The sequence below is a fragment of the Mesorhizobium silamurunense genome (genome assembly GCF_014843825.1).
Classification (GTDB): domain Bacteria; phylum Pseudomonadota; class Alphaproteobacteria; order Rhizobiales; family Rhizobiaceae; genus Mesorhizobium; species Mesorhizobium silamurunense.
Genome location: NZ_JHQR01000068.1, coordinates 1 through 53999, shown reverse-complemented (window position 1 = coordinate 53999; position 53999 = coordinate 1). Strand labels below are relative to the sequence as shown.

General features: G+C 63.8%; 56 protein-coding genes and 3 pseudogenes. 25 read left to right on the top strand and 34 right to left on the bottom strand.

The window, feature by feature from the left end:
- Window positions 1-282: 282 nt before the first annotated feature.
- A complete protein-coding gene (locus tag DH10_RS08635) occupies window positions 283-924 on the top strand; it encodes an MBL fold metallo-hydrolase (protein WP_192256197.1) in 642 nt (213 codons plus the stop codon).
- Between the two features lie 67 nt (window positions 925-991).
- Here DH10_RS08635 and DH10_RS08630 read toward each other — a convergent pair whose 3' ends face one another.
- The 3 genes from DH10_RS08630 to DH10_RS08620 all read right to left on the bottom strand — a co-directional run bounded on the left by DH10_RS08630 (window position 992) and on the right by DH10_RS08620 (window position 2260).
- A complete protein-coding gene (locus tag DH10_RS08630; RefSeq protein WP_192256196.1) occupies window positions 992-1402 on the bottom strand; it encodes a BA14K family protein in 411 nt (136 codons plus the stop codon).
- A gap of 194 nt (window positions 1403-1596) precedes the next feature.
- Window positions 1597-1809: a cold-shock protein gene (locus DH10_RS08625; RefSeq protein WP_006202521.1), complete on the bottom strand. Its 213-nt coding sequence runs from the start codon at window positions 1807-1809 to the stop codon at window positions 1597-1599.
- 238 nt (window positions 1810-2047) lie between these two features.
- Window positions 2048-2260: a cold-shock protein gene (locus tag DH10_RS08620; RefSeq protein ID WP_006202520.1), complete on the bottom strand. Its 213-nt coding sequence runs from the start codon at window positions 2258-2260 to the stop codon at window positions 2048-2050.
- A 461-nt stretch (window positions 2261-2721) separates the two neighbouring features.
- Between DH10_RS08620 and DH10_RS08615 the strand changes: the two genes are divergently transcribed.
- Together DH10_RS08615 and DH10_RS08610 are read left to right on the top strand one after the other, a co-directional pair.
- Window positions 2722-3123 carry a Kazal-type serine protease inhibitor domain-containing protein gene (locus DH10_RS08615; RefSeq protein WP_192256195.1) on the top strand — a complete coding sequence of 134 codons (402 nt, stop codon included), beginning with the start codon at window positions 2722-2724 and terminating at the stop codon, window positions 3121-3123.
- A 188-nt stretch (window positions 3124-3311) separates the two neighbouring features.
- Window positions 3312-4946 (top strand): tetratricopeptide repeat-containing sulfotransferase family protein, encoded by a 1635-nt coding sequence (locus DH10_RS08610; protein WP_192256194.1) that lies wholly within the window; start codon window positions 3312-3314, stop codon window positions 4944-4946.
- A 239-nt stretch (window positions 4947-5185) separates the two neighbouring features.
- Here the strand turns inward: DH10_RS08610 and DH10_RS08605 are convergent, their stop codons facing one another.
- A complete protein-coding gene (locus DH10_RS08605; RefSeq protein ID WP_192256192.1) occupies window positions 5186-5539 on the bottom strand; it encodes a DUF1428 domain-containing protein in 354 nt (117 codons plus the stop codon).
- Between the two features lie 83 nt (window positions 5540-5622).
- Window positions 5623-6039 (bottom strand): VOC family protein, encoded by a 417-nt coding sequence (locus DH10_RS08600; protein WP_192256190.1) that lies wholly within the window; start codon window positions 6037-6039, stop codon window positions 5623-5625.
- A 226-nt stretch (window positions 6040-6265) separates the two neighbouring features.
- Between DH10_RS08600 and DH10_RS08595 the strand changes: the two are divergent.
- Window positions 6266-6852, top strand: a pseudogene (locus tag DH10_RS08595) (glutathione S-transferase family protein).
- A gap of 66 nt (window positions 6853-6918) precedes the next feature.
- On the opposite strand, the gene DH10_RS08590 reads toward DH10_RS08595, so the two are convergent.
- The 5 genes from DH10_RS08590 to DH10_RS08570 form a co-directional block, all read right to left on the bottom strand.
- Window positions 6919-7077, bottom strand: coding sequence for a hypothetical protein (locus tag DH10_RS08590; RefSeq protein WP_192256188.1), 159 nt, complete (start codon window positions 7075-7077; stop codon window positions 6919-6921).
- A 137-nt stretch (window positions 7078-7214) separates the two neighbouring features.
- Window positions 7215-8741, bottom strand: coding sequence for an ABC-F family ATP-binding cassette domain-containing protein (locus tag DH10_RS08585; protein ID WP_192256186.1), 1527 nt, complete (start codon window positions 8739-8741; stop codon window positions 7215-7217).
- Window positions 8742-9080: 339 nt separating this feature from the next.
- On the bottom strand, window positions 9081-9359 hold the full coding sequence (locus DH10_RS08580; RefSeq protein ID WP_192256184.1) for a hypothetical protein: 279 nt from the start codon (window positions 9357-9359) through the stop codon (window positions 9081-9083).
- Between the two features lie 99 nt (window positions 9360-9458).
- Window positions 9459-12722: an excinuclease ABC subunit UvrB gene (uvrB, locus tag DH10_RS08575; protein WP_246811519.1), complete on the bottom strand. Its 3264-nt coding sequence runs from the start codon at window positions 12720-12722 to the stop codon at window positions 9459-9461.
- 115 nt (window positions 12723-12837) lie between these two features.
- Entirely contained in the window at window positions 12838-14094 is a 1257-nt protein-coding gene (locus DH10_RS08570; RefSeq protein WP_192256293.1) for a hypothetical protein, read from the bottom strand.
- Window positions 14095-14259: 165 nt separating this feature from the next.
- Between DH10_RS08570 and DH10_RS08565 the strand changes: the two genes are divergently transcribed.
- Window positions 14260-15303, top strand: coding sequence for a CapA family protein (locus DH10_RS08565; RefSeq protein ID WP_192256182.1), 1044 nt, complete (start codon window positions 14260-14262; stop codon window positions 15301-15303).
- Window positions 15304-15385: 82 nt separating this feature from the next.
- Window positions 15386-16357, top strand: a complete 972-nt coding sequence (locus DH10_RS08560; protein WP_192256180.1) for a DUF3137 domain-containing protein — start codon at window positions 15386-15388, stop codon at window positions 16355-16357.
- Between the two features lie 107 nt (window positions 16358-16464).
- Here the strand turns inward: DH10_RS08560 and DH10_RS08555 are convergent.
- Window positions 16465-16701 (bottom strand): annotated as a pseudogene (locus tag DH10_RS08555) (DUF2314 domain-containing protein); the annotation flags it as partial.
- A 33-nt stretch (window positions 16702-16734) separates the two neighbouring features.
- A complete protein-coding gene (locus DH10_RS08550; protein ID WP_192256178.1) occupies window positions 16735-17256 on the bottom strand; it encodes a hypothetical protein in 522 nt (173 codons plus the stop codon).
- A gap of 849 nt (window positions 17257-18105) precedes the next feature.
- On the opposite strand from DH10_RS08550, the gene DH10_RS08545 reads away from it, so the two are divergent.
- Window positions 18106-19044, top strand: coding sequence for a diacylglycerol/lipid kinase family protein (locus DH10_RS08545; protein WP_192256176.1), 939 nt, complete (start codon window positions 18106-18108; stop codon window positions 19042-19044).
- A 71-nt stretch (window positions 19045-19115) separates the two neighbouring features.
- On the opposite strand, the gene DH10_RS08540 is transcribed toward DH10_RS08545, so the two are convergent.
- The 3 genes from DH10_RS08540 to DH10_RS08530 are packed head-to-tail and all read right to left on the bottom strand — an operon-like array spanning window position 19116 to window position 22860.
- A complete protein-coding gene (locus DH10_RS08540) occupies window positions 19116-20039 on the bottom strand; it encodes an NAD(P)-dependent oxidoreductase (protein ID WP_192256174.1) in 924 nt (307 codons plus the stop codon).
- Complete coding sequence (locus tag DH10_RS08535) at window positions 20036-21247, bottom strand: mandelate racemase/muconate lactonizing enzyme family protein (protein WP_192256172.1); 1212 nt, start codon at window positions 21245-21247, stop codon at window positions 20036-20038. Before DH10_RS08535 ends, DH10_RS08540 begins: the two co-directional genes overlap by 4 nt.
- Entirely contained in the window at window positions 21244-22860 is a 1617-nt protein-coding gene (locus DH10_RS08530; protein WP_192256170.1) for a GMC family oxidoreductase, read from the bottom strand. Before DH10_RS08530 ends, DH10_RS08535 begins: the two co-directional genes overlap by 4 nt.
- A 192-nt stretch (window positions 22861-23052) precedes the next feature.
- Here DH10_RS08530 and DH10_RS08525 point away from each other — a divergent pair, with 192 nt between their 5' ends.
- Complete coding sequence (locus tag DH10_RS08525) at window positions 23053-23448, top strand: acyl-CoA thioesterase (RefSeq protein ID WP_192256292.1); 396 nt, start codon at window positions 23053-23055, stop codon at window positions 23446-23448.
- Window positions 23449-23564: 116 nt separating this feature from the next.
- Window positions 23565-23768: a hypothetical protein gene (locus tag DH10_RS08520; RefSeq protein ID WP_192256298.1), complete on the top strand. Its 204-nt coding sequence runs from the start codon at window positions 23565-23567 to the stop codon at window positions 23766-23768.
- A gap of 170 nt (window positions 23769-23938) precedes the next feature.
- Here the strand turns inward: DH10_RS08520 and DH10_RS08515 are convergent, their stop codons facing one another.
- Complete coding sequence (locus DH10_RS08515; protein WP_192256168.1) at window positions 23939-24307, bottom strand: winged helix-turn-helix transcriptional regulator; 369 nt, start codon at window positions 24305-24307, stop codon at window positions 23939-23941.
- Window positions 24308-24397: 90 nt separating this feature from the next.
- Here DH10_RS08515 and DH10_RS08510 point away from each other — a divergent pair, with 90 nt between their 5' ends.
- Window positions 24398-25003 (top strand): NADPH-dependent FMN reductase, encoded by a 606-nt coding sequence (locus DH10_RS08510; protein WP_192256166.1) that lies wholly within the window; start codon window positions 24398-24400, stop codon window positions 25001-25003.
- Between the two features lie 117 nt (window positions 25004-25120).
- Here the strand turns inward: DH10_RS08510 and DH10_RS08505 are convergent, their stop codons facing one another.
- Window positions 25121-25612, bottom strand: a complete 492-nt coding sequence (locus tag DH10_RS08505) for a winged helix-turn-helix transcriptional regulator (protein WP_376774921.1) — start codon at window positions 25610-25612, stop codon at window positions 25121-25123.
- Here DH10_RS08505 and DH10_RS08500 point away from each other — a divergent pair.
- Window positions 25611-26588: a quinone oxidoreductase family protein gene (locus DH10_RS08500; protein ID WP_192256162.1), complete on the top strand. Its 978-nt coding sequence runs from the start codon at window positions 25611-25613 to the stop codon at window positions 26586-26588. The genes DH10_RS08505 and DH10_RS08500 overlap by 2 nt on opposite strands.
- 9 nt (window positions 26589-26597) lie before the next feature.
- Here the strand turns inward: DH10_RS08500 and DH10_RS08495 are convergent, their stop codons facing one another.
- The 5 genes from DH10_RS08495 to DH10_RS08475 form a co-directional block, all read right to left on the bottom strand.
- Complete coding sequence (locus tag DH10_RS08495; RefSeq protein WP_192256159.1) at window positions 26598-27911, bottom strand: hemolysin family protein; 1314 nt, start codon at window positions 27909-27911, stop codon at window positions 26598-26600.
- 161 nt (window positions 27912-28072) lie between these two features.
- Window positions 28073-28780 carry an LssY C-terminal domain-containing protein gene (locus DH10_RS08490; RefSeq protein WP_192256157.1) on the bottom strand — a complete coding sequence of 236 codons (708 nt, stop codon included), beginning with the start codon at window positions 28778-28780 and terminating at the stop codon, window positions 28073-28075.
- Between the two features lie 71 nt (window positions 28781-28851).
- Window positions 28852-29676, bottom strand: a complete 825-nt coding sequence (locus tag DH10_RS08485) for an extensin-like domain-containing protein (RefSeq protein WP_192384609.1) — start codon at window positions 29674-29676, stop codon at window positions 28852-28854.
- 102 nt (window positions 29677-29778) lie between these two features.
- Window positions 29779-30651, bottom strand: a complete 873-nt coding sequence (locus tag DH10_RS08480; protein WP_376774920.1) for an extensin-like domain-containing protein — start codon at window positions 30649-30651, stop codon at window positions 29779-29781.
- Window positions 30652-30775: 124 nt separating this feature from the next.
- Window positions 30776-31201: a DUF3775 domain-containing protein gene (locus DH10_RS08475; protein ID WP_192256151.1), complete on the bottom strand. Its 426-nt coding sequence runs from the start codon at window positions 31199-31201 to the stop codon at window positions 30776-30778.
- Between the two features lie 182 nt (window positions 31202-31383).
- Here DH10_RS08475 and DH10_RS08470 point away from each other — a divergent pair, with 182 nt between their 5' ends.
- Window positions 31384-31917 (top strand): tetratricopeptide repeat protein, encoded by a 534-nt coding sequence (locus DH10_RS08470; protein ID WP_192384608.1) that lies wholly within the window; start codon window positions 31384-31386, stop codon window positions 31915-31917.
- A gap of 269 nt (window positions 31918-32186) precedes the next feature.
- Window positions 32187-32660 (top strand): transcription elongation factor GreA, encoded by a 474-nt coding sequence (gene greA, locus DH10_RS08465; protein ID WP_040970906.1) that lies wholly within the window; start codon window positions 32187-32189, stop codon window positions 32658-32660.
- Window positions 32661-32662: 2 nt separating this feature from the next.
- Here the strand turns inward: greA and waaC are convergent, their stop codons facing one another.
- Genes waaC through rfaD form a run of 3 tightly spaced genes read right to left on the bottom strand, consistent with a single transcriptional unit; the run spans window position 32663 to window position 35564 of the window.
- The gene (waaC, locus tag DH10_RS08460) at window positions 32663-33637 is read right to left on the bottom strand and encodes a lipopolysaccharide heptosyltransferase I (RefSeq protein WP_192256147.1); all 975 of its coding nucleotides are present in this window, start codon (window positions 33635-33637) and stop codon (window positions 32663-32665) included.
- On the bottom strand, window positions 33634-34641 hold the full coding sequence (waaF, locus tag DH10_RS08455) for a lipopolysaccharide heptosyltransferase II (protein WP_192256145.1): 1008 nt from the start codon (window positions 34639-34641) through the stop codon (window positions 33634-33636). Before waaF ends, waaC begins: the two co-directional genes overlap by 4 nt.
- Window positions 34614-35564: an ADP-glyceromanno-heptose 6-epimerase gene (rfaD, locus tag DH10_RS08450; protein WP_192256143.1), complete on the bottom strand. Its 951-nt coding sequence runs from the start codon at window positions 35562-35564 to the stop codon at window positions 34614-34616. The genes waaF and rfaD overlap by 28 nt, the downstream gene beginning before the upstream one ends.
- A 192-nt stretch (window positions 35565-35756) precedes the next feature.
- On the opposite strand from rfaD, the gene DH10_RS08445 reads away from it, so the two are divergent.
- The 4 genes from DH10_RS08445 to DH10_RS08430 all read left to right on the top strand — a co-directional run bounded on the left by DH10_RS08445 (window position 35757) and on the right by DH10_RS08430 (window position 39253).
- The gene (locus DH10_RS08445; RefSeq protein WP_192256142.1) at window positions 35757-36389 is read left to right on the top strand and encodes a LysE family translocator; all 633 of its coding nucleotides are present in this window, start codon (window positions 35757-35759) and stop codon (window positions 36387-36389) included.
- A gap of 149 nt (window positions 36390-36538) precedes the next feature.
- Complete coding sequence (gene rfaE1, locus DH10_RS08440; protein ID WP_192256141.1) at window positions 36539-38029, top strand: D-glycero-beta-D-manno-heptose-7-phosphate kinase; 1491 nt, start codon at window positions 36539-36541, stop codon at window positions 38027-38029.
- An 8-nt stretch (window positions 38030-38037) separates the two neighbouring features.
- Window positions 38038-38610 (top strand): D-sedoheptulose-7-phosphate isomerase, encoded by a 573-nt coding sequence (locus DH10_RS08435; RefSeq protein ID WP_192256139.1) that lies wholly within the window; start codon window positions 38038-38040, stop codon window positions 38608-38610.
- Window positions 38603-39253, top strand: a complete 651-nt coding sequence (locus DH10_RS08430) for an HAD-IIIA family hydrolase (protein ID WP_192256137.1) — start codon at window positions 38603-38605, stop codon at window positions 39251-39253. The genes DH10_RS08435 and DH10_RS08430 overlap by 8 nt, the downstream gene beginning before the upstream one ends.
- On the opposite strand, the gene DH10_RS08425 is transcribed toward DH10_RS08430, so the two are convergent.
- Window positions 39250-39732 carry an Lrp/AsnC family transcriptional regulator gene (locus DH10_RS08425; protein ID WP_192256135.1) on the bottom strand — a complete coding sequence of 161 codons (483 nt, stop codon included), beginning with the start codon at window positions 39730-39732 and terminating at the stop codon, window positions 39250-39252. The genes DH10_RS08430 and DH10_RS08425 overlap by 4 nt on opposite strands.
- Window positions 39733-39955: 223 nt before the next feature.
- On the opposite strand from DH10_RS08425, the gene trxB reads away from it, so the two are divergent.
- On the top strand, window positions 39956-40930 hold the full coding sequence (gene trxB, locus DH10_RS08420) for a thioredoxin-disulfide reductase (RefSeq protein WP_192256133.1): 975 nt from the start codon (window positions 39956-39958) through the stop codon (window positions 40928-40930).
- A gap of 72 nt (window positions 40931-41002) precedes the next feature.
- Complete coding sequence (locus DH10_RS08415; RefSeq protein WP_192256131.1) at window positions 41003-41899, top strand: LysR family transcriptional regulator; 897 nt, start codon at window positions 41003-41005, stop codon at window positions 41897-41899.
- Window positions 41900-42086: 187 nt separating this feature from the next.
- Here DH10_RS08415 and DH10_RS08410 read toward each other — a convergent pair whose 3' ends face one another.
- The 4 genes from DH10_RS08410 to DH10_RS37825 form a co-directional block, all read right to left on the bottom strand.
- Window positions 42087-42584 carry a methyltransferase family protein gene (locus tag DH10_RS08410; RefSeq protein ID WP_192256129.1) on the bottom strand — a complete coding sequence of 166 codons (498 nt, stop codon included), beginning with the start codon at window positions 42582-42584 and terminating at the stop codon, window positions 42087-42089.
- Window positions 42585-43252: 668 nt separating this feature from the next.
- Window positions 43253-45304, bottom strand: a complete 2052-nt coding sequence (locus tag DH10_RS08405; RefSeq protein ID WP_192256126.1) for an elongation factor G — start codon at window positions 45302-45304, stop codon at window positions 43253-43255.
- A 221-nt stretch (window positions 45305-45525) separates the two neighbouring features.
- Window positions 45526-45939, bottom strand: coding sequence for an EAL domain-containing protein (locus tag DH10_RS37565; protein ID WP_425515306.1), 414 nt, complete (start codon window positions 45937-45939; stop codon window positions 45526-45528).
- The gene (locus DH10_RS37825; RefSeq protein ID WP_343221493.1) at window positions 45845-47056 is read right to left on the bottom strand and encodes a diguanylate cyclase domain-containing protein; all 1212 of its coding nucleotides are present in this window, start codon (window positions 47054-47056) and stop codon (window positions 45845-45847) included. The genes DH10_RS37565 and DH10_RS37825 overlap by 95 nt, the downstream gene beginning before the upstream one ends.
- Window positions 47057-47363: 307 nt before the next feature.
- On the opposite strand from DH10_RS37825, the gene DH10_RS08395 reads away from it, so the two are divergent.
- Window positions 47364-47759, top strand: coding sequence for a (R)-mandelonitrile lyase (locus tag DH10_RS08395; RefSeq protein ID WP_192256124.1), 396 nt, complete (start codon window positions 47364-47366; stop codon window positions 47757-47759).
- Window positions 47760-47819: 60 nt separating this feature from the next.
- On the opposite strand, the gene DH10_RS08390 is transcribed toward DH10_RS08395, so the two are convergent.
- Window positions 47820-49022 carry a pyridoxal phosphate-dependent aminotransferase gene (locus tag DH10_RS08390; RefSeq protein WP_192384607.1) on the bottom strand — a complete coding sequence of 401 codons (1203 nt, stop codon included), beginning with the start codon at window positions 49020-49022 and terminating at the stop codon, window positions 47820-47822.
- A gap of 205 nt (window positions 49023-49227) precedes the next feature.
- Between DH10_RS08390 and DH10_RS08385 the strand changes: the two genes are divergently transcribed.
- The 3 genes from DH10_RS08385 (at window position 49228) to DH10_RS08375 (ending at window position 51680) form a co-directional block, all read left to right on the top strand.
- Window positions 49228-50127, top strand: coding sequence for an EAL domain-containing protein (locus DH10_RS08385; RefSeq protein WP_192256120.1), 900 nt, complete (start codon window positions 49228-49230; stop codon window positions 50125-50127).
- Window positions 50124-50984, top strand: a complete 861-nt coding sequence (locus DH10_RS08380; RefSeq protein ID WP_192256118.1) for an EAL domain-containing protein — start codon at window positions 50124-50126, stop codon at window positions 50982-50984. The genes DH10_RS08385 and DH10_RS08380 overlap by 4 nt, the downstream gene beginning before the upstream one ends.
- Before the next feature lie 87 nt (window positions 50985-51071).
- The gene (locus DH10_RS08375) at window positions 51072-51680 is read left to right on the top strand and encodes a glutathione S-transferase family protein (RefSeq protein WP_192256116.1); all 609 of its coding nucleotides are present in this window, start codon (window positions 51072-51074) and stop codon (window positions 51678-51680) included.
- 19 nt (window positions 51681-51699) lie between these two features.
- On the opposite strand, the gene DH10_RS08370 is transcribed toward DH10_RS08375, so the two are convergent.
- Window positions 51700-51900: a hypothetical protein gene (locus DH10_RS08370; protein ID WP_192256114.1), complete on the bottom strand. Its 201-nt coding sequence runs from the start codon at window positions 51898-51900 to the stop codon at window positions 51700-51702.
- A gap of 239 nt (window positions 51901-52139) precedes the next feature.
- Window positions 52140-52352 (bottom strand): cold-shock protein, encoded by a 213-nt coding sequence (locus tag DH10_RS08365; RefSeq protein ID WP_059186884.1) that lies wholly within the window; start codon window positions 52350-52352, stop codon window positions 52140-52142.
- A gap of 273 nt (window positions 52353-52625) precedes the next feature.
- Here DH10_RS08365 and DH10_RS08360 point away from each other — a divergent pair, with 273 nt between their 5' ends.
- Complete coding sequence (locus DH10_RS08360; RefSeq protein WP_192384606.1) at window positions 52626-52955, top strand: hypothetical protein; 330 nt, start codon at window positions 52626-52628, stop codon at window positions 52953-52955.
- Between the two features lie 25 nt (window positions 52956-52980).
- Here the strand turns inward: DH10_RS08360 and DH10_RS08355 are convergent, their stop codons facing one another.
- Window positions 52981-53550, bottom strand: coding sequence for a methylated-DNA--[protein]-cysteine S-methyltransferase (locus tag DH10_RS08355; protein ID WP_192384605.1), 570 nt, complete (start codon window positions 53548-53550; stop codon window positions 52981-52983).
- 173 nt (window positions 53551-53723) lie between these two features.
- On the opposite strand from DH10_RS08355, the pseudogene DH10_RS08350 reads away from it, so the two are divergent.
- Window positions 53724-53999: pseudogene (locus DH10_RS08350) on the top strand (lytic transglycosylase domain-containing protein); the annotation flags it as partial.

Here is a 53999-nt window from a genome sequence, read left to right as displayed (position 1 = left end):
GGCGGGCGGATTGAGCAGCGCGTTGAACGTACAGAACATCGTCGGCGGCGCCGGCGGCGGCGCAATCCTAACCGCCATCATCGGCGCGGTCATGGGCGCGATGAAGAAATAGGTCAGATACCTTTCGGACCTGCGCATGGGCGGCTACGGCCGCCCATTTCTTTTCAACTATTGCTGGCGGCTACGGCCGCCCATTTCTTTTCGAGGATCATTCGCCCGAGGTGACGGTGGACGCAGTCCGCCGCGGTCTCTACATCAGGACGACACTTCGAAAGGAAAGTCATGGGTCAGCTCAATGCCGGCATCGTGCCGGTCACGCCCTTCCAGCAGAACTGCACCATCCTGTTCGACATGAACCATAGGAACGGCGTCGTCGTCGATCCAGGCGGCGATGTCGACAAGATACTGGCAGCGCTGAAGGACAACGCGATCACCGCGGAGGCGATCTGGATCACCCATGGCCATATCGATCATGCCGGCGGAGCGATGCAACTGAAGGACGTGCTCGGCATCGAGATCATCGGCCCGCATGAGGCCGATCGGCCGCTGCTTGCCAATCTCGAGAACCAGGCCAGGCGTTTCGGCCTTGCCGATCCGGTGCGAAATTGCATCCCGGACCGTTTCCTCAGCGAAGGCGACACGGTCTCGTTCGGCGAGCATCAATTCGAGGTGCTGCATTGTCCGGGGCATGCGCCGGGCCATGTCGTCTACTACAATCGCGCGGCCAAGTTCGCCCATGTCGGCGACGTGCTGTTTCGCGGCTCGATCGGCCGCACCGATCTGCCGGGCGGCGATCACGCCGCGCTGATCGCCTCGATCAAGGACAAGCTTCTGCCGCTCGGCGACGATATCGGCTTCATCTGCGGCCACGGTCCGGGCGGCCGCTTCGGCGAGGAGCGCCGGACCAATCCATTTTTGGTCTGACCTGCATACAAAACAAAAGCGCCGCGGAGAGGCGGCGCTTTGCTCGGGGCAGGGAACCCTAAGTCTGTTAGTTGGCGACGCAGAAATGCTGCTCGCCATCATTGCCGGTAAAGGTGCCGGTACGCGAGTTGAAGGTGCGGTAGCGGTCCGAGCAGTACTCGTACCAGTCGCGGGTCCACGGCTCGGCATAGCGGTCGGCATAGACGACACGCGGCTGAACGTAGTAGCGGCGAACGGGCCGGTCGACATAATAGCCGTCCTCATAGGCCGGATCGTAGTACCTCGGCCCGGGATTGCTGAGCGCGCTGCCGATCAGGGCGCCTGCCGCGAGGCCGACAACGCCGGCGGCGAGGGCGTCGCCGCCATTGTGATGATGACGACGCCAGCGCCAATCGTCAGCATTGGCCGCCGAGAAGGTGGCCAAAGTGGTCGCGGCAATGCCGGCGGTCAGGATGGCGGTCTTGAGAAATCGGTTCATTTTCGGTCTCCTTCGCGCCGGCCCGCGTATTTTTCAGGGGATGCGGATCGGCTTTAGCAAAGGTTAATAGGAGACCGTGGCTGAACGGAGGCTGAACGAAATTGGTCGAAACGGTTTCGCGGCTCGAACAAAATTCCGAGCTCTGCGGGGGCGTCCCGCCTGCTCAGCCTCCGTCGGATCTGTCTTGAGCCGGCTCAGCCGATAGACAGATTGACGGCCTTCGGACCCTTGCCGCGCTTGTCCGGCTCGGTGTCGAATGTCACTTTCTGCCCATCCTCGAGACCGGGAAGGCCCGACGCCTGCACGGCCGAAATATGGACGAAGACATCCTTCGCGCCATCGTCGGGCGTGATGAAGCCGAAGCCCTTGGCATGGTTGAAGAATTTGACGGTGCCGGTCTGCGGCATGGGAAGCTCCTTTGATCCCATCAAGTCAGTCTCGGGCCGGCAAACTGCCCGAGAGGAAATTTGTCCTTTATTTTAGCGCTATCGGCAAGAGAAAGTTTTCGCCTGCCAATCCAACCATTTGCCGGACAAAAAAGGGCGCGACGGAACCGTCGCGCCCTCGAAAACTCAAGCTTCTTGCGAAGCCTGCTCATGATCCTGCCACGCCGTTCATCAGCTCAGAACAGGCAGCTTTGCCTGCTCAGGCGGCGCGCAGGTTGACCGCCTTCGGGCCTTTGCCCATGCGGTCCGGCTCGACGTCGAAGGTGACCTTCTGGCCGTCGACGAGCGTGCGCAGGCCCGAGGCCTCGATCGCGGAGATGTGGACGAACACGTCCTTGGCGCCGCCGTCAGGCGTGATGAAGCCGAAGCCTTTGGTGGCGTTGAAGAACTTTACGGTGCCGGTCTGGGCCATGGGGAAACTCCTTCACCCGTATCAGTCTCGGGGGCCTGCCCGCTGTCTGGTGGCTTGGGCAAGTCCCGGTGGTTGCTTCGGCTGTCATGCATTCGCGCATGGTCAAAGCCCCCGCCGAAAAACGGGGCCGTCAGAGATTCACACTATCGGGGAAAGGTCGTCCAAAACGTGCCGCTCTCCGGGTCGCAAATGCCCGAACGCCAAATTTATTACACGGAAACGTGATGGTTGCAAGACGGCGCCGCGGGCGGCCCTTGGCGCGCCCAACGCAGGGCATCGATAGACCCGGCGTCTTGACTGGTCATCGGCCAGAGAAAAGCCAGGCATAGGCCAGCGCGAAGGCTCTGCGGCGCCGGGTTCATTCGGTCAGGCCAAATCACCGACCGGGGTTGCCTTTGATGCCGGAATAGCGAGGATTGCGCGAGTTGATGCCGGTTTTTGGCAGCCGAGGAGGGAACCCGATGCGATTTCTTGCGGCAATCGTTTCGGGGCAGGGCCTTGTCGCCCTGCTTCTGTCGGCATTGCTGGCGGCCTGTACGGTGGTCGTCGACGAAGGACCGCGTCCACGCCCGCCGAGGCCGCATCCGCAGCTCTGCACCATGCAATACGAACCGGTCTGCGCACGGCGCGGCGGCGACCGCCAGACCTTCGCCAATGCCTGCCAGGCGGAGAGGGCAGGGTATCGTATCGTGCGTGACGGCCCTTGCCGGGATGGTGGCGGTGGGGCCGGCGACGGAGAAACCTTCTGCACGCGCGAATACGCGCCGGTCTGCGCCAGGCGCCGCGGCGAATTGCGCACTTTCCCGAATGCATGCGAAGCCCGCGCGGCGGACTACCGCATCGTCGGCGATGGACCTTGCTAGCGAGGCCCGGTTTGCGTTCCGCGTCGCGGGCAGCTCGTCGGAGCGCTACGCACACACTTGCATCTCCCGTCCGCTTGGCTTAGGTCCGGCGGGCGGACAAACACGGCAGGTTTCCCATTAACAGAGATCAGAGAAGAGCGGCGGGCGCGAGTGGCAAGGCCAGTTCGGCGAGCCCGCTCGATCCTCATGTGCAGCGGGCGCTGCAACTGCACCAGGCAGGGCGCCGACAGGAAGCGGAGCAGCTTTACCGGCAGGTGCTGGGACAGCAGCCGAACCATGCCGCTGCACTGCATTTCCTCGGGCTTCTCCTGCATCAGACCGGCCGCAGCGAGGAAGGGCTCGACCTGATCGAGCAGTCGGTGACGCTGCAGCCCAGGAATGCCGATTTCCTCAACAATATGGGCACGGTCATGCGCGACCTCGGTCGCGTCGCCGCCGCTGTCGATTTCTTCCGCGGTGCTGTGGACATCCGACCGGACCAATTGGCAGCGCGCGACAATCTCGGCTCGTCGCTGAAGCAGCTCGGCCAGTTCGAGGGCGCCGAGGAGATCTACCGCGGCACGATCGGCCGCAACCCGTTCCATGTCCGCGCCCGCATCGGCCTTGCCGAAACGCTACAGGAAGCCGGGCGGCTGGACGAGGCGATTGCATTGTTTCGCGAGTCGCTGTCGATCCGGCCCAAGGATGCGGAGCTGCTCTATGGGCTCGGCGTCGCCATGATGGAGAAGGGCAAGCTCACTGAAGCCGCCGATCTTGCCCGCCAGGCGGTGGCGATCGCTCCCGCCATGGCGAAGGCCTGGCTTCTGCTGACCCAGGTCAAACGCCAGTCCGAGCGCGACCCCGAGCTTGCGAGCATGGAGGCCGAGCACGCCAAGGCGCCGCAGGACAGCCTCGCGCGCATGCAGCTTTCCTTCGGCCTCGGCAAGGCCAATGACGACCTGAAGGACTATGGCCGCGCCTTCGACTATTTCGCCGAGGGCAACGCGATCCGCCGCAAGGGCATCGACTACGATCCGGTGAGGACACGCGACGAGTTCGAGGCGATGAAGGCGGTGTTCGACAAGGCCTTCTTCGAGAAGCACAAACCAAGCGACATTGCCGACGATGCGCCGATCTTCGTCGTCGGCATGCCGCGTTCCGGCACGACGCTGGTCGAGCAGATCATCGCCAGCCATCCCCAGGTTTTCGGCGCCGGCGAGCTCAGCATCCTGAAGACGGCGGTCGGCAAGCAGTTTCCGATGAGCATGCAGGGCGGCTTTCCCTGGGGGATCGCCGACATGCCGGACAAGGCCTTCGCCGAGGCGGGGCAGGCCTATCTCGACATGCTGCATACCCGCTATCCGGGCTTCCGCCACGTCACCGACAAGATGCCGGGCAACTTCCTGCTGGTCGGCTTCCTTCACATGATGCTGCCGAAGGCGAAGATCGTGCATTGCGCGCGCGACGCTGCGGCCACGTGTCTGTCGATCTTCAAGGTGCATTTCCGCGGCGACAGCCACCGCTACGGCTATGATCTCGGCGAGCTCGCCGATTTCCACAACCTCTATGCCGACATCATGGCGCATTGGCACAAGGTGCTGCCCGGCGTCGTCCACGATGTCCGTTATGAGGATTTCGTCGCCGACCAGGAAGGGCAGACACGCGCCTTGATGGCGCATCTCGGCCTGCCCTGGGACGACAAGGTGCTGGCGTTCCACGAGACCGACCGGCCGGTGCGCACGGCGTCGGCCGCGCAGGTGCGCCAGCCGATGTATCAGGGCTCGGTCGATCTGTGGAAGCGCTATGGGGACAGGCTGAAGCCGCTGCTCGATAAGCTAGGCTGATATTAAGGTGAGGCCGGCCTGCGAACGGTGGTTACCTGCGCTTCCGGCCTTCGCCGGCCGAAGCATCATGACATGAGAGCCGGCCGAAGCATCATGACATGAGAGTGGCGTGGCAGTTAAGGCTACGGCCGGCATAGGCCGGTACTCACGTACTTAACGTACGCTCCGTTCGGTTCTCGGAAACCACCTTTCTCGGCTCGGCCTGACCTCAATCTCAGCCTACCTTGGGGTCAAGCTACTCAAAGCTCGATGAACGGCTGGAAGCCGCCGAAGATCATGCGCTTGCCGTCGAACGGCATTGTCGACCAGTCCATCTTGAGGCGCTCATCGGCCATCACTTTCGCCATGACCGCGTCGCGGCTCTGCCTGGAGCCGTACACGACCCAGGCGAAGATGACGACCTCGTCGTCCTTCGCCTGCACGGCGCGCGGAAACGAGGTCAGCTCGCCGTAAGGCACGTCGTCGCCAATGCATTCGACATAGGCGAGCGCGCCGTGCTCCATCCAGACGGCGCCGGCATTGCCAGCCATTTTCTTGTAGTCATCGAGATTTGCCTTCGGCACGGCAAGCACGAAACCATCGACATAGGACATGGTGTACTCCTTTGCTGAAAACGGACGCCGGGTCGGCGCGGATACGACCCGGCGCGGTGGGCGACGCTTGCTCGCTAGGAAACCTATTTCACCGGCGCGTTCATCGCCCAGGCGACGCCGAACGGATCCTTCACCTGGCCCCAGCGGTCGCCCCAGAACATCACCTGCAGCGGCGTGACGACTTCGCAGCCGGCGTCGACGGCGCGCTGCCACCAGGCATCGATGTCTTCGCTGCCGAGATGGAGCTGCAGCACGTAGCCCTGCGCCGCCTGATGCGGATGGCCGTGTTCGGGATAGGCGTCGCCCAGCATCAGCGTCGAGCCGTTGACATAGAGATGGATATGCATGGTGCGGCCCTTGTCGTCCGGCGGATAGGCAAAGACCTCCTCGGCCCCGAAAGCCTTCTTGTAGAACTCGGCCGCCTTGATGGCGCCGTCGACCTGCAGATAGGGGGTCAGTCCGCCAAGCACCTTGGCGCGGGGTGGGGTCTGGTCGGTCATCTGCGTGTTCCTCTTCACGGGTTGATTGGGCCTTGCGATCAAAGACGGACGAGGCGACAGCAATCCTACACGGTCGCGGAAATTTTTTCAGAGGGCCGGGCCCTGGGCACCAGTGGTTGAATGAAAGGCCGTGAAACGAACTTGCATCGGCTGGCCCCATTCAGAGCGCAATTCTCGCGGCTTGCGGGCTAGAAAAGGCGGAACCAGACGCCGCTCCGAGGCTACGATGATCCTTTACTATCAAACACATTCTCCCTTCGCGCGCAAAACGCTCGTCTTCGCTCACGAGGTCGGCATTGCCGGCCGGCTCGAGGTCATTCATCACGAGACCAGCCCGACATTGCGCAATGCTCGCGTCTACGCTGAAAACCCGCTCGGCAAGGTGCCGGTGCTGTTGCGACCCGATGCGACGCCGATCTTCGATTCAGACGTGATCTGCGCCTATCTCGACACTTTGCATGACGGTCGCAAGCTGCTGCCGCAGGACGGGGAGGGACGCTGGCAGGCGTTGAGGCTGCAGTCGGTCGCCCAAGGCCTGGCGCAGACTGGCATTGCCTTGCGTTGGGAGTTGGTGCTCTTGCCGACGGATATCGGGAGAAGATCGAGGCGAGCTACGACTGGATCGAAAGCGCCCTCGACGATGAGGTGTTGCCTGACGTCGGTCACATAGCCTTAGCCACCACGCTGTCGTGGATGGAGTTCCGTCACCTTCCGTCTTTTCGTTTGCGCGGAAGGTTGACGCGCTGGTACGAGGCTTTCGAAAAGCGCGCATCAATGCGGGCAACGCCACTTTCGGGCGATACGCATGATTGAGCGGCGGTCGCCTTCTGACGGCCGCCGTCAATGGCGGACTCCGGGCTGCAAATATCGAAGCGCCTTTCAGACACGAGAGTTGTTCTGCGCGTCAAAGGCTTCCGGAAAGCCGATATCCTTGCGCAGCGCGGCCGGTAGAGAGAGCAAGATGCGTTCACTGCGGTAGCGGGCGCGTGCCGCCGCATACCGGGTTGCTATGCGTCCGATGGATGACAGTACCGACATGATCAATTCTCCCTGGTTGATGCCGGCATCATCGTGTCGGCATCCCAAGGACGGAGGGTGCTGCGGCGATCCGACAGATCGCGTGAATTTTTTGCGCCCGAAAGCCGGCTTGCAGAAGGCCGGGCTTTGCGGTGGTCTCAGCGCTCCGTTTCGGCGGCCGCGCGGAAGAACTCCTCCGGACCGTCGACTTCGATCAGCCGCCGCTTCTCGATCAGCCAGAAGCGATTGCCGACCGCGCGAATGAAGGAGCGGTCGTGCGAGGCGAGCAGGCAACTCGCCTGATGTTTCAACAGTTCCTCCTCCAGCGCTTCCTGGCCGTCGATGTCGAGGTGGTTGGTCGGCTCGTCGAGGAGATAGAAGTTGGGGTTGATCAGCCGCAGCACCAGCATCATCAGCCTCGACCGCTGCCCGCCCGACAATGCGCCGATCTTTTTCTCCTGCATCTCGATAGCGACGCCGGCGCCGGCGAGAAGCGAGCGCGCCCGCTGCTCGCCGGCCTCGAAGCGGCGCGAGACCATCGCCAGCGGCGTGTCGTCGCCGCCGATGCCCGACAGCGCCTGGTCGCTGTAGCCAAGCACGGTCGACGGCGTCACCTTGATGTTCTCCACCGACCCTGGCTCGGCGATGGCGCTGCGGATCATCGCAATGAAGCGCGACTTGCCGACGCCGTTGCGGCCGAGCAGCACGATGCGGTCGTCCTGGCAGATGTGGCGCTTGCCGGTCCTGAACAGCAGCGTACCGTCGGGCGTCTCCACGGCCGGGTCCTCCAGCGTGATCAGCACCTTGGCGTGCGTGCCGCGGTTGGCCAGCCTGATCGCGCCGGCCGAACGCTCGCGATGCGCCGCTACCGCCGCATCCTGCAGTTTCTCCGCCCGCTCCTTGAGCTGCTTGGTCTTCACCGTCAAAAGGTCGCTGCCGGAATTGATGCCGATGTTGTTGAGCTTGGCGGCCTGCTTGCGCAATTGCTGGGCGACCTTCATGTCGCGTTCGAACTTGCGCGCCGTCGAGGCGTCGAGCTCGTCGAGAGCCTCTCTCGCCCGTGAATAGGGCAGGGCAAACACCGGGGATTCTTCCGGGCGCAGGAACAGCGTGCGGTTGGTGACGGCGTCGAGGAAGGCGCGGTCGTGGCTGGCAATGATGACCGGCACCTCGCGCGGCAGCGCGTTGAGCCAGGTTTCCAACTGGCTGATCTTGGCAAGGTCGAGGTGGTTGGTCGGTTCGTCGAGCAAAAGCACGTCCGGGTCGGTGACCCAGACGCGGGCGATCAGCGCCTGCCGCTGCCAACCGCCGCTCAAGGCGCGCATCGGCCGGCCGCGCATTTCTTCCGGCACGTCGAGGGAATCCAGCACGACGTCGACGCGCCAAAGCTCGCTGTCGCGCTGCTCGACCGGCAAGGCATCGGCAACGATCTGGTGGAAGCTGCGGTCGAGCAACGCCTCGGGAACGGACTGCTCGACATGGCCGACACGCAGGCCGCGCGACCTGGTGATGTCGCCGGTGGTTGGTTCGAGTTCACCCGTCAGGCATTTGAGAAGCGTGGATTTGCCACGGCCATTGGCCGCGACAAGACCCAGCCGATCGCCAGCGCCGATGGTGAGGTCGAGGTTGGAGAAGAGCGGCGCACTCATGGTGACGCCGAGGGATTTCAGGCTGATCAGGGCCATTTGGATTTCTCTGGTCTTGGCCGACTCTTTGTGGAGCATGATCTCGAAAACCGGTTCCCACTTTCGGGATCATGCTCTAGCGGCTCGATGCACTCTGACGGTGCGCGTGCCGGCTTCATGCTCGGAATAGCGCACCACGAAGGGCAGACCAAAAAATCGAAACGGGAAAACCCGGACCGTCCGGTCAGCCCTGCAAGCAAGCTCGCAGGGCGGAAATCGGGCCACGCTGACGATGGTGACGATAGAACGTGAACACGTGAGCCCTCCTTTCAAGACGTTCGAGTGCGCGGACTGGCTACACCGGGGACGGGCAGATGGCAAGGGTCGGCGGGCGACAGGTCAGACAGACCTCAAATGGCCACCGCTCACCCCGTACTCCTCGTTCAAGTCCAGCAAGAAATGCCCGAAGACCGAGCTTTTGGCGAGATCGACGACGATGACCAGAAGGGTGTTAAAGCGGCCGGTACCAATCAGAACCTGATCGAAGCGGTTTAGGGCGTCCCGGTAGACGTAGTGAACGTCGTTTAAATAGGGCAGGCCAATCTCATCCAAGTTCAGCGCATCGACATATGGCCATATGTCCACAGCGGCCTCCGCCGTGGCGGTGACGTCCGTCATGGGCTCTGCAAAGCAAGCTTTGAACTCGTCTTCCTGGAGTCTTCGAGTAGCGACCATCGCGCGTTCTAGCCGCCGGTTGAGAATGCTCGCAACAGCGCGCTACTGTCCCGGCCGCCCGGTCTTGCTTGGCCTGCCCTTCTCCCGACGGGCGTCGCCAGGGTCCTCGTAGGAGCCAATGCCGGCGCGCTGACGGACGATTGGTTTGTCGTCGCGATCCTTCGCGCCTGTCCTGTCAGACATCTCCCCAACATGCGGGGAGATCGGCTGTGGCTTTGCCGGCTTCTTTCCTTCCACCGGCTTTTCCGTCCGCCGCACCGTCATCTCGTCGAGCGAGTTCTTCTTGAACAGCGGTTTGGTGGCCTCGCCGGGAATGCCGAAGTCGGAGCCGTGCGCTTCATGCGCCGACTGCTTCTTGAACAGCGAGCGCGACACCGCGCCGGCAGGGGTCGGCATATCGGTGCCAGGTCCCATGTCGTCGATCGACGGCTTCGCGAACAGCGGCTTCTTCGCCGGCACGGCGCCGTCGGCGCCCATTTCGTCGAGATGTGGCTTGCGGAAGAGGTTCGGCCGGGCAGCCTTGGCCGCCTCTTCGGCGGCACGTGCTTCATCGAGCTTGCGGAAACGCTCCTGTTCCTCGGCCGTACGATGTTTGGCCACACCCTTGTTGTGCTTGCCCTTTTCGCGGCCTGAGGCAGGGCTTTGGCTTTCCACCTCGCGCGCAAGCGGGTCGTCGGAGATCGCGAGCTCCATCTCGCGCAGCCGCTTGATCTCGTCGCGGATGCGGGCCGCCTTCTCGAAGTCGAGATTGGCGGCGGCGTCGCGCATCTGCTTGGCCAGCGCCTCGAGATGGGTTTTCAGATTGTTGCCGATCATCGCACCGGCATCGTCGGTGAATTGCGAGATGTCGGCGCGCACGTGGTCCTTCTCGTAGACCGAGTCGAGGATATCGGCGATGCGCGACTTGACCGATTCCGGTGTGATGCCGTTGGCCGCGTTCCACTCCATCTGCTTCTCGCGGCGGCGGTTGGTCTCGGCCATCGCCCGCTCCATCGAGCCGGTGATCTGGTCGGCATAGAGGATAACCTTGCCGTCGACGTTGCGGGCGGCCCGGCCGATGGTCTGGATCAGCGAGGTTTCCGAACGCAGGAACCCTTCCTTGTCGGCGTCGAGGATGGCGACAAAGCCGCATTCGGGAATGTCGAGGCCCTCGCGCAGCAGGTTGATGCCGACCAGCACGTCGAAGGCGCCGAGGCGCAGGTCGCGCAGGATCTCGATGCGCTCCAGCGTGTCGATGTCGGAGTGCATGTAGCGGACGCGGATGCCGTTCTCATGCAGATATTCGGTAAGGTCCTCGGCCATGCGCTTGGTGAGAACCGTTACCAGCGTGCGATAGCCCAGCTTCGTGGTCTCGCGGATCTCGCCGACGACATCGTCGACCTGGCTCTTGGCCGGGCGCACCTCGACCGGCGGGTCGATCAGGCCGGTCGGGCGGATGACCTGCTCGGCGAAGACGCCGCCGGACTGCTCCAGTTCCCAGCCGCCTGGCGTCGCCGAAACGGCGACCGACAGCGGACGCATGGCGTCCCATTCCTCGAAGCGCAGCGGCCGGTTGTCCATGCAGGATGGCAGGCGGAAGCCGTACTCGGCCAGCGTCGCCTTGCGGCGGAAGTCGCCGCGATACATGCCGCCGATCTGCGGCACGGTGACGTGGCTCTCGTCGATGAAAATCAGCGCATTGTCCGGAACATATTCGAACAAGGTCGGCGGCGGCTCGCCCGGCTGGCGGCCAGTGAGATAGCGCGAATAGTTCTCGATGCCGGCGCAGGAGCCGGTCGCCTCCAGCATCTCGAGATCGAAGCGGGTGCGCTGCTCGAGACGCTGCGCTTCCAGAAGACGGCCAGCCTTTTCAAGCTCTTGCAGGCGGTGTTGCAATTCTTCCTTGATCGACTTGATAGCTTGATTCAAGGTCGGCCTCGGCGTCACATAGTGCGAGTTGGCGTAGATCTTGACGCTTTTCAACTCGCCGGTCTTCTGGCCGGTCAGCGGGTCGAACTCGGTGATGGCCTCGATCTCGTCGCCGAACAGCGAGATGCGCCAGGCGCGGTCCTCGAGGTGGGCGGGGAAGATCTCGATCGTGTCGCCGCGCACGCGGAACGAGCCGCGGACAAAGTTGATGTCCTGGCGCTTGTACTGTTGCGCGACGAGGTCCGCGAGCAAGGCGCGCTGGTCGAGCCGGTCGCCAACCTGCATCTGGAAGGTCATCGCCGCATAGGTTTCGACCGAGCCGATACCGTAGATGCAGGAGACTGAGGCGACGATGATGACGTCGTCGCGCTCCAGCAGAGAGCGCGTCGCCGAGTGGCGCATGCGGTCGATCTGCTCGTTGATCGAGGATTCCTTCTCGATATAGGTGTCGGTCCGGGGCACATAGGCCTCGGGCTGGTAGTAGTCGTAGTAGGAGACGAAATACTCGACCGCGTTTTCCGGGAAGAATTTCTTGAACTCGGCGTAGAGCTGCGCGGCCAGCGTCTTGTTGGGCGCCAGGATCAGGGCAGGGCGCTGCGTCTCCTCGATCACCTTGGCCATGGTGAAGGTCTTGCCGGAGCCGGTGACGCCAAGCAGCACCTGGGTTCGGTCGCTCTGGTCGACGCCCTCGACAAGATCCTTGATGGCGGTCGGCTGGTCGCCTGCCGGCTCGAAATCCGACACCATTTTGATAGCGATGCCGCCTTCCGACTTTTCCGGACGGGCCGGACGGTGCGGCGTCCAGAGCTGGCCGTCCTTGTGCAGCGGATTGCCGGATTCGATCAGCGCCGACAGCGCCGCGACCGTGGCGGTGACACCGCTAGAGGAAACCGACTCGGCGTCCTCAAGGCTGATGTCGAGGCCGGCCACCGGGTTGAGGCCGGCGGCCGCGCGCTCCTTTGCCGACGCCGCGCCGCCCATCGAGGTGCCGCGCGCCGTGCGACCGGGCGCGGACGAGCGTTCGGGGATCTTCTTCGGCTTAGCGCCTTCCCTCCCCCTTGAGGGGAGGGTGGCGGCGGAGCCGCCAGGTGGGGTCGGTACGTCCGGACTCGTTTCCTTACGTCTCGCGCTGCCTCCGGCGCCCCCCTCTGTCGCCTTCGGCGACATCTCCCCTTCAGGGGGGGAGATTTGGCGCTTCGCCTCGCGCTCGATCTGCCCGGCCCAATCGGAGATCGAGCCGGTCAGCGGCGCGCCGGAGAACTCGTTCTGCGGCGCTTCGGCAAAGCCACCGGGCTGCAGCGGCTCGGCGGCGTCGAGGAATTCGGTCAGCGGGCTGCGCCGTTTCGGCGCGCCCTCTTGCGCCGGCGAGGGCGTTTTCTTGTCGGTACGTTTGGCCATGGCCCGAATATGGGAGGACTCGGCCGAAATGGAAAGAGCGGAGTGAAATGGCAGGCATGCCCCGCGGACGCTGCTGACAGAAGGCTGTCAGGTGGCATGTCGCGCGCGCTTCACCTCAATTGAACCACAACGCGAAAGTCAAAAATCCGGCGCCGCCGAATTCGCGCTGGATCTGGTCGAAGTCGTCGGTGGCGAGGATTTTTCCGCTTTCGAGATAAGGTGCGATGGCGGGGCCGGTGATCGACAGGACGAGGTCGAAGGGTTTCGGCTCGTCGAAAAAGCGCTTCATGTTGATGCCTTTGCCGGTGATGCGGAAATGCGGCAGCAGCGTGCGGCCTTCCAGCAGGTCCTCGGCCATGGCCAACGCGGCGAGCCAGGCCTGCACCTGGTCCTCGCCTACCTCGAGGCCGGTGAGCGGATTGAGGCCTTTCTGCTGCGGTCCCGGCAGCCATTCGCGGTCGTTGTCTGTTTCGGCGAGGATCGCTTTCCAGTCCTCACGCGACAGCCGGATCATCTCCAGGAGGTGGCGGCGCGCGGCTTGCCGGCGCTCCGGCTCGATCACCGGCCAGTTGACGAGATGCACCAGCGAGATGAAGTCGGCGAAGCGCCATTCCGAGGCGAAAATGCTGCCGCTCATGCCGCCGTCCGGCGGCACCAGCGTGTCCTGCAACGGAAGTTTCGCGCGCGGGAACAGCATATGGAAGGAGCCGTCGAACATGGTCCTGAAATCATGCGCCAGCCAGAAGTCGGCCTGCGCGATCAGGAACTCGGCATAGCCCTGCAGCCAGAAGCCGTCGGCGCGGTCGAAGCGGACGGTAAGCTGCGGCGCGGCATCGCTCGTGTCGGCGCTGCCGCGTGAGAGCGAGGCCATGATCGCGGCGATGCTTTCGTCGGGCGCGATGTTGCCATCCTCGTTGAGATCGATGCCGGCATGAGTGAGGTCGACCACCATGCCGATATCGGCATCGCCCGGCACGGAGCCGAGCGTGGCGGCGGATTTCTCCAGCCGGTCGCGGAAGGCGACCAGGATGGCGCGGAATTGTTCATAGGTAAGCGGCTCGGGGTTGGGATTGTCCGGCACCGGCAGCCGCATCAACGGCAGCATGAAGGATTGCGGGCTCTCGAAACCGTGGCGGTGGAGACCGCCGGCGAGGATTTCCAGGGCGGTGAAGAATTCGCCGGCGCCGGCCGCATAGGCCGATCCCGGATCGCCCGATGCCGCTGCCTCGAGCGCGGATAAGGCGGTGTTCCGCTCCGAAACGGATTTGGCCTCGAACAGGGTTTTTGCAGCTACCGGCATTTCCGCCGCGACTGACGAAATCGGCAGGCAAAGAAACAAGGCGGCAGCAATCAGGCCGGCAATGCGCGTCATAGTCATTCTCCACTCCCAGTGCGGCGACCATACACCTGTTTGGCCGACGACGCCCGCCTGGCGGCAGTGGAGTTGCGGCTGGCGATCAACCGGTCGCCAGCCATGGGACCGGCTTCAACCGGTCCGAGGAACGGTCTACACACAGGGCAAATGATTGGGCATCGCGTGTCGAACTATCCGATTTCCTACAAACTGTCTTGGCTGCCGCGTTTCCTGAAACCGTCGCTTGGCGGCGACAGGGACGGTTTTGCGGCGCCGGCGGCGACGTTGATCAATCCGCCGCCGGAGCAGACGGTGCGGCTTGCCTTCGTCGGCGACATTTCGGCGGTCGCCAATCGCGCGGTTCCCGAATGCGATCCGGCGATTGCGGCTTTGCTCGCCTCCGCCGATCTCGTGGTCGGCAACTGCGAAAGCCCGATCGTCGAGCGACCGAGCGCGGTTGCGGGCACGCGGCTCGGCACGCATCATGCGATGACCGAACGCTTCCTGGCGGACGCGCTGACGGCCGTCGGGATCGCTCGCGACAGGCTGGTGCTGTCGCTCGCCAACAATCATGTGCTCGACCAGGGCGTTGCCGGCTTCGACGAGACGGTCGCGGCGCTGGGGCGGCTCGGCATCCGCACCATCGGCACTGTGAGGGGTGGACCCGTCCAACATCACGCAGCCGGGCCGCTGACGATCGGCTTCGCCGCCTTCACGCTTTGGCGCAATGTCGGTGAAGCCGAATTTCGAGCACGGGTTTCCATGGGAAGCGATCCGGCTGAATGGTTGCGCGGCGCAGGCGTCGATCTCTTGTGCGCCGTGCCGCATTGGGATTGGGAGTTCCGGCACTTTCCGAGACCGGCGACGCGGGCGCTGGCGCGGCGACTGGCAGGCCACGGCGCCCGATTGGTCGCCGGCCATCACGCCCATGTCGTGCAGCCGGTCGAGCGCATCGGCGACACGCTCGTTGCCTACGGTCTTGGCGATTTCCTCGGCACGGCTTTTGCCAGGCAGCCATGGCCCGGTCGGATCGGCTCGATCCTCGTTGTCGACGTCAGCGCCGATGCCGCCACGCGCGGCATGGTTGCCGCCTACCGGCTGCATTTCTTCATGCGCCTCGCCAAAGGCGGCCATGAGCGGCTGGTGCCGGTGGGGGCACTGAGTGGAATGACGGGGCAGCGGGTTGTGGCTCGCCTGGCTGCGATTTTCCCGGGCCAAGAGGACTGACAAATGATCACCCGCGACCGGTGGCGACTTTCTCGCAAAAGCCGCTATCATGGGGGGCATCTAGCGGCGGCCGGGGGTGGCCATGGAAGCAGCGGATTTCATGCCGAGCGAAGCCGATATCGCCGGCATCAGGCACAACATCGAGACCTACGAGGCGAAGCGGGCGTCGGTCCGGAAACAGGTCCGCTGGCGGGTGCCGCTGTTTGTCGGCCTGGTAATCGTCTTTGTCGGGCTCGTCGCCTGGCTGTTCAACAGCGCCGCCGATCCCAACGAACAGTGGTTCTCGACGCCGCATGTCTTCCTCTACTTTGGCGGCCTCATCGTCGCGGTGCTGCTCTATTTTCAGGCGCTGAGGCCGGCAAACCGGCTGCAGCAATCCTTCCGCGACACGCTCCTGCCGATCGTCTTCGGCTTCGTGCGCGACGTGCGCTACCAGCACGGTGCGCGGCCGAATTCCTTCGACAGGATGCCGCGTGAAACCGTCGGCGCTTTCAGCCGGCAGAGTTTCGACGACACGATATCGGGACGCTACGAGGATTTTCCCTTCGAGCTTTATGAGGCGAGGCTGTGGGAAGGCTCCGGTAAGAGCGAGACCACCGCCTTCAAGGGCGTCATCGTCGCGTTCGAAACCATCGAGCCGTTCCCGGGTACACTGGTTGCCGCGCGCAAGGCCGGCAAGGTGGTGCATTTCTTTCGCGGCATGTTCATCAGCAAGATGCAGGAGCTGTCATCCGGTGTCGCCGAACTCGACGCCACCTATGAGTTCCGCACCGACAATGTCGAGGCGGCCCGGCCGCTGGTCACCGGGCGACTGGCGCAGGCGCTGACCTGGCTCGGCGAGACATGGCCCTACGACCAGGCCCGGGTGGCGCTGAGCGGCAGCGACGGTTTTCTCTTGATGCCGCGGTCGAAGAACTTCTTCGAGCTGCCGGATATTTCCGCCCCGATCGACTACAACACGCATGTCGCGCCGATGATCGCCGATCTCGGCGCGATGCTGGCGACGGCGGCACTGGTGCGCAAGATCGGGGCGAAGGACGAAGCGGCCGAATAACGGGCTTAGAGCGGTCCAGCTTTTGCTGATCGCTCTAAGCGTTTGTTTTTACGCCAATTCCGGACGGAAAACCGCTGCGCATTTTTCCTGGAATTGCTCGGGCGTCATCAGTCGAAGCCGTATTGGGTGCGCATGTAATCCGCTTCTTCCTTCGACATTTTCTTGAACGTCACGCAGACGGTGAAGCTGCCGACCTGATGGCCGTTCCTGGTGTATCCCCGGTCCGAAATATCGTCCCTGGTGAATTCGATGTTCTGGCCGAAGACGACGTTGCGGACGAGTTCCGGCTCGTTCGCCAATATGCCGACAAAGCCGGTGGCGGTCCGCTTGAAGGGGATGACCCGGAAATGCTCCGTCTCAACACGCCTTAGACTGGATTACAGGCCGCTCGGCACCAGTCCCGCCAGCCAGTTGGCCGACCGCTTCGCCATGTCCATCGTCGCTGTCGCCGCGCGGCCGAGGTCGGTCTTGACCACGGCATAGCCGGCCTTGGTGCGGTAGAGCACGGCGCTGCCGCCGTCGACCGCTGCCTCGAAGGCGACCGGTCGCGCGGCTTCCGTCTCGCTGGCCGTCACCGTTGCGCCGACCGGGGCGCTTGGGCGATGGCTAAGCTCGGGCGGCAACGGCGCGATGGTTTCGACGACGCGGTTCGGGGGCTTCAGCTCCGGCCCGGATGCTTTCGCGGCGAGCTCCGAGGTCGATGCCGAACCCTTGGTGCGGCAGATGCCGGACACCAGCGGATAGTTGAAATTGCGCTGGTGCAGCATCTGGCTCTTCATCGCCGCTTCGCAGTCGGCGATCGTCGCCCATTTGGCCGGCGTCTCGCCGATATACTCGCAGAGCTTGGCATCACAGTCGCAGCCGACGATGGTCATGGCGACAAGGGCGGTCTTGATCACGGTCCTGTCCCTTCGAATTCGTTCCCAGCACGATCAATCGCCGGGGAACAAGGCGGGATTTGGCCGCGATTGTGAATTGTGCATGTCAGCGTGTTGCTGAAGGTTGCTTGGCTTGCGACTGTGGCGGGAAAGCATCAGCAGCGTGCGCAGGGCGGCGAAAAAGCCGACGAAGCGGTGGCCCAAAAGGACAGTCGGCGCCGGGATTTCTCCCAGCGCCTCCCTGTCAGATCAGGAACCGGTTACGGCAGCAACTTCCGTAAAGTCGTCGCGCCAGGCCAGCCTTGATTTTGACGGTCCTGCCAGTCGCCACCCGAAGGTAACGCCCGTTCCAGACCACGCCGCTCTCCACCCTTGCGGGCTTCGCCCAGCGTGCCATCGAAGGTTTTCACCGGCCTTCATGGCAGCATCGGTCCGCCGTCGGCGTTCGCACGCTTTCCGCGGCCCCGCCGACATCCGTCCCTCCAACAGGCGAACCTGCTCTCGTTCCGGGCCGTACGGGCCTCAGGAAATCCGCCTTTGCGCTTTTGCCTTTCGGCTAGGGCGTTCGGTAGCCGCCTGAGATGGGTTCAACGTACGCCGGATAAGGGGTTTGCGGAATAGACCCGGACCTGTGGATAGCGGGATTATCGGGGACCGATGCGACAAGGCTCGGAATTTGCCGGCCCAAACCCCTTAGACAGCCTGCGCCGTATTTCTGAGGCCTTTTGGACGATGAGCCTTGCCCCGCCACTCGGCCCGCGTTTCAATGCCGGCAAAGGACTGCGGGCGGCTGCTCGGTTCTTTGTCAGATCTATGTCGCTGTCCAAAACCGCCGCCCAGGTTGGGCGGCATGCCTCGGGGGAGGTCGGATTGAAGGTCGGGGTGGTTCTCAATCCGATTGCGGGAGGCGGCAAGCTCAAGCGTCATTGGCCCGAGGTCGCCGCAGCGCTCAAGAAGCATTTCGGCGATTTCGATCTGCGCGAGACGCAAACCAGCGGCGATGCCGAGCGGCTGGCGATCGACCTCGCCGCCGATGGCTGCGACCTGGTGATTGCCGCCGGCGGCGACGGCACGGCCAGTGAAGTGGCGGATGGGCTGCTGCAGGCAAAGCACGAGACCGGCCGGGCGAGCGAACTCGGGCTTCTGCCTTGCGGCACCGGTATCGACTTCGCGCGAGGGTTGGGCCTGCCGGACGGAATCGAGGAAGCGCTGGCGCGCATCGCCGGCGGCAGCGCGCGCAAGGTCGATGCCGGACGCATCTGCTACATCGATGACCACGGCGCGCTGGCCAGCCGTCACTTCATCAACATCGCCAGCCTCGGCCTCTCCGGCGCCACGGATCGCGCGGTCAATGCGGACAAGCGCAAGGGCAAGGTCTCGGTCAAGGCGCTGTTCTTCTGGCGCACGGTGCTCGAATTCATCCGCTACCGCTTCCAGGACGTCAGGATCACCATCGACGACGGCGAACCGGTCGAGGCGCGCATGGCGCTGGTGGCGGTGGCCAACGGAAAATTCTTCGGCGGCGGCATGATGATCGCGCCGGACGCTGAATTGGACGACGGCCAGTTCGACATCGTCATCCTGCGAGCCGCCAACAAGCTCGGGCTGATCCGGGATATCCGGCTGCTCTATGGCGGGCTTCACCGCAACCACCCGGCGATCACCATCCTGCGCGGCCGCAAGGTGCTGGTCGAGCCGCTGGGCGATGGCGAGAAGAACGGGGCGCTGGTCGACATAGACGGCGAGTCGCCGGGCCGGATCCCTGCGACTTTCGAAATCCTGCCGGGGGCGCTGACGCTGAGATGTTGAATCAACGGATTCAACATCTGATTCCGCAGGCGGAGCTAACCATCTGAAACAGATGGCTAAAGTTTTTGCCCCTACGCCTTCAGCCTGGCCGGGAAGCCCTGGGCGCGAAGCTCGGTTCCGACAGCATCCTCAAGCAACTTGACGATCTGCGTCGACCAGGCGTCGCCGCCATAGGCGCGTTTGCCCTCTTCGAAGATGGCGTTGACGCGGGCGGCGAGATCGAGCGGCACGCCGAAGTCCCTGCCCATGGCAAGCGCGAAGCCGAGGTCCTTCAGCGCCAGATCCATGGTGAAGCCGATGTCGTAGGAGCCGTTGAGGACAAGCTGGCTTTCGGTCTCGTGCACGAAGCTGTTGCCGGAGGAGGCGACGATCGCGTGATAGGCCTGGGCAAGGTCGAGCCCGCCCTGCTTGGCCAGCATCAGCGCCTCGCCGGCGGCGACGAGATGGATGAATGCCAGCATATTGGTGATGACCTTGATCACCGCCGCCGAGCCGACCGCACCCATCAGGAACGACCTCGCGCACATCGCTTCGATCGCCGGCCGGTGCCGTTCGTAGAGCGCCGCGTCGCCGCCGACGAGTGCCGTAATCTTTCCCGCCGCCGCCAGATGCACGCCGCCGGTGACCGGGCATTCCAGCGTCTCGATGCCCCTTGCTGAAGCGATTGCGGCGAGTCGCAGGATCTCGTCGCGGCCATTGGTCGACATCTCGACCCAGGCGCCGCCGGCGGGGAGGCCTTCAAGCAATCCGTCGGGACCGGCGAGCACCGTTTCGCTCACCTTCGGCGAGGGGAGGCAGGTGATGGCATTGCCGGTTCGCGCGGCCGCCTCCGCAGGACTTGTTGCCGCCGTTGCGCCGAGCGCCACAAGCCGCTCGATCGCCGCGGGGTCGCGATCGAAGACGGTGACGGCAAAACCGTTGCGCAGCACGCTGGCGGCAAGGTTGCCGCCGAGATGGCCAAGGCCGATGAAGGCGTAAGCGAGGCGCGCGGTCACGGCATCAGCGGCGTCTGCATCATCTGCAGATGCAGGTCCTTGCCGCTATAGGGGTGGGCGTCGCAGACCTCCTCATTGAGCTCGACCCCCATGCCAGGCTCCTTCGACGGGATGACGTTGCCATCCTGCCATTCGATCTTCTTCTTCAGCAGCGTGGCGTGAAAACCATCCCACTGCTTCAGCGATTCCAGAATGAGGAAGTTGGGCAGCGTCACCGCTAGCTGGATGTTGGCGGCGCCGACGATCGGCCCGCAATAGCAGTGGGGCGCGACCTGGATGTGGTAGGCCTCGGCCATGGCGGCGATCTTCTTGGTCTCCAGGATGCCGCCGGAGCGGCCGAGGTCCGGCTGCAGGATGGTGGCGGCGCGGTTCTCGATGACGCGGGCGAATTCGAATTTCGTGGTCAGCCGCTCCCCGGTGGCGATCGGGATGGAGGTCGCGCGGGCGACTTGCGCCATCACCTCGGGCATGTCGGGCGGCACCGGTTCCTCGAACCACAGCGGATCATAGGGCTCGATGGCACGTGCCATGCGCAGCGCGCCGGAGGCGGTGAACTGGCCATGCGTGCCGAACAGGATGTCCGCCCTGTTACCGACAGCCTCGCGGATCGCCTTGATCATGCGCGCCGAAAGGTCGATGTCGATGAGGCGCGGCTGGTGGCCGTCAAAGGCGGTGTAGGGGCCGGCAGGGTCGAGCTTCACGGCATTGAAACCCTGCTCGACATATTCCAGCGCGCAGGCCGCGGCCATGTCGGGATCGTTGTAGACGTTCTTGCCGCGCGCATCTTCCGAATGGACGCTGCCGGTGTGCGGATAGAGGTAGGTGTAGGAGCGCAGCGTCTCGTGCACCTGGCCGCCGAGCAACTTGTAGACAGGCTTGTCCGCCTCCTTGCCGATGATGTCCCAGCAAGCCATTTCGAGCGCCGAGAAGCAGCCCATGCCGGAAACGTCGGGACGCTGGGTGAAGCCGGAGGAATAGACGCGGCGGAAGAGGTTTTCGACATCGTGCGGATCGCGGCCGATCAGGTAACGCTCGGCCATGTCCTCGATCATCCTGGCGGTGATATGCGCCGAGAAGGTGGCGTTGTAGGCCTCGCCGTAGCCCACCACGCCGCCGTCGGTGGTGAGCTTGACGAAAATGAAATACTTGCCGCCGATGCCGGGCGGCGGGTTGTCGACAACCCAGGTCTTGACGTCGGTGACTTTCATTTCTGATCCTCCAGAACCAGTTCGGCGCCTTTCCATCCGGTGAGGATCGAGGCGGCGTTGGTGTTGCCGGTGATGTTGTCGGGAAAGATCGATGCGTCGATGACGCGCAGACCGCTTAACCCGTGCACCCGAAGCCTTGGATCGACGACGGCGCGCGAGGCGTCCGGACCCATCCGGCAGGTCGAAACCGGGTGATAGACGGTGCCTGAGCGCTTCCTGAAATCCTGAATCAGATCGGCGTCGGAAGTGATCGACGGACCAGGCAAAACCTCTTCCTCGATGATCTCGGCCAAGGCCGGCATCGCGGCGATCTTGCGCACGAACTTCACCGCCGCCAGCATCTCGTCGACATCGGCGTTGGTGGAATAGGCGTTCGCTGTGATCCTCGGATAGTCGCGCGGATTGCTCGAGCGGATCATGATCTCGCCGCGGCTCGACGGTCGGCAGTTGGAAAGGCCGACGGAGAAGCCCGGCCATGGATCAGGCGTCAGGATCGGGCGCTCGCCGCTCTTCGGAATGACGGTCGAGAAGGCCTGGAAATAAAGCTGCATGTTCGGCCGCGCCATCGACGGGTCGGTGCGGAAGAAGCCGCCGGCATTGTTCATCGACAGCGACAGCGGACCCGAGCGCAGCAGGATGTATTGCATGCCGACCAGCAGCTTGCCCCACCAAGGGCGCAGGATCTGGTTGAGTGTCGGCAGCTTGCCCTTGAAAGTGTAGTTGATGCCGACGTGGTCCTGCAGGTTGGCGCCGACATTCTCATTGGCATGGATGACCGGGATGTCGAGACCGGTGAGCAGCGTCGACGGACCGACGCCGGAGAGCTGCAGCAATTGCGGCGAGTTGATCGAGCCGCCGGACAGGATGACCTCGCGGCCGGCGCGTACCGTTTTTGTCTCGCCGTTCTGCTCGTATTCGATGCCGACCGCACGTTTGCCCTCGAACAGGATTTTCGTCGCCAGCGCGTTGGTCTCGACGCGGATGTTGCTGCGCTTCATCGCCGGGCGCAGGAAGGCGCGAGCGGTGGACATGCGGCGGCCGTTCCTGGTGGTGATCTGGTAGACGCCGACGCCTTCCTGGGTGGCGCCGTTGAAGTCCGAATTGAACGGCAGGCCGGCCTGCTCGGCGGCGGCCAGGTAGCGCTTGGTCAGCGGATGCACGGCGTTCGAGCAATCGGTGATGCGCAACGGGCCGCCGACACCGCGCCACTGGTTGGCGCCGGCCTCGTTGTCCTCCAGCGCCTTGAAGGCTGGCAGCAGTGCGTCATAGCTCCAGCCCGGATTGCCGGCGGCGGCCCAGGCGTCGAAGTCCTCGCGCGCGCCCCGGATGAAGACCATGGCGTTGATCGAGCTCGATCCGCCGAGCAGCTTGCCGCGGGGCCAGTGGTCGGCATTGCCGGCAAGACCGGGGTCGGGCTCGGCCTTGTAGTTCCAGTTGACGGCGGGGTCGAAGAAGGTCTTGCCATAGCCGAGCGGCATCTGGACATAGAACCTGCGATCGGTGCCACCGGCTTCCAGCACCAGGACCGAATAGCGGCCCGAGGCCGAAAGCTTTTCCGCAACGACCGAGCCGGCCGAGCCGGAGCCGACGATAATGAAATCATAGGTCTGCATGATGCGCGGGCGGGCTCCGAAATCCGGCGCTTACCCTAGACACTGCCGGCTCACCGCGTCGCCGGGGCTTCCGGCATGGCTTGTGAAAAAAGCGACCGCTTGAGCGGCGCTGCTTTCGCTTTCAGCAAAGCTTGCGACATGGCAGCCGCGTTGGTACGGGTGCAGGCAGAGCAGCTGTTGAAGGACCTCCTCATGGTGCATTACGCGGACGGAAAGCCGCTCGGCGATCTCACGCTGAGGACGCTTGCCATGCCGTCCGACGCCAACGCCGCCGGCGACATCTTCGGCGGCTGGGTGATGGCGCAGATGGACCTTGCCTGCGGCATCCGGGCCGCCGAGCGCGCAAAGGGCCGCGTGGTGACGGCCGCGGTGAAGGAGATGTCCTTCGCCAAGCCGATGAAGATCGGCGACACGCTGTGCATCTACACGCATGTCGAGCGCGTCGGCCGCACCTCGATGACGCTCAAGGTCGAGGCCTGGGCGCAGCGCTACCTCTCCGACCTGATGGAGAAGGTCACCCATGCCGATTTCGTCATGGTGGCGCTCGACGGCGAGGGCAAGCCGAAGCCGGTTCCGGCCGAAAGCTGACGCAAGCCGATTCTCCAATTCCAGGACATTTGTAACAACGCCCGCGCGGGTTATGCACGTCGCGACATCCAGTGGTTGCCTTCACGCTCCACTTTGCGGGCGTTGGAGGAAAGACAATGCGTCAACACATGCTGAACGGCTGGCTTGTGGCAGCCCTCGTCGCTCTGGTCTGCCTGCTCGGCATAACCGCCTATGCCGAGGTCAAAAAAGATATTCCGTGCGTTGCCTGCACATATGGCCAGACGCCCCTCGGCAACCGGGCAGCGGGGCTCGATCTCTGCCCCACCATGTGCTGCAGCAGTACGAGCCGAAGCGCCTGACGGACTACCGGCGGCAGACGATCATCGGCCGAACGGCGGCGCCGCCGCATTGGGCATGACACGGCAGCCGAACATCGGCGGACGCCATCAAAATTGAATGCAGGATGCAGGCCTGACGCGAGCGGGTTGCCTTTCCGCGAGAACCCGAAATCCCTTGCGTCGCAAGGATTTCAGGCCTTCTGGCCGTCGAATTTCGCGCGCGCTGCTTGAACTCGACTGGTGTTCTTGCGCGCCCATTCGCCGAGCGCCCCGACTGGCACCAGCAACTCGTGGCCGAGCTCGGTAAGCTCGTAGTCGACGCGCGGCGGAATGGTCGGAAACACCTTGCGCGTCACGAAGCCGTCACGCTCCAGGCCGCGCAAGGTGGTGGTCAGCATCTTCTGCGAAATGCCACCGACGGCCGTGCGCAATTCGTTGAAGCGCATCGCTCCGCCGCCCAGCTTGCCGACCACCAGAACGGTCCATTTGTCGCCGACCCGTTGCAGGATCTCCGACACGGCGCGGCAGTCCTCGGTGTTGTGGGGGTGCCTCAGTAACAAAAACGTGCCTCCTTGCGTGCGGCTTTGTCAGTATCACATATAGCGCCGGTATCCAAACGATACCAGAAATTCCCCCGCAAGGAGAGCCCAATGTCCAAGCCCAAAATCGCCATTGTCGTCGGTTCGACGCGCGCCGCCCGCTTCGCCGACGTGCCGACGCAGTGGATCGCCAAGATCGCCAAGACGCATGCCGACATCGATGTCGAAGTCGTCGATCTGCGTGACTTCCCGCTGCCCTTCTTCGACGAGGTCGCATCGTCCGCCTGGGCGCCGTCGCAGAACGAGGTGGCGCAGCGCTGGCAGAAGAAGGTCGCCGAGTTCGACGGCTTCATCTTCACCGCCGCCGAATACAATCACGGCCCGACCGCGGTGCTGAAGAACGCCATCGACTACGCTGCCAACGAATGGAACAAGAAGCCGGCAGGTTTCGTCGGCTATGGCAGCGTCGGGGGCTCGCGGGCCGTCGAGCAGCTCCGGCTGCATGCCGTCGAGCTGCAGATGGCGCCGGTCAAGTCGGCCGTCCACATCGCCTGGGGCGATTTCCTGGCGGTGCGCCAGGGCGAGAAGAAGCTCGAGGACATCGAGCACCTCAACCAGGCTGCTGCCGCATTGATCAATGATGTCGCCTGGTGGGCGAAGGTCCTGAAGGCGGCTCGCGCCGCCGATGCGATTGACGCCGAAGCCAAGGCGGCTTGAGCCGTCGCAGCAGGATCATCCTCCCGAGATTATCCTCTCAAGATCATTTCCCAAGGGCGGCGCTTGCGCCGCCCTTTTCAATTCGCGGAGGCTTGAGCGGCGCTTGCGCCGCCCTTTTCAATTTGCGGAAGCCTGAGCCGCCTGCCTTGGCCTGATGATGCAGTCGGCAAGGCGCTCGCGCTCGTTCAGTTCGTCCGCATGGTGCTGCCCCCACTCGCAAAGCGCCAAAAGGATCGGCTCGAGGCTGAGGCCGAGAGGCGTCGCGGAATATTCGACGCGCGCCGGGATTTCGGCGAAGATCTCGCGGCTGACCAGACCGTGCTCCTCCATCTCGCGCAACTGGTCGATCAGCACCTTCTGGGTGATGCCGGGCATAAGCGCCTTCAGTGCCGAGAGCCGGCGCGGGCCGTCGAACAGATAGTAGAGGATCACCGCTTTCCAGCGGCCGGAGATCACCTTCAGGGCACGCTCCGCCGGCAGCATCGGCAGTTTCTTGATTGTGCGGGCCATGGTCACCTCCTGGTGAGCAGCGGACAAATCTGTGTGTAGCGGCGAGAACGCAGATAGTGGCAAAGCGCGCCCGATGCCATAGCGATCGGAGCCTGCCATGAAAGCCGTTCAGTTCAGCCGCTTCGGCGGTCCCGAAGTGCTGCAAGTCGTCGACATTCCGGAGCCGTCCGCTGGCGCCGGGGAGGTCCTGGTCAAGGTTGCAGCCGCCGGCATCAATTTCTTCGAGGTGCTGATGCGGGCGGATCGCTACGCGGTCACGCCGAGCCTGCCGATGTTCCCCGGCGTCGAGGCCGCCGGCACCATCGAGGCTGTCGGCGAGGGCGTGGACCCGCGATTGCTGGGAAGCCGCGTGGCGGCGCCGCTCTTTGTCTCGGAGCGGCCTCTCGGCGGTTATGCCGAGTATGTGACGATCGACGCCAGCCTGGCCGTGCCGTTGCCGGATACGCTGTCCTTCGAGGAGGCGACGGCCTTGATGGTGCAAGGGCTGACGGCCTTCCATCAGCTCAGGCAAAGCCCGCCCGCGAACAAAGCGGTGCTCATTCCAGCCGCCGCGGGCGGCGTCGGTTCATTGCTCATCCAACTGGCGCGAGGGCAGGGCGCCCGCCGGATCATCGCGCTGGCCGGCGGCAAAGCCAAGCGTGACTTCGTCCTGTCGCTTGGCGCCGATGCCGCCATAGATCATCAGGTGCCGGATTGGGCGGCCGAGGTCGGAGATGTCGCGAAGGGCGGCGTCGATACGATCTATGACACTGTCGGCGGTGCGATAACCGAGGATTTCCTGGACGTGCTGTCACCCGGCGGCGAACTCGTGTTCGCGGCGCTCGGTCGTCTCGCGCTTGGGGTCGCTGAATTGGAAGCGATGATCGGCCGGAACCAATCGCTCAAGGGCTTCGCGCTGCTGCCGCTTTTGACTCCCGGCGTGCTGAAGGCGAGCCAGTCCGAAGTTTTCAAACTGGCGGCGAGTGGCCAACTGCGGGTGACAATCGGCGGCCGTTTTTCGCTCCACGAGGCCGGCGACGCGCATCGCTTGATCGAGGAGCGCCGTTCGACGGGCAAGGTCGTGCTCATTCCATAAGGTTTGAATCTATCGCCGCGCGATCGGGCGATGGCCGTCGGGCAGTCGCGTTGCGATCAGCTTGTCGATACGGCGGCCGTCGAGGTCGACCACCTCGAAGCGCCAGCCTTGCGCGTCGACGCATTCACCGGTGGTGGGAAGGTGATGCAGATGCGACAGCACATAGCCGGCCACCGTCTCATAGTCGCGGTTCTCCGGCAGATCGATGCCGAGTGTTTCGGCCATCTCGTCGGCCTGCATGTAACCGGCGAGCAGCCATGAGCCGTCCTCCCGCTTGACGGCGTTTTCTTCCTCGCCGGCCTCGAGGTCCGAGCGGAAGACGCCGGTGATCGCTTCCAGCATGTCGGCCGGCGTGACGATGCCCTCGAAATGGCCGTATTCGTCATGGACGAGCGCCATCGGCACGTCCGATTCCTTCAGCTTCGCCAGCACGTCGAGCGCGTCGGCCTGGTCATGCACGATAGGCGCCTCGCGCACATGCTGGCGCGGATCCAACACCCTGCCGGCGAGAAGGGCGGCCAGCACATCGCGCGTCTGCACGACACCGATCATGGCGTCGACATTGCCGTCGCCTGCGGGCAGCCGCGAATGCTGCGTCTCCATCAAGAGCCGCCTGATGGCCGCCTCGTCGGATTGCAGGTTGATCCAGTCGACCTCGGTGCGCGGCGTCATCACGGCGCGCACCGCGCGGTCGCCAAGCCGCATGACGCCGGCGATCATGCGCCGCTCGTCGGATTCGATCGTGCCGTGATGCTCGGCCTCGGCGACCAGCATCTTGATCTCCTCGTCGGTGACCTTCTCTTCCGTCTCGCCGGTCTGCCCGAGCAGCCAGAGAATGGCGCGGCCGGAAATGTCGAGCAGGAAGACCAGCGGCGCCGAAACGGTGGCAAGGATGGTCATCGCCGGTGCGGCGCGGACCGCGACCCGCTCCGGATCCCTCAACGCGATCTGCTTCGGCACGAGCTCGCCGACGATCAACGAGGCATAGGTGATGATAGCGACGACGATGCCGACCCCGATGGGATCCGCGATGTTCTCACGGATGCCGGTCGAGACCAGATACTGCGCCAACCGCTCGCCGAGCGTGGCGCCGGAAAAGGCGCCGGACAGCACGCCGACCAAGGTGATGCCGATCTGCACCGACGACAGGAACTTGCCGGGGTTGGAACCGAGCGCCAGGGCGCGACCGGCGCCCCTGACGTTGCGGTCGATCATCGCCTTGAGGCGGGCCGGCCGCGACGAGACGATCGCAAGTTCGGACATTGCCAGAAGGCCGTTCACCAAGATGAGGACGGCCACGACGGCGATTTCAACATAAAGCATAGGCGGTCAATAGCATTGCTGCAGCGCATTCGAAAATAGTCCGCCGCTATTTTTGGAGCATGACAATTTTTTCAAGCACAGCGGTTTCAGGCGACATCCCAGGGCGGCGCCAGCCGTTCGGCAAGATCGTCATCACAATGGCCTGAGTCTTACAGCCTCGGTCAGGGCAGCCTCCTCAACACGCCGATTACCGCCATGCCGTCGGTGAAATAGGGATCGCCGCCGCCATTCCTGCCGTCTTTCGTGGCGCCGATCCCCGGTATCTCGCTGGTCGAGACCAGCATGCCGGCAGCATCGAGGTCGCCGATCAGGAAGTCGCGCTCGGCGTCGATGTCCGGGCCGATGTGATGGGTGATCGCGCCGGTGTCGTGACTGAGGCCGACGCCGCGGTCGAAGCTTGCGGCGCCCAGCCAGAGCGGGCGGCCATCGTCGCCGACCGTATTTGTCTGCCAGAAGCGGACGTGGTAGCGCCGGTCGGCGCTGTCGCCGACCGGCTTTTCGAAGGCGAGATCCTGGGCGCGGCCTTCGAACAGCAGGCGGCTCATCGGCGCATCGGGATAGGGACGGGAAAACAAGACGCTTTCGCCGATGTCGATCGCGGTCCGCAAAGTGACGGCATCGGCCGTGTCCCAGCCGGCGACGGCAAAGGCGTGGACCACTTCCTTCTCGGTGCCGACAAGTCCGACATTGATCGGGTCGCCCGGAATCCCCTGCGGCGTATGCGTCACCATCTCGAAGCGCTGCGTGCGGAAGCCGCGCTCCCGCCAGGTCCAGAATTCCGGCGCGGCGAGATAGGCAAATGCCAGATAGAAGGCGCAGAAAGCCGCCAGCCAGATCGCCGCGCGCCGCCGAAGGCTTCGCTCACTCACGAGAGACCGCTCCCCAAGCTTGTATCAGGCCACTCTACGCGGCGTTCAGCGGATTGGGCAGAGGATGCCAGTTAGCGGCAGGCGCGGTACCCGCTCCTGCGGTTCTTGACGTCGAAGTGGAAGTGGTTGCGGTGGTCGTAATTGTAGCCCGGGCCGAGCACCGTGTTGAAATACTGGCAGCCGTCGGCGCGTACATTGTTGAGGAAGCCGCGGGTGCGGAAGGCGAACAGGCCTGGCTTGCGCACGTCGATGTCGTCGCCATTGTTGAGCTCGATGCTCATGACGTCGAGCGCGTTGCCCTTGCCGTGTTCGGATAAGACGCCCTCGCCGGCGATGTTGCGGCAGGAATAGCTCGACCCCTGGTGGATGGCCTTGACGCCGGAGAAATAGCGCCAGCGGGCGGCCGGCACGAGCTCGTTCCTAGTCCAGGCGGCAAAGGTTGCGGCCATGTTGCAGGTCAGCGTGGCGGCGGGCTTCATCTCGACGCTGCCGATGGCCGAAACTTTCACCGGGAAGTCGATGCCGCACTGGCCTTCGTGGATCGGCTGAATGTCCTGGTAAACGACGCCGAGCCGTTTCAGCTCATTGCGGCAGTCGATCTCGCTCGCCGGCATCTGCTCGGGCGATGACATCGGCTCATCCATGCGCGGATAGGCGGCCTGGGTCATGTAGGGGTTGGACGGGACAAGCCTCTGCATGCCGGAATATTGCGGAGCCTCGGGCACGGCGGCGGTCTGGCTGCCGACATCGACAGCAGGCTGCAGCGAGAAGACGTCGCCGGTGGTGCAGGCCGAGACTGCTGTGATCGCGAGCCCTGCCGCCAACCTGGCGGCGGCGAAGCGCGCACGAGTGTTCAGTCGCGCCAAGGCGAGGCTGGCGCCAAATATTCGAGCCATCGAAAGGCATCCTGTCCCCGGATGGCACAAGTCTAGTCGGCAAGAGTAAAGGAAAGATCAGCGCCGGCATTCACGCCTGGGGCCGAATTGCGGCATCTGTTCTTATTGGCAGAACGTCCCGCCGTGGCGGCGCGGCTCGAGGTCTAGATGGAAATGCAGCGCATGGTCGGGATCGCTGCCCGGACCGAGTACCGTCTTGAACGGTCCGCAGGCGGCCTTGCGAACCGTGTTCAGGAAGTTTGCATCCTTCTCGGGCGGCGCCGGTCCGATCTCGATCTTTTTGCCGTCCGTCAGCGTGAAGGAAGCTATGTCCAGCGCATTGCCGAAGGCGTGCTCCGACAGCTTTTCGCCACCGTGGCGCGGACGGCAGACGAAGGCGGAGGCCTGGGTGATCGATTTGAGATCGGCGCCGAATTCGGCCTTGACGGCCGGCCGGATGACATCGGCGGCAAAGCGCGCCGCAGCCTCGGCCATCCGGCAATTGAGCTCAGTGCCGGAACCGATGCCGATCGATTTTCCCAGCGTTTTCAGAACGATCGGGTAGGGGATCGAGCAGCCGATTGCGGCATCATGCTCGGCCTTGTGTTCTTCGAATTCGACGCCGAGCGCCTTCAGCCGCGTGCGGCAGGCCACCTCTTCTTCCGGCATCTTGTCGGCTGGCAGTTCAGCGGAACGCGGATCGGGAGGCACTTCCGCCTGTGCGGGCTTCTCCGGCGGCTTCGGTGCGGTGGCAGGCGGTTCAGGCGCCACTTCGGTCGGCTTTTCCGGTGGCGTCGGGACGGCTGCCGGCGTCTGCGGTTCGAGTTCGGAATCTCGATCAGGCTCTTCAGCAGGGCGCGGCTCGGGAATCGGCGCCGATGCCGGCGCCTCCGGCGACGGCGTCGCACTTTCGCTGGCCGGCGCCAAATGGCTCTTATGCGGCCGGTGATGGTGGTGCCGGGCCATCGCCGGCGTGATCAGCAAGGTTGCTGCCACCAAAGGCAGCACCAGTCTGCAAAATCCGGAAAAGCTCAGCGTTGCCATCGGCCGGAAACGGCGCCGGCAATGCAAGGTTGCTTTGGAAGCCCCGGCGCTGCGATCAAAATCGGTTACCGGCCCGTTACGCGCCGATCGCCTCCAGGCCTTCCTCCAGCCAGTCTGCGAGTTGCGGCAGTCCGAGCAGGTACTTTGCGGTGCGTTTGTTGGCGCGCTCGCGCGCGGCCGCAACCGCGTCGATCCATTCGGAAGCTTCGTAGTCGCCGCGGCCGACCCAGGCCAACGCCACGAGTTCGGCCGCCTCATCGACGTTGAGGTCGTTGATCAGCTCGCGGAATTCCTCCTCGGTGAGGTCTTCCGAGGCTTCCTCGACAAGGCCGTCATGGTGATGGTTGTCATGCCTGTCGCCGTCGAATTCGACCTCGTGCTCGGTGCCGTCGTCATAGTCCTCGTTGACGGCGGCACTCAGCGCCTTGGCCTTCAGGATGAACAGGCGCACCGTGTCCGGGTCGATCGAAAGATCCCATTCCTTCTCGAGGCGCTGCTGCACTGCCCTTTCTCCTCGTGGTGCGCTCGACTGATGATAGCGAATTTGCGGCCCGCGTCACGTCCGTTCGCAAGGAACAGGACGCGCTCCCGAAAGTCCAAATAGTTTGGCCGCCGCCAGCTTTTCGGGATGAAACCGTATCGAGGTGGCGTTAGTCTGCCATTGTCACGCTCAAGGAGGCTTAAATGCGCAGACGTTTGCTTATTCAGGTACTGGCTGTTGCCGCCCTGCCGCTGTTTGTGGCGCCCGCCTTCACCGCCGGCGAGGGTGGCGGCAGCGGCGGTCAGACCACGCAGTGCAAGAAGGGCGAAGTCTGGGACAAGAAGAAGAAGAAATGCGTAACGCCACAATATGGCATGCTGGATGACGACAGCATCTACGAGGCGGGCCACGATCTGGCGATGGCAGGACGCTACGACGAGGCGATCTCGGTGCTGACGCTCGCCGCCAACAAGCAGGATCCGCGCATTCTCAACTATCTCGGCTATTCGCATCGCCATTCCGGTCGCGTCACGGTCGGCCTGGGCTACTACGAGGAAGCGTTGCGCATCGACCCGAACTACACCTTGGTGCGCGAATATCTCGGCGAGGCTCACCTGCAGATCGGCGATCTTGCCGGCGCGCAGCAGCAGCTGATGGAGATCGAGAAGCGGACCGGCAAAGGCTCGCGCGAATACGGCATGCTATCGGAGCAGATCGATCATTTCCTGAGGAGCTGATCCGACGACCAGCTTCCCAAGCCGGCTGCGAACAATCGCAGCCGGTTTTTTGCTGCTGCCGCATTCGCCGCCAGGCGATCAAGCGAAAGTAGTGATCATTTTGCCGAACTTCATTTTTGGACGTGAAAATCGCGCGAAGATCGCTATATTCAGGGAAATTGTGGTGAAACGGTTCCGTTAGCCCGAGGCTGCCGGACCGTTTTCTTTTTGTACCCAACGACAAGGCTATCCCCGAAAAGCGGGGATGGCGGCAGGAAAGGTCAGGCATCATGATCAAGGTCCCGATGACAGGCGAGGGGTTCGCGTCATTGAAGGAAGAACTGCGCTGGCGCCAGCAGGAAGAGCGTCCACGCATCATCGAGGCGATCTCCGAAGCGCGCTCGCATGGCGACCTGTCTGAAAATGCCGAGTACCACGCGGCGAAAGAGTCGCAGAGCCACAATGAAGGCCGCATCAACGAGCTCGAGGACCTGATCGCGCGGGCCGAGGTCATCGACGTCACGAAGCTCAGCGGCGACAAGGTCAAGTTCGGCGCCACCGTCGTGCTGGTCGACGAGGACACCGAGGAAAAGAAGACCTATCAGATCGTCGGAGACCAGGAAGCGGATGTGAAGTCCGGCCGCATCTCGATCTCCTCGCCGATCGCGCGCGCGCTGATCGGCAAGGAAGTCGGCGACGCCATCGAGGTCAATGCCCCCGGCGGAGCGCGGGGGTATGAGATCGTCCAGGTGCAGTTTATTTAGGCCTAGACTGGCGCTTCCGATCTAAGCGCCAGCAGCCGTTCCGCTTCAGTCATCACCTCAGCCGGCGTGACATTGCCGCCGGCAGGCGCCAGCAAGGTCGAGGAAAACGGCCCGCGTGGGCCGGTCAGGCCGGGTTCCGTCGCCAGGAAGATGGCGACGGTCGGCAGGCCGAAGGCGCTGGCGAGATGGCTGAGGCCGGTGTCGGCGCCGATGACGAGCGTCGACCGGCCGAGTATCGCGGCGATCTCCGCGAGCGGCGATTTCTGGATCAGCACCGTTTTCGGCACCGCGCCGGCGATGGCTTCGGCGAGCCGCTTTTCCGCTTCGTTCGACCAGGTGACGACCGGCGTGAATTGCCTGGACACCAGCCGGCGCCCGGTCTCGATCCAATCCTCAACCGGCCATTTCTTGTCCTCTCGGCTGGTGCCGTGCAGCAGGAAAGCGGTTCTGCCTTCGACGCCGGGAAGTCCATCTGCCGGCGGCACTATGCCGGAGTCGAGGACCGAAAGATCAGGCTGATAACCCAAGGCCAGGCCGAACAGCCGCCGCGTGCGCTCGATGGCATGCAGGTCGCGCGGCACCGCGTATGTGCGCTGATAAAACAGCGTCGCCGAGGGCTCTCGGGCGCTGGAACGGTCGAAACCGGCGATCGGCGCGCCGGCCAGCCTGGCGACCACTGCCGATTTCAATAGCCCCTGGGCGTCGATGACCAGGTCATAGTGGCCGGTTCGCAAGCCGCGGCGCAGGCCGGCCACCTCGCGCCACGTGCCGCCGTCGAACGGTTTCTTGCGCCAGCGCCGGATCGCCACCTTGTGGATGGACTTTATTGCCGGATGCAAGGCGACGATGTCCGCAAACGCTTCTTCGACGCACCAGTCGAAGCTTATGCCGGGGCGATTGCGCAGCGCATCCTCGACCGCCGGGAACGTGTGGATGACATCACCCATCGACGATGTCTTGACGATCAGCACCTTCATGCGGCTGCCGGAACCTTGAGCAACCGGTCGGCCGCGGCAGCGACCCGCGCGACGTCCAGCGTCTTCAGGCAGTTGAGATGGCCGAGCGGGCAGACCTTGCTGTGGCAGGGCGAGCAGGAAAGATGCAGCCAGATCAGCTCCGAGCGATCGGTCAGCGGCGGCGTGTTCTCGGGCGACGTCGAGCCGTAGACGGCGACGATCGGCGTGCCGACGGCGGCCGCGACATGCATCAATCCGCTGTCGTTCGAAACGGCAAGCTTCGCCGCGGCGATCAGGTCGATGGCGTCCTCGAGCTTTGTCCTGCCGGCAAGGTCGATGGCGCCCGGCGCGAGCCTCGCGATCTCGCCGGTAACCTCGGCGTCGTTCTTCGAGCCGAGCAGGGCAACGCCCAGGCCCTTTGCCATCATTTCGCGGGCAAGCTCGGCATAGTGTTCGCTCGGCCAGCGTTTTGCCGGGCCGAACTCGGCGCCCGGCATCAAGGCGATGAACTGCTTCGCGTCGAGCCCGAACCGCGCCAGCAGGTCGGCCTGGTTGGCCGCATCGACCGTGAGTTTTGGCGCGCGAAACGTGCCGCCGCGGGCAAGCCCGAAATAGGCCCGTGCCGTGCGCCGCTTCACCGCATCGGGCAGCGGAACGATGTCGGTCAGCAAGCCGTAGCGCATTTCGCGCAAATTGCCGACACGGCGCGGAATGCGGGCAAAGAACGGGATCAGCGCCGATTTCCAGCTCCCCGGCAGCACATAGGCCATGTCGTAGCGGCCGCGCAGCAAGCGGCCGAAGCGCCTGCGGCTGCCGAATTCCAGCGCTCCGGGCATCAGCGGGAAATCGATCTGGCAGCGTATTTCGGGCATGCGCTTGACCAGGGGCGCTGCCCAGGCGGGCGCCAGCACGTCGATGGCGGCGTTCGGATGCTTTTCCTTCAGTGCCGCAAACAGGCACTGCGCCATGACCATGTCGCCCACCCAGCGTGGGCCGATCACGAGGATCGTTGGGCTTTCAGCCATTGGACATAGTCTCTAACGCCGGTTTCGACGGTCCGGAATTGGCCATTGTAGCCGGCCGCGCGCAAGCGGGACATATCAGCCTGCGTAAAACTCTGGTAGCTGCCCTTGAGATGGTCGGGAAAGGGGATGAACTCGATCTGGCCTCGGCCCAGCGTGTCGATCACCGTTTCGGCGATGGCGCGGAACGGCTGGGCCCGGCCGGTGCCGCAGTTGAATATGCCGCTCAAGCCCCGCTTCCAAAGCCACAGATTGACCTCGGCGACATCGCCGACATGGATGAAGTCGCGGCTTTGTTCGCCCGGGCCGAAGTCGCCATAAGCACCGAACAGCTTCGGATTTTCGCCTCGCGCCACCTGGTTGAACAGATGGAATGCGACCGAGGCCATGGCGCCCTTATGCGACTCGCGCGGCCCGTAAACGTTGAAATAGCGCAGGCCGGCAACCTGCGAATGATCGGTATCGAAGACGTTGCGGCGGACATAGTCGTCGAACAGCTTCTTCGAATAAGCATAGACGTTGAGCGGCCGCTCGAATTCGGGCTCTTCGCGGAACTCGCTGCCGCCGCCATAGACCGAGGCCGACGAGGCATAAAGGAAAGGCACGCGCAGCGCGAGGCAGGCGTGCAGCAGGCGCTTCGAATAAGCATAGTTCACGTCCATCATGAACTTGCCGTTCCATTCGGTTGTGGTCGAGCAGGCGCCCTGATGGAAAACGGCTTCGACGCGGCCGATTCCGCCGTCCTCTAGCCGAGCCAGAAATTCGTCCTTGTCGAGATAGTCGGCGATCCGAAGGTCGGCCAGGTTGGCGATCTTGTGGCCGTCGGTGAGATCGTCGACGACCACGATATCGTCATGCCCCTCGGCATCGAGCGCGGCGACGATGTTGGAGCCGATCATGCCGGCGCCGCCCGTGACGATGATCATGAAGGCCTCTGGTTTCGCTTATCGATTCCGGTCCTTATAGGGGAGGCTGGCAGGAGTGTCGATAAAGCAGGTCAAACACCTGCAGTGCATCCGTTCGGCCACAGTCGCGCCGCAAAGCTCACGCTTCCTCGCGCGAGCCGGCCACCCGGGCGAAGTGCCGGCAACCGACGGGGTCGCGACAGGAGCAAGGCAATGCCATCGACCGAACTGCTTGTGGCCTTTTTCGTCACCACGGCGATCTTTGCCTACATTCCTGGTCCGGCCATGCTCTATGCGGCGGCGCAGACCATTGCGCGCGGACGCTGGTCGGGGCTCACCGCTGCTCTCGGCATCCACCTTGGCGGCTATGTGCATGTTCTTGCTGCCGCGACCGGCCTGTCCGTGCTGTTCCACGCCGTGCCGCCGCTTTACCTGGCCGTCAAACTTGTCGGCGCGCTCTACCTGATCTGGCTCGGCGTCTCGCTGTTCCGCGCCAAGACCCAAGGAGACGGGACGCTCCCGGTCATCGAGCGAAAATCGGCCCGCCGCGCCTTTTTCGAGAGCATCACGGTCGAGGTGCTCAATCCCAAGACAGCGATCTTCTTCATGGCGTTCCTGCCGCAGTTCATAGATGCCTCGGCGACTTTTCCGGTTTGGCTGCAGTTCGTGGTGCTGGGAACCATCGTCAATCTGATGTTCTCGTCGTCCGACATCGTTTGCGTCTTGCTGGCCGGCACGATGATCGTGCGGCTGCGCCGCTCGGGCCGCGCACAGCGCCTGATGCAGCGCGCGGGCGGCGCTGTGCTTGTCGGTCTCGGTGTCCATGTTGCCTTGCAAAAGAGCTGATCCGTCCGCCGGCCTTGGCCGTGCGCGCGTCGGCCCGCCGTTGCGCTGGCCCCAATTGCGGTATATCGGCATCGCGAAGAATGAAGGGCGCCGGATTTCCGACGCCGCAACCCTGATCAAGACCAGCCTGTTCGGCGTGTGCCAGTGAGATGATCAAGCACCATTTGCCTTCCCCGGAGCCCTTGCATCGCACTATTGCCCGCTTCAGCGAGGTCACCGCGCTGGTGGTCGGCGACTTCATCCTCGACCGCTTCGTCAGCGGCGTCATCGAGCGGATCTCGCCGGAAGCGCCGATCCCGGTGCTGCACGGCCGGGGCGAGATGCTGGCCATGGGCGGCGCCGGCAACGTCGTTTCCAACATCGTCTCGCTGGGCGGCGCCGCGATCCCGGTGTCCGTGATCGGCGCCGACAAGGCCGGCGACAATCTCCTGCGCATGCTCGGCGATCTCGGTGCCGATACCGATGGCATGGTGCAGCGGCAAGGCCGCATGACCTCGTCGAAGAGCCGCTTCAGCGCGCTCAACCAGCAGGTGCTGCGGTTCGACGAGGAGGAGATCAAGCCGCTTGCCCGCAGCGAGCGGGCAGCGCTCGTCGAGCACTTCCAGGCAGCGCTTGCGCGCGCCGACATCGTCATCCTGTCCGACTATGGCAAGGGCATCCTGCTCGACGGCGTGGCGGCCGAACTGATTGCTATCTGCCGCGATGCCGGAAAGCCGGTGCTGGTCGACCCGAAGGGCCGCGATTATGCGCGCTATGCGGGGGCGACGGCGGTCACGCCCAATCGCAAGGAGCTTGGCGAGGCGGTTGGACGCGCCGTGTTCAGCGACGAGGAGATCGTCGCTGCGGCACGAGACCTGATCGCAGCGCATGATTTCGACTTCATCGTCGCCACGCGCAGCGAAAAGGGCATGAGCGTCGTCACTTCCGAGGATGCCCGTCACATTTCCACGCAGGCGCGCGAAGTGTTCGACGTCTCGGGCGCGGGCGACACGGTCATCGCGACCTTCGCGCTTTCGCTCGCCGCCGGTGCGGACCGCGTGCAGGCCGCTACAATCGCCAACGCCGCCGGCGGCGTCGTGGTGGGAAAACGCGGCACGGCGCGGCTGACCGTCGAGGAGCTCTCCGGCGCGCTGTTCCGCTCGCATGGACCGGTCGCCCACCAGGACGCCATTCTCGACGCCAATGCGGCGGCCAGGATGGTTGCGGCGTGGAAGGAGGAGGGGCTGACCGTCGGTTTCACCAATGGCTGCTTCGATATCCTGCATGCCGGCCATGTTAGCCTGCTCCATGCCGCGCGCAGCCAGTGCGACCGGCTGGTGCTGGGCCTGAACAGCGATGCCTCGGTGCGACGCTTGAAAGGGCCCGGACGCCCGGTCAACGACCAGCATGACCGCGCCTGCGTGCTCGCGGCCCTTGCCTCGGTCGATGCCGTCGTCGTCTTCGAGGAGGACACGCCGCTCAAGCTGATCGAGGCGCTCAAGCCCGACATCCTGGTCAAGGGCGCGGATTACACGATCGAGACCGTGGTCGGTGCCGACGTGGTCCAGAAGGCAGGCGGGCGCGTGGTGCTGGTCGACCTCGTCGCCGGCAAGAGCACGACCAGCACCATCGGCAAGCTGCGCGCCGGCGGCACGAATTGAGGGTTTCCATGTCCGACTTGAACGACTATCTGGTCCGCTCCGCGGCGGCGATCTCGGCGATGGTCGAGCGCGACCTCACCGGCGAGATGGAACGCGCGGTGAGCACGGTCGTGACGGCGCTTTCGCAGGGCAAGGCGCTGCTGATCTGCGGCAATGGCGGCTCGGCGAGCGATGCCATCCACATCGCCGGCGAACTGGTCGGCCGCTTCCTCAAGGAGCGCAAGGCCTACAATGTCATCGCGCTGCCGGCCAATGCGGCGGTGCTGACCGCCTGGGGCAACGACTACGGCTTCGACACCGTCTTCTCGCGCCAGGTCGAGGCGCATGGATCGGAGGGTGCGGTGCTGCTCGCCATCTCCACCAGCGGCAATTCGCCGAGCATCCTTGCCGCCGCCGAGCAGGCGCGGGAAATGGGCATGACGGTGATCAGCCTGACCGGCGACACCGGCGGCAAGTTGAAGCCGCTGACCAACATCCTGCTCAACGTGCCCTCGACCTCGACGCCGATCATCCAGCAAGGGCACCTCTGCCTCTACCACCATCTGTGCGAGGCGGTGGAAGCGCGTCTCAGCGATGGCTGACCGCGAGGGAGATTTTCCGCTCGCCGAGCCCGGCCTGTGGGTCGAGCGGATTGGGTCCAGAGCCTTTCCGGCCGGTCTGCCGGCGCTCTTCCTCGACCGCGACGGCACCATCAATGTCGACACCGGCTACCCGAGCAACCCTATAGACATCGTGCTGCGGCCGGAGATGCTGCCGGTCATCCGAACCGCCAATCTTGTCGGGCTTCCGGCAGTCATTGTCTCGAACCAGTCGGGCATCGCACGCGGCTATTTCGGCTGGTCGGAATTCGCGGCAGTCAATGGCCGACTCCTGGAGCTTCTCGAAGCGGAAGAATGCAAGATCGATCTAGTGCTAGCCTGTGCCTATCATTCAAGCGGCACGGGTGTTCTAGCGGTAGGCGATCATCCGATGCGCAAGCCCAATCCGGGAATGCTCTTGCGCGCCTGCGATCTTTTGAACTTGGACACGGGTCGCTCGATCATCGTTGGCGACAAGGCCGACGACATGGAGGCGGGGCGGCGGGGCGGGCTGGTGGAAGGCTGGCAAGTCGGAAGCCGGGTCAACCGAAAACTTGGCGACGGCGCCTTCATCGCGCGCAAGCTGACAACAGGCAACGACCATCGGAGGCTTTGCGATTTTATCGCCGGGCTTGGCAGGGGTTAGGACTTCCCCTCGAATGCCACCAACCCCTCGTCCTTGACGCGGCGGATGGTCAGCGCGGTGCGCACGGTGTCGACGTTGGGGGCAGAGGCGAGCTCCTCGATGACGAAGGTCTGGAAGGTGCCGAGATCGCTCGCCACGCAGTGCAGCAGGAAATCGGACTCGCCCGACACCATCCAGGCGTCGCGCACGATCGGCCAGCCGCGCGTGCGCTCGGCGAAGGATTTTAGCTCGGCATCGGCCTGGTGATGCAGGCCGATCAGGCAGAAGGCAACGACATCCATGCCGAGCGCCGGCGCGTTGAGGAGCGCGCGATAGCCGCGGATGATGCCGGCCTCTTCCAGCCGCCGGACGCGGCGCAGGCAAGGCGGCGCCGAGATGCCGACGCGGTTGGACAGCTCAACATTGGTCATGCGGCCGTCGTTCTGCAATTCGCGCAGGATCTTCCAGTCGATGGCGTCGAGATCGGCTTTGAGCGGCATGAATGGCTTTCGCGCAAGAATCTTTCGCGATTTTGTAATTTGGTTTCGTGCGGGAGGCCATCCCCTTTGCGATGATTTTTCTGCTTCAAGGTGAGGATATGGTCCTGTATGCCGTGCCTCGAAGCTTTCCGGGGACGAAGGCCAAGCTGCCTTGCTGGCTTGCCGGGCAACACTTACATTACCGGCGACAAACCACGGCCTCGTGCCGCAGGGGACTTTTTTCATGAACACCAAACACGCGCCCGTTCTCATCATCGGCTCCGGTCCGGCCGGCTACACGGCGGCGATCTACGCCGCCCGCGCCATGCTGAAGCCGATGCTCGTCGCCGGACTGCAGCAGGGCGGCCAGTTGATGATCACCACCGATGTCGAAAACTATCCGGGCTTCGCCGATCCGATCCAGGGCCCCTGGTTGATGGAGCAAATGCTCAAACAGGCCGAGCATGTAGGCACCGAGATCGTCAACGACATCATCACCGAGGTCGACCTCAATGTGCGGCCATTCCGCGCCACCGGCGATTCCGGCACTGTCTATACGGCAGATGCGCTGATCATCGCGACCGGCGCGCAGGCCAAGTGGCTGGGCATCCCATCGGAACAGACCTTCATGGGCTTCGGCGTGTCGGCCTGCGCCACCTGCGACGGCTTCTTCTACCGCGGCAAGGATGTCGCGGTGGTCGGAGGCGGCAATTCGGCGGTCGAGGAGGCGCTCTACCTTGCCAATCTTGCAAAGAGTGTCACCGTCATTCACCGGCGCGCCGATTTCCGCGCCGAGCGCATCCTGCGCGAGCGGCTGTTCAAGAAGGACAATGTCCGCGTCATCTGGGACACTGTCGTCGACGAGATCACCGGGCAGCCGGGCAAGGCGCCGCTGCCGCCTTCGGTCGACGGGCTGAAGTTGCGCAACGTGGTGACAGGAGAAGTGTCGCGGCTGAAGGTCGATGGTGTCTTCGTCGCGATCGGCCACGCGCCGGCGGTCGAGCTCTTCGTCGGCAAGCTCAAACAGAAGCCGAACGGCTATCTGTGGACGGCGCCCGATTCTAGCCGCACCGACGTTCCCGGCGTGTTTGCCGCCGGCGATGTCACCGACGACGTCTACCGGCAGGCGGTGACGGCGGCGGGACTGGGTTGCATGGCCGCGCTCGAGGCGGAGAAATATCTGGCGGGGATCGAAGTTCAGCGCGAAGCGGCGGAATAAGCTATCGGCTGCGAGAAGCCGTTTAAAAGCCTGATTTTTCATTCAGACGCCAAAGACAACACGAGGGGAATCATGGCGCTGGACTGGGACAAGCTACGCGTGTTTCACGCTGCGGCGGAGGCTGGGTCGTTCACCCATGCCGCCGAGACATTGCATCTGTCGCAATCGGCGATTTCGCGGCAGGTCAGCGCGCTGGAGCATGATGTCGGCGTGGCGCTGTTTCATCGCCACGCGCGCGGCCTCGTGCTGACCGAGCAGGGCGAGATGCTGTTCCGCACGGCGCATGACGTGCTGATGAAGCTGGAGACGATCAAGTCGCGGCTGACCGAGACCAAGGATCGCCCATCCGGCGTGCTGAGGGTGACGACCACGGTAGGGTTGGGCGCCGGCTGGCTGACCGAGCGCGTGCAGGAATTCATCGAGCTCTATCCCGAGATCAGCCTGCAGCTCATCCTTGCCAATGAGGAGCTCGACCTCACCATGCGCCAGGCCGACTGCGCCATCCGCCTCAGGCAGCCGCAGCAGCCGGATCTCATCCAGCGCCGGCTGTTCACCGTGCACTTCCATCTCTACGCGGCGCCTTCCTATGTAGCGAAATTCGGCAAGCCTGCCTCGATCGCCGAGCTCAGGAACCACCGGATCGTCACTTTCGGCGTGCCGGTGCCCTCGCATCTGTCGGAACTGAACTGGCTGGAAACGGTCGGCGATTTCGAAGGCGGGCAACGAGTGCCGACGCTGCAGATCAACGACATCCTGTCGATCAAGCGCGCGGTCCAGGGCGGCGCCGGCATCGCCATGCTGCCCGACTACGTCATCAACAAGGACTCGAACCTGGTTCAGTTGCTGCCTGAGACCGAGGTGCCGTCCTTCGACACCTATTTCGCCTATCCCGACGCAATGAAGAACCAGGCGAAGCTACATGTGTTCCGCGACTTTATCATCGCCAAGGCCCGTAGCTGGTCCTACTAGGCGAACGGCGGGTTCCTGCGCTTCCGGCCTTCGCCGGACGAAGCACTCATGTATCGCCGTGCAGTTAAGGCTACGGCCGGCGTAGGACGGTACTCACGTAGTTGAAGTCGCTCCGTTCCGGTTCTCGGAACCTACCGTTCTCGACTCAGCCTGACCTGAATATTGGCGCTCCCTGAGGAAGGGCGGGTCACCCGCGCCACGGTGTGATGCGCGGCAGCCAGCCAGGAACGGCGCGGCGATAGGTTTCGTATTCGGCGCCATAGCGGCGGGCGAGCGTCGGCTCTTCGTAGAATTTGACGAAGGAGATCATCGCCGACGCGGCGATCAGGCCGTAGACGAGCGTCGCCCAGCTCGAAAAGATGAGCACCTGGCCGAGGATGATCGACAGCACCGCCACATACATGGGGTTGCGCACATGGCGATAGACACCGCCGACAACGAGTTTCTCGGTCGGTGCGACAGGGGCCGGCGTGCCCAGGCCCTCAAGCGCGAAGCGCGCGAAGGAATGAAGCAGGACCGCCGCGGCGCCGACGACGAGGATCCAGCCAGCCGGCACAAAACCCGGCACGGTGGACTGCGGCATGCGATAGCGGTCGCTCAGCAACCAGGGGAGCAGCCCGGCGACGACGCCGGGGGCGGCAACAAAGAACACGGCGCTGCCGGCAATTGCCGAAAAAGTTCGCATCAGGCTCTCCTGCCGCAAAAATAAACGCGACCTGCCCGAGTTCGCATCATTTTGAATTTAGCGTATTTCGCGGCCGGAATCTGACCCGATTTGCATATCAGCGATCGCTTTCAGTCCGGAACGGCTCCGGATTCGGCGATTTTTTCTGGTCCTATCGGTACTCGGAAAGGGTTAGACCACAGCCTGCGTCTTTTTGCATGCGTGTGTTGCAAAATAGATGCTTGTTTCTTGGGCATGATGAGCACATATATAGTTCATCTCCAGGGCGCGTTCTCCTCCCATTAGCGCCCTCGAGTGTTCCCCTCTGGAGGTTAGCCCTAATCGGCACTTCCAATCAAACTCAGCCGGATCTTTATTGATCCGGCTTTTTTGTTGCGCTGGGGTCACGCCGGTAGCGGAAATGCGTGCACGGGAGCCACGTAACAGTGACATGTAACATCGGGTAACATGTCGCAGACGCACTCTATCGATTAAGTAAATCATAGGACGCGGTTGGTCGGTTCGGGAGATGGGGGCATCACCCGGACAGGCCGGGCTCAGGCAGCTACCGCGTCCGAACCATTTCCTGATGCGGCGGACCTGCCGTTGCCTTCCAGGAAGACGGTCCGCAATAAGAAACGGCGTCCGGATGATCCGGGCGCCGTTTTCGCATCTTCAGCCAAAATCGGTCAGGCAGCCTTGCCGTTGGCGTTCATCGCCTCGTCGGCCAGGCGGCCGGTCAGTTCGGCCATATGGTCGAAAGCGGCCTTGTAGCTGGCGACGCCTGCCGTCGCCGACCGCAACTCGATGATCAGGTCGCCGATCTCGGCCTGGGGCATGGTCGCCTCGACCACGTCCCAGCCCGGCCAGTCGGGCCGCGCGTCATAGCCGAGGATCTGGCCGCGCCGCTGCGGGATCAGAGCGATGATCTTCGAGGTTGCATCCGAGGGCGTGACGATCTCGACCTTCATGATCGGCTCCAGCAGGACCGGCGAACAGGCCGCCATGCCTTCCTTCATCGCCAGCTTCGCCGCCATCTGGAAGGCCATGTCGGAAGAGTCGACCGCATGGTAGGAGCCGTCCGACAGGTTGACGGCGACATCGACAACCGGGAAGCCGAGCGGGCCGTTCTTCAGATAGTCGCGAATGCCCGTCTCCACCGACTGGATGTAGGTCTTGGGCACGACGCCGCCGGTGATGGAGTCGGTGAACTGGAAGCCCGAGCCGCGCGGCAGCGGCTTGATCTCGATCACCACGTCGCCGAACTGGCCATGGCCGCCGGACTGCTTCTTGTGGCGGCCGCGCTGCTGTGCGGATTTGCGGATCGTCTCGCGATAGGGCACCGCCGGCGAGTGGCCTTCGATCGGGATCTGGTTCTTGCCTTCCAGGCGTTCGCGCACCACGCGCAGGTGCATTTCGCCATGCCCCGACAGCACGGTCTCCGCGGAGTCCTGGTTGTGGTGCAGGCTGAGCGAGGGGTCTTCCTCGGCAAGCCTCTGGATCGCCGCCGACATCTTGACCTCGTCCTTGCGTTCCTTGGGGCGAAGCGCGAAGGCGAATACCGGCTGTGGCGGCTCCAGTGCGAGCAGCGGGCTGATGCCGCCCTTTGCGGAACTCAGCGTCTGGCCGGTCCTGACATTGTCGAGCTTGCCGAGCGCGATGGTGTCGCCGGCTTTGGCCGATGACAGCTTCAATTGGTCCTTGCCAAGCATCTTGTAGATGCCGGAGACCTTCGTCGTGTCGCCGCTGGAGAGGAAGAGCTCGGCCGCATCGGCCAACTGCCCGGAAAGCACGCGTGACACCGACAGCTTGCCGCCATGCGCGGTGTGGATGGTCTTCATCACCTGCACGACCGTCTGGTTGCCGTCTGGCGCGCCAAGGCGCTTGCGGGTCGCCTCGACGTCCGGCGCATCGTGGCGGATCGTCTTCAACAGGCGCAGCACGCCATTGCCTTTCTCGGCGGTGCCGATCAGCACCGGCGTCACTGTGCCGGCGCGGAGGTCGGCGGCAAGATCGTCGAAGACCGCATCCTTCGGCGGCTCGATCTCATCGAGCAACTGCTCCATCAGCTGGTCGTCATGGTCGGCCAGCGTCTCCAGCATCGAGAAGCGGGCCTCGAGCTCGCGCGCCCTGTCGTCGTCCGGAATCTCGGCGACCTGGCTTTCGGCATATTCGCGGTAGACATAGGCGCGCTCGAGCGCCAGATCGATCGAGCCGATGACGACGCCGTCCTTGCGCAGCGGAATCTGGCGCAGCAGCAGCGGCACGGAGCTTGCCGGCTGCAGCATCTTGAGCGTCTCGCGCACGCCGGCGATGGCCTTGTCCACTTTATTAAGGAACAGGATGCGCGGCACGCCGAGATCGTCGAGCTTGCGCATGATGAGCTGGAGCGCCGGGATCTTCTTTTCGTCCGCTTCGGCGACGACAACTGCGACATCGCAGGCTGCAAGCACCGGCTCAGCCTCGAAGGCGAATTCGATGGAGCCGGGGCAGTCGACGAAGGTGAACTGCTCGCCCATGAACTCCGTGGTGGCGAAAGTCGCCTCGACGCTCATGGCGTGGGCACGGGCTTCTGGCGAATGATCAGAAACAGTGTTGCCCGATGAGACGGGATTCTGGCGGGGGATGGCGCCCGTGCGGGCCAGGATTGCTTCGAGAAGTGTCGTCTTACCGCTTGCGAAGGGACCGACTATGGCAATGCATTTCGGTCCCGTGCGTCGTCCTCCGGCGCGAGTACCCATGGCTGACCTCCACTCAGGCGTTTCCCAAGAGAGCGATCAGCAAAAGTGGAAACCGGTTTTGCGTCCGATCGCACTCTGTGAAGAGCGGCGGCCGGCCTGTTCGGCCGTCGCGGACGGGGCTGTTGCTCACCACCTGCCCAAGGCCATCGTCACACGGGTTCGCGGAGAGGGCAAGAGAAATAGGAAGTGCGCCGGCTTTGGTCTGTCAGGCGCCCAGTTTGTCAGGCGCTGAGCGCCAGTGGCTTGCTATCGGCAGCGCAGAGCACGCTCGCCTTGTCGCGCGGCGCCGGCTTGCCGAAGAAATAGCCCTGGAAGCGGCTGCAGCCGGCGGTGCGGGCAAAGGTGAACTCCTCCGACGTTTCGACGCCTTCGGCGACGATGGTGATGTCCTGGATGCGCGCGATCTGGGCGAGCGCGGAAACGAAGATCTGCGCCACCTGATCGTGGGCGAGGCTGCGGATGTAGGATCGGTCGATTTTGACGCTGTCGATGGGCAAGGTCTTCAGATAGTTGAAGCCGCAGTGACCCGTGCCGAAGTCGTCAAGCGCGATATGGAAGCCGAGCCCGCGCAAGGCTTCCAGGCGCCTGAGGATTTCCGGCGTCGCGGCGGTCGCAACCGTCTCGGTGATCTCGATGATGAACGAGGATGCCGACCGGCCGGTCTCGCGCAGAATGCGCTCGCACATCGTCACGATCTCGTCGTTGCTTCAGCTGCTCGCCCGAGACGTTGATCGAGATGCGCCGCCCTGGAAAGTGACCGATATCGGCGCAGGCGCGCTTGAAGACCCACTCGCCGATCATGTCGATGAGGGCAGAACGCTCGGCAATCGGGATGAATTCGGCCGGCGAGATCAGCCCGCGGACGGGATGGCGCCAGCGGATCAAGCCTTCGAGCGCGTCGATGGAGCCCTCGGCGCCGACGATCGGCTGGTAGTGGAGCTCCAGCTCGCCAAGATAGACGGCGGCGCGCAACTCGCGCTCCACGAGGCGGCGGTATCGCTTGTCCGACAGCATCTCCTCGTCGAAGACGGTGACACGACCCCGGCCTGCCGCCTTGCTTTCGTAGAGCGCGAGATCGGCAAGCAACATCAGCTCGGTGGGGTTGGAGGCGTGCAGCGGCGCAAGCGCAACCCCCAGCGAGATCGACAGCGGAATGATCTTGCCTTCATGCCGCTTTCCGGCCCGCATCGCGTCGAGCAGCCGGCGCACATCCTTGTCGAGCGCGGCCGCGTCGCCATGCGGGATAATGACGCCGAACTCGTCGCCGCCCAGCCGTCCGACAATGCTATCGGCAAAGATGCGCTCCGCCTCCTTGACCAGATAGGCGAGGGCAAGGTCGCCGAACTGGTGGCCGAAAGTGTCGTTGAGCTGCTTGAAATGGTCGAGGTCGATCAGCACAAGGCTCGCCTGCCGCCCGTTGCGCAAGGCGCCTAGCCTGTCGTTCAGCGCCTCGAGGAAATAGCGTCGGGTCATGGCGCCGGTCATGGCGTCGATGCTGAGAAAGCGGTGCTTCTCGGCTTCAGCGTCCGCCGCCGACTGCAGGCGCTGGACGATGCTCGAGCGCATATACATCAGCACCAGGAGCGCCAGGCTGGTCGATGTCGCGGCCATCGTAAGAGCGGTGGCGCGGGAGGCATTTTCGGTCAGGCCAAAGACGGCAGTAGCGGTGGCGGCGATGCTCGCCACAAGCAGCGCCTGAATGCCGCGGTAAATCCTGCCGCTATGACCCTCGATTGTCGCTGAGATGCTCATGTCCGTGCCCCACAGCACGGCCATGGCTAGAGCCCAGCCGTTAAAAAGACATTGAGCATGGCCGCTGCCTTGCCCGGTTCCCAGGCGCGCGGCCCGGCGCCTCATTTTATGGTTAAAAAGCAACAATTTATGACAGTATTTTAAATGGCTAATAAAATGAGTTGAAGCAGCGCCGAAGCATGTTTCGGTGCCGTCGAGGTCGACAATCGGAAAGGCCGGTTGCACTGGCCCCGTGCCGGGGTGAAACTAGACTGCGAGATGCCGCGCTAGCGATTTGCCGGTTCGTCAACGATTGAGGATTTCTACGATGAAGATCATTGCGTGCGGTAGCGTGCCGACGGTCATCGCGCCTGAAAAGTATTTCACCGGCAAGGTGCTGCAGACGCCGATCATCGAGAAGGAGGCGCCGGCGCGGCTGAGGGCGACGCTGGTCAGCTTCGAACCGGGCGCCCGCACCCATTGGCACTCGCACCCGCTCGGCCAGACGCTCTATGTCACCTCGGGCGCCGGGCTTGCGCAGACATGGGGCGGGCCGATCGAGGCGATCAGGGCGGGCGACGTCGTCTCCTTCGCGCCGGGCGAGAAGCACTGGCACGGCGCTGGACCGAAAACCACCATGACGCATGTTGCCATGCAGGAAGCGCTGGACGGCGTCCACGCCGAGTGGCTGGAGGCGGTCTCCGACGAGCAATATGGCGGCTGAGAAGTCCAAAAAAACCCGGCGCGAAGCCGGGTTTTTCTCATCGGCCGGCCGCGTTGCCGGTCAGGTCAGCGATGCGGTGAAGCGCTGGATGCGGGTGCAGGCTTCTTCCAGCAGCGCCTCTGAGGTGGCGTAAGAGATGCGGAAGTTCGGGCCGAGGCCGAAGGCCGAGCCGAACACCACCGCGACGCCTTCGACGTCGAGCAGTTCCGAGCAGAAGGCCTCGTCGCTGTCGATGACTTTGCCGCTCTTCGTTTTCTTTCCGATCAGCTCAGCGCAAGACGGATAGACATAGAAGGCGCCTTCCGGCGACGGGCAAGTGATGCCGCGCGCCTGGTTGAGCATCGAGACGACAAGATCGCGCCGGCCCTGGAAGATCGCCTTGTTCTTCGCGATGTAGTCCTGCGGGCCATTGAGCGCCTCGACGGAAGCCCATTGCGCGATGGTGCAGGCGCCCGAAGTCTGCTGGCCCTGGATCATGTCCATCGCCTTGATCAGCGGCACCGGGCCGGCGGCGTAGCCGATGCGCCAGCCGGTCATGGCATAGGCTTTCGACACGCCGTTCATGGTCAGCGTGCGCTCGTAGAGGCTCGGCTCGACCTCGGCGATGGTCTTGAAGACGAAGTCGCCATAGGTCAGGTGCTCGTACATGTCGTCGGTCAATGTCCAGACATGCGGGTGCTTGAGCAGCACGTCGGCCAGAGCGCGAAGCTCGGCTTCGGTGTAGGCGGCGCCGGACGGGTTGGACGGCGAGTTCATCAGCAGCCATTTCGTCTTCGGCGTGATCGCCCTTTCCAGCACCTCGGCCGTCAGCTTGAAGCCGTTGTCGATCGAGGTATCGGCAAAAACCGACGTGCCGCCGCAGATCGCCACCATCTCCGGGTAGCTCACCCAATAGGGGCGGGGGATGATGACCTCGTCGCCGGGGTTCAGCGTCGCCATGAAGGCGTTGAACAGGATCTGCTTGCCGCCGGTGCCGACGATGGTCTGCTCCGGCCGGTAATCGAGATTGTTCTCGCGCTTGAACTTTTTCGCGATCGCCTCGCGCAGCGGCGCGATGCCGGAAACCGGCGGATACTTGGTCTCGCCGCGGCGGATCGCGTCGATCGCCGCGTTCTTGATGTTGTCGGGCGTGTCGAAATCAGGTTCGCCGGCGCCGAGGCCGATGACGTCACGGCCGGCATTTTTCAGCTCGCGCGCTTTCTGCGTCACCGCGATGGTCGCGGAAGGCTTCACGCGGGAAAGGGCGTCGGCAAGAAAGGCCATGACAGAGCGTCTCCAAGAGAATGGCGCGGCCAGGAGCGGCCGCGGCGCCTCTCATGTCGCATGATCGGCCCAAGCGCAAGCATTGTCGGATGATCCAGCGGTCAAGGTGGTGTGACCGGCAACTATAAATTCATCAACGACCGGTAAACCCTTGGCTGGCAGGATGGCTGATTGAATTCCGCTGATTTCGCGGAGCGAGGGACCTTTGTCGCGCAGCATCGGGCTTGCCCATATCATCCGTCATGATGACGGCACCTCGAGCGGTGTCTGGGGCATCTACACGCTGCAGAGCGCCTTCCAGCCGATCTTCGCCTTCAATGAAGGCAAGCTTTCGCTCGTCGCCTTCGAGGGCCTGATCCGGCCGTTCCGCGATGGTGAGCCGCAGTCGCCGATGAGTTTCTTCGGCACCTGCCCGGCGGGCGACCGGCTGCATATCGAGGCGCTGACCAGGACGCTGCATCTGCTCAACGCCGGTGCCTGCCTGCCGGAAGAGGCATCCATCTTCATCAATTTCGATCCGTCTGTGTTCACTGATCGCGCCATTGTCGACAAGGCGCTGCGCGACATGCGCCTGGTGCTGCACGAGGCCGGCATCGATCCGCGCCGCATCGTCTGCGAGGTGACCGAGCAGAAATCGGCTTCGCAGGAGACGCTCTACAGCTTTGTCGAAGCGCTGAGGGGCAACGGCTTCCGCATCGCCGTGGACGATTACGGCGCCGACGAGTCCGACATCAACCGCATCAAGGAGCTCAAGCCCGACATCGTCAAGTTCGATGCCCACTGGATCACGCAGCTGATGGAGTCCGGGGCCGGATTCGCGCTGCTTACCGCGATGGTGAAGAGTTTCGAAAGCCAGGGCATCCGCACGGTCTTCGAAGGCATCGAGGAAGGCTGGCAGCTCGAGCTCGCCGAGAAATCCGGGGCCTCCATGGTGCAAGGCTATGTGCTCGCCCGGCCGGAACTGGCGCCGACCAGTTTTCGCGTCTTCGGCAAGACTACGCGGGTGTCCGAAGCTGAAGAGAGCAAGACTTCGGTCGCAACCAATTCCGCTCCCGTGCCGCCGTCGCGACCGCCGAGGGTGTTCGGGCGCAAGGGGAGGCCATGACCGCGGGGCCCGAGAGGCGGCGCAATGCCGCCGAGGCAATCTTCGCCGACGAGATCGGCCTCCAGTTCGGCGTCTATGGCGAGTTCCGGCTGTGGAGCGCCTACCAGCCGATCTTCGCGCCGCAGGGCAGGACGCTGAAAGCTGTCGCCGTCGAAGCCCTGATCGAGCCGCGCCGCGCGGCGAGGCCCGTGGCGCCGCCGGTGTTCTTCGACGGTGTGCCGGCATCGGATCGCCTGTTCGTCGAGACGATGTGCCGGATGCTGCATCTCGGCAACTACCGCAACATCGGCGTCGATGGGCTTACCCTGTTCTTCAACTACAACCCGATGATCAACGATCACCTCGGGCGGGCGCTGGCCGAGATCCGCCTCATGACCAGGCATCTCGGCGATTTCGGCCTCGAGCCGACCAGGCTGGTCTGCGAGATCACCGAACAGGCGGCCGACGAGCATCGGCTCGCCGGCATCGTGCGCGAGATGAGGCGTGACGGCATCCGCATCGCCATCGACGATTTCGGCACTGGACATTCGACCGAAACGCGCATGAGCCTGCTTTTGCCGGACATCGTCAAGATCGACGGCGGCTGGTTCGCCGAGTTCTGCCGCCATGCCGCTGCCGAGCGGTTCTTCCGGCCGCTGGTCTCGATGCTGCACGACCGCGGCGCCAAGGTGCTGGTCGAAGGCATCGAGCAGGCCACGCATCTGCGCGTCGCGCTCGACGGCGGCGTCGACCTTCTGCAAGGGTTCCACCTCGCCCGCCCGGCGCTCGCCGGCACGATCTTCAACGAAGAGCCGCTTTCGATCGATGCGCTGCTCGCCACGGACAACAAGGTCGTGCAATTGCATCAGCGCCGCTGATGTTTTGACCCAAAAACAAATCACTGGATGAGACTCGCGCAAGCGGGTTAGAGGCTTCTCGATCGCTCGATGCTCGAGGAGAGGGCCATGATACTTTATGACATGATCGACAGCGGCAATTGCTACAAGCCGCGTCTGTTGATGGCAAAGCTCGGCATTCCCTTCAGCCGTGTCGAGGTCAGCTCACATACCGGCGAGACGCGCAAGGCCGACTATGTCGCCAAGAACCCAAACGCGATGGTGCCGCTGCTCGAGCTCGACGACGGCCGGCGCATCGCCGAATCCAACGCCATCCTGCTCTATCTCGCCGAAGGCACGCGTTTCCTGCCTGCCGACAGATACGAGCGCGGGCTGGCCTATCAATGGCTGTTCTTCGAGCAGTACAGCCACGAGCCCTATATCGCGGTGCGCAAGGCGCTGCGCACATTTCCGGAAAGGGCGAAGGATGCGACGCCTGAACGGCTCGCCCTGACGCTGGAGCGCGGCAACAAGGCGCTCGACGTGATGAACAAGCATCTGGAGCAGAACGCCTTTTTCGCAGGCAGCACTTATAGCGTCGCCGACATCGCGCTCTATGCTTATACCCATACCGCCGAGAAGGGCGGCTTCCAGCTTGACGCCTATCCGGCCGTGGTGGAGTGGCTGAATCGCGTCGAGGCGGATAAGGGGCATGTGCCGATCGAGTGGCAGGCCTGAGCAGGTCTCGCGGCTGAAACTAAAGAGGTCGAAGCTTTCCGGCCCGAATTTCAGCCAACGCCTGCTCGGCAAGCTTATCCAGCCGACCGGCCTTGGCGTCGGCTTCGATCTGCTTATCCCATAAGTCAGCTTGAAGCGCCTCGAACCAGGCAGCAAACGCCTTGAATTCCCCTGGATCAAGATCGGTGACGAGTGCTTGGATTTGCTCGAGCTTGGTCATGTGGCGACTCTAACATGCGCGGGAGAGCGCTGCCAAAGACAGACAACAAAAAAGGCGGGACAATGCCCGCCTTCCTATGCCGGTAGCCTGATCGGGAACGTCGGAGCCGGGCCGGCAGCAATCTGCTGCTTCGGCTTGTCGGATCCTTCCGCTCCGGCGCGCTTATCGCGCGACCGTCAGTACATCCGTGACTTGCCGTGCGCCCCGAACCTTCGTCCGGCGCGCGCCATTCGCAAAAATCAGGCTGCCTTGCTCAGAGATCCAGCAGCGGACTTGCCGGTGCGGCGGTCCTGCTCGATCTCGAAGTTGATTTTCTGGCCTTCAACGAGGGTGGTCATGCCAGCGCGCTCGACGGCGGAGATGTGGACGAAAACGTCCGCGCCGCCACTGTCGGGCTGGATGAAGCCGAAGCCCTTGGTGGCGTTGAACCACTTGACCGTACCAGTTGCCATTTAGAATATCCTTCACATTTGCTTCGTTTGACCGGACCAAAGCCCGGCCGGCGGTATCGAAATTTTGGAGACGTCAGCAAACGCGAAGATCGCGAGGCCCGATCGATCGGCCAAATTCAATGCGTCGGATATAGTATGGTTCGCGGACGAAAACAAGATGGCGTTACCGGCATGTGCCGCGATAGCGTGCAACGGCCCCAATCCGCGTGGAAGTTTTGCGGCCAGGCGTGCGTTCTAGGAGGCAAGATATGCTCGCTGTCGTAGGAGAGGACCATGAAGAGAATTCTGCTCGCCGCCTGCCTGATGCTGGTGGCCGCCGAGGCGCAGGCCGTCTCGCGCTACGACCCGACGCGCATGAGCTGCGATCGCGTGCAGGCGACGATCGCCAGGCAGGGCGCCGTCATCCTGCGCTACCAGTCGAGCCGCGTTCCGGGACTGCCGCTCTATGACCGCTATGTGCGGGACGAACGCTTCTGCAACATGGGCGAGGTGAGGGCGCGGGCCTATGTGCCCAGCGCCGACACCAAATCCTGCCCCGTCTATGTCTGCAAGCGGCCGGACTTCGACCGACACTTCCGCCGGCGGCTCTTCCCCCATCACTAGAGCAGCCCGGCGTTCGGCAAGCTTGTCAGAAACCGAATGATGCCTGCGCGGCCGGCGGCGGGCCGACGCGCACGCCTTCCATGGCCAACATCTTCTCCTTGGTGACCGAGCCGCCAGGTGCGGAGAAGCCGCCGATCTTGCCGCCGGCGGCAAGGATGCGGTGGCATGGAATGACCAGAGGCACCGGATTGGCGCCGAGGGCCGCACCGGTTTCGCGGGCGAGGCCGGAATGGCCGGCGCGCTTAGCCAGTTCGCCATAGGTGGTGGTCTCGCCGAAGCCGAGCTTGCGCGCGGCGTCATAGATGGCGAGGCGGAAATCGTCGACGCCGTCGAGATCGACCGGCACGTCGGAAAAATCGACATCCTCTCCAGCCGCATAGGCCTTGATCGACGCGATCAGTTCGGCCACCCATTTCGGCTGCTCTGTCGTGGTCGAAACGCCGGCATGGCCAAACAGCCGGCGCTCGACCGCTTCGCGGCTGCGCTCGGGCAGGCAGAGCCGGATCAGACCCTTTTCGCTCCAGGCAATGCCCATGAAGCCGATCACTGTTTCTAACACTGCGTGGCCGGCCGTGATCGGTGATGCGTTTTCCATGGTGGGCTCCTTTCCGCAAATCGCGAAAAACAGGTACATGAATAGTACAGATAGGGAGCAATATGGCAGTTTGCTTCGGTCTCGCCACCCGAAACCTGCATACGGCCCCGATTGCCCGGTTGGAATCGCTCGTGTAAGGACTTTTTAACAACCGACAACCGGACCTGCAGGGCTTGGCAGCGAAAATCATCCTCTCCGCGATCGGCGCGCTCGTTGCCGCTGCCGGCCTCAGCGGCTGTACCTCGACCTCGCAGATGAAGGCCACGCCTGCGCTTGCAGCGGCTTCGACGCCGGCCGTCGAGGACGATACGCCGACCGTTGCGCTGCCTGAAACGGTGGCCGTGCTGCCGGAACCTTCCGGCCTCGCGCAGGTGCAGACGGCGGCTTTGACCGGCGATGCCGTGGCCATGGTGACGACGCCTGGGGCGGCGACGCCTGGCGCGCCGTTG

Bases quoted from the DNA above. Each gene is read 5' to 3' on its own strand.
- DH10_RS08635 (WP_192256197.1), top strand. From the start codon at position 283: ATGGGTCAGCTCAATGCCGGCATCGTGCCGGTCACGCCCTTCCAGCAG.
- DH10_RS08630 (WP_192256196.1), bottom strand. From the start codon at position 1,402: ATGAACCGATTTCTCAAGACCGCCATCCTGACCGCCGGCATTGCCGCG.
- DH10_RS08625 (WP_006202521.1), bottom strand. From the start codon at position 1,809: ATGCCGCAGACCGGCACCGTCAAATTCTTCAACCATGCCAAGGGCTTC.
- DH10_RS08620 (WP_006202520.1), bottom strand. From the start codon at position 2,260: ATGGCCCAGACCGGCACCGTAAAGTTCTTCAACGCCACCAAAGGCTTC.
- DH10_RS08615 (WP_192256195.1), top strand. From the start codon at position 2,722: ATGCGATTTCTTGCGGCAATCGTTTCGGGGCAGGGCCTTGTCGCCCTG.
- DH10_RS08605 (WP_192256192.1), bottom strand. From the start codon at position 5,539: ATGTCCTATGTCGATGGTTTCGTGCTTGCCGTGCCGAAGGCAAATCTC.
- DH10_RS08600 (WP_192256190.1), bottom strand. From the start codon at position 6,039: ATGACCGACCAGACCCCACCCCGCGCCAAGGTGCTTGGCGGACTGACC.
- DH10_RS08590 (WP_192256188.1), bottom strand. From the start codon at position 7,077: ATGTCGGTACTGTCATCCATCGGACGCATAGCAACCCGGTATGCGGCG.
- DH10_RS08585 (WP_192256186.1), bottom strand. From the start codon at position 8,741: ATGGCCCTGATCAGCCTGAAATCCCTCGGCGTCACCATGAGTGCGCCG.
- DH10_RS08580 (WP_192256184.1), bottom strand. From the start codon at position 9,359: ATGACGGACGTCACCGCCACGGCGGAGGCCGCTGTGGACATATGGCCA.
- uvrB (WP_246811519.1), bottom strand. From the start codon at position 12,722: ATGGCCAAACGTACCGACAAGAAAACGCCCTCGCCGGCGCAAGAGGGC.
- DH10_RS08570 (WP_192256293.1), bottom strand. From the start codon at position 14,094: ATGACGCGCATTGCCGGCCTGATTGCTGCCGCCTTGTTTCTTTGCCTG.
- DH10_RS08560 (WP_192256180.1), top strand. From the start codon at position 15,386: ATGGAAGCAGCGGATTTCATGCCGAGCGAAGCCGATATCGCCGGCATC.
- DH10_RS08535 (WP_192256172.1), bottom strand. From the start codon at position 21,247: ATGAAAGTCACCGACGTCAAGACCTGGGTTGTCGACAACCCGCCGCCC.
- DH10_RS08530 (WP_192256170.1), bottom strand. From the start codon at position 22,860: ATGCAGACCTATGATTTCATTATCGTCGGCTCCGGCTCGGCCGGCTCG.
- DH10_RS08525 (WP_192256292.1), top strand. From the start codon at position 23,053: ATGGTGCATTACGCGGACGGAAAGCCGCTCGGCGATCTCACGCTGAGG.
- DH10_RS08520 (WP_192256298.1), top strand. From the start codon at position 23,565: ATGCGTCAACACATGCTGAACGGCTGGCTTGTGGCAGCCCTCGTCGCT.
- DH10_RS08510 (WP_192256166.1), top strand. From the start codon at position 24,398: ATGTCCAAGCCCAAAATCGCCATTGTCGTCGGTTCGACGCGCGCCGCC.
- DH10_RS08500 (WP_192256162.1), top strand. From the start codon at position 25,611: ATGAAAGCCGTTCAGTTCAGCCGCTTCGGCGGTCCCGAAGTGCTGCAA.
- DH10_RS08505 (WP_376774921.1), bottom strand. From the start codon at position 25,612: ATGGCAGGCTCCGATCGCTATGGCATCGGGCGCGCTTTGCCACTATCT.
- DH10_RS08495 (WP_192256159.1), bottom strand. From the start codon at position 27,911: ATGCTTTATGTTGAAATCGCCGTCGTGGCCGTCCTCATCTTGGTGAAC.
- DH10_RS08485 (WP_192384609.1), bottom strand. From the start codon at position 29,676: ATGGCTCGAATATTTGGCGCCAGCCTCGCCTTGGCGCGACTGAACACT.
- DH10_RS08470 (WP_192384608.1), top strand. From the start codon at position 31,384: ATGCGCAGACGTTTGCTTATTCAGGTACTGGCTGTTGCCGCCCTGCCG.
- greA (WP_040970906.1), top strand. From the start codon at position 32,187: ATGATCAAGGTCCCGATGACAGGCGAGGGGTTCGCGTCATTGAAGGAA.
- waaC (WP_192256147.1), bottom strand. From the start codon at position 33,637: ATGAAGGTGCTGATCGTCAAGACATCGTCGATGGGTGATGTCATCCAC.
- waaF (WP_192256145.1), bottom strand. From the start codon at position 34,641: ATGGCTGAAAGCCCAACGATCCTCGTGATCGGCCCACGCTGGGTGGGC.
- rfaD (WP_192256143.1), bottom strand. From the start codon at position 35,564: ATGATCATCGTCACGGGCGGCGCCGGCATGATCGGCTCCAACATCGTC.
- DH10_RS08445 (WP_192256142.1), top strand. From the start codon at position 35,757: ATGCCATCGACCGAACTGCTTGTGGCCTTTTTCGTCACCACGGCGATC.
- rfaE1 (WP_192256141.1), top strand. From the start codon at position 36,539: ATGATCAAGCACCATTTGCCTTCCCCGGAGCCCTTGCATCGCACTATT.
- DH10_RS08435 (WP_192256139.1), top strand. From the start codon at position 38,038: ATGTCCGACTTGAACGACTATCTGGTCCGCTCCGCGGCGGCGATCTCG.
- DH10_RS08430 (WP_192256137.1), top strand. From the start codon at position 38,603: ATGGCTGACCGCGAGGGAGATTTTCCGCTCGCCGAGCCCGGCCTGTGG.
- DH10_RS08425 (WP_192256135.1), bottom strand. From the start codon at position 39,732: ATGCCGCTCAAAGCCGATCTCGACGCCATCGACTGGAAGATCCTGCGC.
- trxB (WP_192256133.1), top strand. From the start codon at position 39,956: ATGAACACCAAACACGCGCCCGTTCTCATCATCGGCTCCGGTCCGGCC.
- DH10_RS08415 (WP_192256131.1), top strand. From the start codon at position 41,003: ATGGCGCTGGACTGGGACAAGCTACGCGTGTTTCACGCTGCGGCGGAG.
- DH10_RS08410 (WP_192256129.1), bottom strand. From the start codon at position 42,584: ATGCGAACTTTTTCGGCAATTGCCGGCAGCGCCGTGTTCTTTGTTGCC.
- DH10_RS08405 (WP_192256126.1), bottom strand. From the start codon at position 45,304: ATGGGTACTCGCGCCGGAGGACGACGCACGGGACCGAAATGCATTGCC.
- DH10_RS37825 (WP_343221493.1), bottom strand. From the start codon at position 47,056: ATGAGCATCTCAGCGACAATCGAGGGTCATAGCGGCAGGATTTACCGC.
- DH10_RS08395 (WP_192256124.1), top strand. From the start codon at position 47,364: ATGAAGATCATTGCGTGCGGTAGCGTGCCGACGGTCATCGCGCCTGAA.
- DH10_RS08390 (WP_192384607.1), bottom strand. From the start codon at position 49,022: ATGGCCTTTCTTGCCGACGCCCTTTCCCGCGTGAAGCCTTCCGCGACC.
- DH10_RS08380 (WP_192256118.1), top strand. From the start codon at position 50,124: ATGACCGCGGGGCCCGAGAGGCGGCGCAATGCCGCCGAGGCAATCTTC.
- DH10_RS08375 (WP_192256116.1), top strand. From the start codon at position 51,072: ATGATACTTTATGACATGATCGACAGCGGCAATTGCTACAAGCCGCGT.
- DH10_RS08370 (WP_192256114.1), bottom strand. From the start codon at position 51,900: ATGACCAAGCTCGAGCAAATCCAAGCACTCGTCACCGATCTTGATCCA.
- DH10_RS08365 (WP_059186884.1), bottom strand. From the start codon at position 52,352: ATGGCAACTGGTACGGTCAAGTGGTTCAACGCCACCAAGGGCTTCGGC.
- DH10_RS08360 (WP_192384606.1), top strand. From the start codon at position 52,626: ATGAAGAGAATTCTGCTCGCCGCCTGCCTGATGCTGGTGGCCGCCGAG.
- DH10_RS08355 (WP_192384605.1), bottom strand. From the start codon at position 53,550: ATGGAAAACGCATCACCGATCACGGCCGGCCACGCAGTGTTAGAAACA.